Source organism: Pseudomonas sp. EL_65y_Pfl1_R83 (assembly GCF_963970695.1).
Classification (GTDB): Bacteria; Pseudomonadota; Gammaproteobacteria; order Pseudomonadales; family Pseudomonadaceae; genus Aquipseudomonas; species Aquipseudomonas tritici.
In genome coordinates this window covers 1-55,951 of record NZ_CAXAQI010000014.1, presented here as the reverse complement: position 1 = coordinate 55,951, position 55,951 = coordinate 1, and the positions used below count along the sequence as shown (strand labels likewise).

The following is a 55,951-nucleotide window of genomic DNA, read 5'->3' as shown; positions in this document are numbered from 1 at the left end:
GACATCCTGTTGCCGGAACTGGAAAAACATCAGGTCCGCTTCATCCGTCGTCGTCACTGGACCACCAAGATCAAGACCTGGGTGCGCCGTTACTTCCGTGACGAGATTTCGCCGATCATCACCCCCATTGGCCTCGACCCGACGCACCCGTTCCCGTTGCTGGTGAACAAGAGCCTCAACTTTATTGTCGAGCTGGAAGGTATCGACGCCTTCGGCCGTGACTCAGGCCTTGCGATCATCCCGGCACCGCGTCTGTTGCCACGGATCATTAAGGTACCGGAAGAGGTGGGGGGCGCTGGCGATAACTATGTATTCCTGTCGTCGATGATCCATGCGCACGCCGATGACCTGTTCCAGGGCATGAAGGTGAAGGGCTGCTACCAATTCCGCCTGACCCGTAACGCCGACCTGGCGCTGGACTCCGAAGACGTCGAAGACTTGGCCCGTGCTCTGCGCGGCGAGCTGTTCTCGCGGCGCTACGGCGATGCGGTGCGCCTGGAAGTGGCCGACACCTGCCCTAAACACCTGTCGGACTACCTGCTGAAACAGTTCAACCTGGCCGAATCCGAGTTGTACCAGGTCAACGGCCCGGTGAACTTGACGCGCCTGTTCAGCATTACCGGCCTGGACAGCCATCCGGAACTGCAATACACCCCGTTCACCCCGCAGATCCCGAAATTGCTGCAAAACAGCGAGAATATCTTCAGCGTGGTGAGCAAGCAGGACATCCTGCTGCTGCATCCGTTCGAGTCCTTCACGCCAGTGGTCGACTTGCTGCGACAAGCCGCCAAGGACCCACACGTGTTGGCCGTGCGCCAGACCCTGTACCGTTCCGGCGCCAACTCGGAAATCGTCGACGCCCTGGTCGACGCCGCGCGTAACGGCAAGGAAGTCACGGCGGTGATCGAGTTGCGTGCGCGGTTCGACGAAGAGTCCAACCTGCAGTTGGCCAGCCGCCTGCAAGCGGCCGGCGCGGTGGTGATCTACGGTGTGGTCGGCTTCAAGACCCACGCCAAGATGATGCTGATCCTGCGCCGCGAAGCCGGTGAGATCGTGCGCTACGCGCACTTGGGCACTGGTAACTACCACGCCGGTAACGCCAAGCTCTACACCGACTACAGCCTGCTGACGTCCGACGATGCCTTGTGTGAAGACGTCGGCAAGTTGTTCAGCCAGTTGATCGGCATGGGCAAGACCTTGCGCATGAAGAAGCTGCTGCACGCGCCGTTCACCCTCAAGAAGGGCATGCTCGACATGATTGCCCGCGAAACCCAGTTCGCCCTCGACGGCAAACCGGCGCACATCATTGCCAAGTTCAACTCGTTGACCGATCCGAAGATCATTCGCGCGCTGTACAAGGCCAGCCAGTCCGGCGTGCGCATCGATCTGGTGGTGCGCGGCATGTGCTGCCTGCGTCCGGGCATTGTCGGGGTTTCGCACAACATCCATGTGCGCTCGATCATCGGCCGCTTCCTGGAACACACGCGGGTTTTCTACTTCCTCAACGGTGGCGAAGAGCAGATGTTCCTCTCCAGTGCCGACTGGATGGAGCGCAACCTTGATAAGCGTGTGGAAACATGCTTCCCGGTGGAAGGCAAGAAGTTGATCATGCGGGTCAAGAAGGAGCTGGAAAGCTACCTCACCGACAACACCCACAGCTGGAGCCTGCAGTCGGACGGCCGCTATATTCGCAACACGCCGACCGGCAACCAGAACCCGCGCAGTGCGCAGGCGACGTTGCTGGAGCGCTTGGGTAGCCCGATCCTGACGGTTAACTAACAGCCGACACAAACCTAATGTGGGAGCGGGCTTGCTCGCGAATGCGGTAGATCAGTCAGTACATCTAGTGACTGACACTCCGCATTCGCGAGCAAGTCTGCTCCCACATTTGTTTTTGCAGTGTTCTTTGGACCGGCTCAGCGCATGTTCAGGCTGAACCCTACCCGCGTCAGCCACTCCGCTTCCTGGGCGAAATCCGCCTGGGTCAGCTGATTCTCATCCAGCCAACCTTTCGGGAACACTACGTCCAGGCTGTCGCCGTCGGCGCGCAGGGTCACCTGGGGCATTTCCTGGGTGCCACGGATATGGTGGAACAGGATTGCAAAGCGCAGCAGCACGCACAGGCGAATCAGCTTGATGCCTTCGTCGCCGAACTCTGCGAATTTGTCCTTAGGGATGTTACGGCGGTGGCCACGCACCAACAGCGCCAGCATTTGCTGGTCTTCCCGGGAGAAGCCGGCAAGGTCCGAGTGCTCAATCAGATAGGCACCGTGCTTGTGGTAATGGTAGTGGGCGATATCCAGGCCCACCTCATGCACCTTGGCCGCCCAGCCCAACAACTCGCGCCATACGCCGTCTTCCAGGTCCCAATCCTCGGCGACCTGGTCGAAGGCGTGCAGGGCTTTACGCTCCACCCGGGCTGCTTGTTCCAAGTCGACGTGGTAACGCTCCATCAACGAAGTGAGCGTGCGCTCCCGCACGTCCTCGTGGTGGTGGCGGCCCAGCAGGTCGTAGAGCACACCTTCGCGCAGGGCGCCGTCGCAGTGGTCCATGCGTTGCAACTCGAGGGCGTCGAAGATCGCTTCAAGAATCGCCAGGCCGGCCGGGAAGATGGTACGACGATCCGGCTTGATGCCGTCGAAGTCGATTTTCTCGGCGTCCCCCAGCTTGAACAGTTTGCGTTTTAGCCACGCCAGGCCTTCGGCATTTACTTCACCGGTGCCATGGCCGCCGGCTTTCAGGGCCAGGCCGATGGCGCGGATTGTGCCGGACGAGCCGATGGCTTCATCCCAGGACAGGCGGTGCAGGGCGTGCTCGATGCTCATGATCTCCAGTCGCGCCGCCGTGTAAGCCTGGGCGTAGCGCGCCGGGGTGATCTTGCCATCCTTGAAATAGCGTTGGGTAAAGCTGACGCAGCCCATCTGCAGGCTTTCGCGCAGTAGCGGTTCGAAGCGCTGGCCAATGATGAATTCGGTACTGCCCCCGCCGATGTCGGCGACCAGGCGTTTGCCGGGCGTATCGGCCAGGGTGTGGGACACGCCGAGGTAGATCAGGCGCGCTTCTTCACGGCCAGAGATGACTTCAACGGGATGCCCAAGGATCTCCTCGGCGCGGCGGATGAATTCGCCACGGTTTCGGGCTTCGCGCAGGGCGTTGGTGCCGACGATTCGCACGGCGCCCAGGGGCATGCCGTTGATCAACTGGGCAAATCGCTTGAGGCAATCGAGCCCGCGCTGCATGGATTCTTCGTTGAGTTGGCGCTCATCGTCGATTCCGGCAGCCAGTTGCACTTTTTCGCCGAGCCGCTCAAGGATGCGGATTTCGCCGTTCTGGGCCTTGGCCACGACCATGTGAAAGCTGTTGGAGCCCAGGTCGATGGCGGCGATCAGGGACAGATTCTTGGCTTTGGATTGCGGCATGGTTAGGGGGTCTCGGTCGATAACCCAGCCATCGTGCCACGATCGACCTTTGGTGCCAACGCGTACTGCTTCGGTAATTTTTCTTTGGCTGTGTGTAAGGAATTCTTGTGGGGAATGTAGGACGGTTTTCTAAGCCCGTAGCGAATGATGTTTCATCTTTGTAGGCATAATTAAGCGCTTGTTGTTTTCAGGCTGTTTATGATTTTGCCTACACTAAGTCGGGTAATCACTAATTTGTTTTGTACTTAAGCCTACTCGACGATGAATTCTGGCCCACTTTCTCTATTTACGCCTCCCACGAACAGTGGCGTGTTCTCTCATTCTTTATTCGGGCGGCAAAGCGACAGACTGTCACTCGGCAATTTCGCCGTGGTGTTATTTATTTATGGTCCTATGTTCAGGATGAAGAAAAGATGGGTAAAGGATACCCGGCCATCGTAAACGCACCTGCCCACTATAGATGACAGGTTAAACATGAAAAAAATGCTTGGTTTGACAGTAGGTACTCTGTGTCTGGTCGCGAGTATCGGCGCTCATGCAACAACGGCTGCTGAACTGATTGTACGAGGGACGATCAAGCCGTTGGCTTGCAACCTCAGCCTCGCCGGTGGCGGCATCGTGGATTACGGAATAATTCCCTCCGGCAGTCTGTCCGCCACCAACTTCAATCCTCTAACAGAAAAACCTGTCAGCTTGTCCGTCAGTTGCGGCAAGGCGCCAGCCCAGTTCGGCCTGACGCTGACTGACCTGCAATCGGGCAGCAAGGTGACCGGGATTCTCGGTTCCGGGTTCACCGAGGCGCAGAACTTCGGGCTTGGCCTTGCCAACGGCAAGCGTACGGGTGGCTACTCCGTGAGGCTGACGAATCTGAGCTCGTCCACCGGGCCCCTGAACCCTCTGGTGCGTGTTGGTACCACAGGTTCCTGGCAGCGCAGTGACGGCAAAGTCGCGCAAAGGCCGAGTCAATATTCGTGGGGCAACGGCTCCAGCCTGCAACCCGCATCCATCACCCAACTTACGGGCACTCTGGCTGTGAAAGCCGTTATCAACCGCACGCAAGATCTGGACCTGACCCGCGATACGACGCTGGACGGCCGCGCCACTCTGGAATTGAGTTACATCTAAATACGTTATTAACGGCCGACATTAACGCACAGGCAGTGATGCGTCTCTGTTAAGTGTCGGCTGTTTTTGCGTGGGTGTTCGTTGATTATTGGCTTTATGGCGGTGAGGGAACTCAGTGAAGGCTCTTTCAATAATAGTGATGGCGTTTCTACGGTATGTAAGCGTGTGCCTTTGCTTGTGTGGTTTGGCCGTAGCTGACGGGATGCAACCCGAGACAACAGTTGTGATTTTGAATGAAGAGGACGGTGAGGCGACACTTAATATCAAAAACACTGACCCTGGTGCGGCGTTATTGCATTCGGTCATACAAAACATACCTGAAGATTTGGAATCCTTGTTGATTGTTACGCCGCCCATTACTCGGGTCGAGGCGGGCGACACTCAACTTGTACGCTTCATCATGACCGCGAAGGCACCGCTCAAGACCCAACGCCTGAAGCGAGTCTCCTTTGAAGGTATCCCCCAGGCTCGCGCGCCCGGCGGTGCGACCATCGGTATCACCCTGCGCCAGAACCTGCCGTTGATCCTGCATCCCAAAGGCTTGCCCAAGCACGATGCGCCGTGGCAGTTGCTCACCTGGAAGCGCGAAGGTGACCAGATAAAGGCTTATAACAACAGCGCTTACGTTGTGCGGATGGCACTGGAAGTCCAACTGCATCCGCTGGCGCGTCTGGGAAAGTTACCGCGTACCTACATTCTGCCGGGTGAAGTGCTCACGGTAGCGACAGACAACTCAGTGGCGGGAGTGGTCGCGGTGGAGATTCAACCGGCCACGGTCTACGGGTTTACGGTGGACAGCTACCGCGCACCCGTTACGGCAGATGCGGACTGACAAGCCTATGAAAAAGATCAGGCACTCAGGTCGCTCTGCCAAAAGCGCGTCTGGCAAGGTATTACAGGCGCGTTCCAGGGTCTTGCTGGGGCTCGCGACGCTGTGGGGGTTGCCAGGCTCCAGCGCAGCCGTGGCGCTCGGAGAAGGTTTTGACCTGGCCGCGTTGACAACCCTTGGGATCGACCCGCAGGTGTCCGAATACTTTCGCAGCGCGGCGCGCTTTCGCGAAGGTGTGCATGTGGTCGGGCTGCGGGTCAATGGCGCCCCGCTGGGGTTGGTGGACGCGCGGTTCGATTACCAGGGCCAGTTGTGCTTCACCGAGGCGTTACTGGCGAAGGCGGGTCTGGTCAAACCCTCCCGTGTGATACGCGAAGGCATCAGCCCTGACCAGGCCTGCCATGATTTCGTTGGTGAATACCCGGCGACCATGGTACGGCTGCGCCCGAGCAGCGATGAGGTCACCCTGGTAGTGCCGACCCAGTCCCTGCGCGCGCCAGAGTGGGAGGCCGGGAATTTTTCTCAGGGCGGCGCGGCAGCCATCTTCAACTATGACGTGTTGGGTTTCGATACCCGTTCGCGAAGTGGGCCAAGTCGCTTTGTATCGGCCTATACCGAGGCAGGGTTCAACCTGGGTAACTGGATTGTTCGCAGCCGCCAGTTTTTTATCTCTGACAATGGCCAGACGCGAACCGAGCAGGTGGACGCCTACGCCCAGCGTGATATCGCGGCGTTGCAGTCGACTTTCCAGGCCGGGCAGATTTCCAGCAGAAACCCGATATTTGGCGGGGTGCAACTGGCTGGCTTGCAGTTTTTTCCGGATGGTCAACAACGCGCGGGTGGGGGCAGCAGCGAGGTAGTGGTTGAAGGGCTGGCCCAAAGCCAGTCACGGGTCGAGGTGCGTCAGTCGGGTGCATTGATCCATACCACGCTGGTGCCGGAGGGGCCGTTCAGGCTCACCGGATTACCGTTGCTCAACAGCACCAGCGACCTCGATGTGAGCGTGATTGACGTGCGGGGCGCAAAGCGCAGTTTTGTCGTACCCGCCGCGTCGTTTCGAGGTGGGGCTCCGGTTGCGCCGGGGTATTACTTTTCCGTCGGCAAGGTGCGTGACACGTCCTTCGACAGCCGGGAAGCGCCCGTTGTTGTCATGGGCAGCGGCACCTGGGGGCTGGGCCAGAACTCGTCACTGGGTTTCGGCTTGCTGAGTACCGACGAGTATCAGTCGGCAGGCGGCTCACTGAGCAGTGTGTTTTTCCATCAAATGACGGTGGGCATGCGCCACAACCTGTCCCGTGATGGCCAAGATGGCGTAGGGGGCGCACGCAGCACACTCTCTGTGGGCAGCCCGTTGTTCGCCAACCTCGACATGAACCTGAGCGCCTCTACGCAAAGCCGAGGCTACCGGGAGGTGCTGGACGCAGGCCAGGCGTCGCGTGGGTACGACTTCGATGCGCGTTTCAAGCGCCAGTACACGGCAGGGTTGAGCTGGGCGGACCCGTTTGTGGGTGGTTTTTCCATCAGTTTCACGCGTAGCTCGCAGTTTGACGGGCAGTCCGCCGATCACCTCTTTGCCTCATGGAACAATACGTTTAACGGTGTGGGTGTGGCGCTGATCGCCGACGCTCAGGTCGGTGGGGTCGCGCCTCGACGCCGTGACTCGGTTGCGGGTGGCCGACGCGACGGACGGCTGGACGAAGACGCCTCCCTCCGGCTGCAGGTGACCGTGCCCCTGGGCGGCAATCGCCGAGTCAGTTCTTACGTCAGTCGTCGAGGCGACCGACTGGATGCTGGCACTGCTCTCAGCGAGCGGGTCAACGACTATGTGAACTACGAGGTCGGTGTTGATAGAGACGTGAGCGAGCGTGAACAGAGCGTGCGCGGCCGTGTGGACGTACTGCCGCTTTATACCCGCGTGAGCTTGGGTGCCAGCCGTGATCCGTCGAGCACCAGTTATTCCGGGCAACTGCAAGGCGGCATTGTCGCCCATGAACACGGCGTGACGTTCTCGCCGTATGCAGTGCAGGACACGTTTGGCATCGTCTCGGTGGGCGATATTGCTACGGCCAAGGTCTCCACGGCCCAAGGGCCGGTATGGACGGATTTCAGCGGCCAGGCGGTGATCCCCGGGCTGCAGGCCTACGGCAATAACCATGTGCAAGTACAGACCCAGTCGCTGCCCAGGCGCGTCGATTTGAAGAACGGGACCAAGGTGCTCGCTGCCGGTCGTGGCTCAGTCAACATCCTCAACTTTGATGTGGTGAAAGTCCGTCGTCTGTTGCTTGAAGCCCTGGATGAACAGGGCCGGCCCTTGCCTCAAGGGGCCGCGGTGTTCGGCGAGGACAACAACTTTATGACCAGTGTGGTGGGTGACGGCATGATTTTTCTCAATAACATCAATGGGCCGCAAACGCTGAGGGTTTCATTGCCGGACTCGGCCGCCTGTGTGCTGCAAGTCAACCCTGAGCAAGAGTCTGGCGATGACCAACTTTTCGAAACCGCACCGGCGGTATGCCATGCTCGCTAAGCCGATGAGTGGCTCACATGTTCCCCGCCTCTGCCTGTTGTTGGTCGCCCTGATGGGCAGCCCTGCGCGTGCTGACGACTGCCGGATGACCTTGAGCGAGCCTCGGATCGACTACGGGGTGATGCGTCCTTCGCAAGCGTCGTCTGGCAGGGCGACATTGATGCTGGATACGCAACGTACGCTGCACCTGAGCGTGCTCTGCGCGACTCCCACGGGGATGAGCCTGCGCTTCAGCGGTGCACCCGCTGATGCCCAAAGCTATCAGTTTGGCCGGCAAGGGCGTTTCACTTTGAGCCTGAGGCAGGCGCAGGTCGACGGCAGCCCGGTGTCGTGGCAACCCGATGAAACCGCCAGCGGGCGGCTGCTACCCGGTCGCACGTTGTTTGCCAATGCCGCCGGTGTGGCGGTGACGGGCCGCCGGTTGACGGCCCAGGTGGAGATTGAGGTTCAACTGCCGGCCGATGCCCTCGCGGTACGCCGGGAGATGCAACTGGAGGGCCATGGCCAATTCGAGCTGGTCAGTCCGGCTGCTCCGTAGAGCCGATGAAGTTGGCCAGTTCGGCGGTTTTCGGGTGCGCGAACAAGTGTTTGGGATCGCCGACTTCATGCACCTTGCCCTGGTGCATGAACACCAGCTTGTCGCCGACTTCGCGGGCAAAGCGCATCTCGTGAGTCACCATGATCAGGGTCATGCCGTCCTTGGCCAGTTGGCGCACCACGCTGAGCACTTCATTGACCAGTTCCGGGTCGAGGGCCGAGGTGATTTCATCGCACAGCAGCACCTTGGGCGACATCGCCAGTGCGCGGGCAATCGCCACGCGTTGCTGCTGGCCGCCGGACAAGCGATCGGGGAAGGCGTCGAATTTCTCCCCCAGCCCGACGCGCTCCAGCATTTGCTTGGCCAGCAGCGCAGCCTTGGCCTTGGGCACTTTTTGGACGACTTGCGGCGCGAGCATCACGTTTTCGCCGACGGTCAGGTGCGGGAACAGGTTGAACTGCTGAAACACCATGCCGACTTTCTGCCGCAGGCTGCGCAGGTCAGCGCGGGCGGCGTCGAGGTATTCGCCGTCGACTTCGATCACGCCGTCGTTGATCGATTCCAGGCCGTTGAGGGTGCGCAATAGTGTGGATTTACCCGAGCCGCTGCGCCCTATGATCGCCACCACCTGGCCTTCTTCAACGGTCAGGTCGATGCCCTTGAGTACGTGGTGATCGCCGTAATACTTATGCAGGGCGGAAATTCTAAGCAGAGGCATGCAGTCTCCTTTCCAGGTAGCGCGCACTGAGGGATAGGGGGTAGCAGAGCAGAAAGTAACCAAGCGCCACCAGGCCGTAGACCATGAAGGGCTCGAACGTGGCATTGGCGAGCATGCCGCCGGTCTTGGTCAGTTCGGTAAAGCCGATGATCGAGGTCACGGCGGTGCCTTTGACCACCTGCACCGAGAAGCCCACGGTGGGCGCCACGGCAATGCGCAGGGCCTGGGGCAGGATTACGTAGCGCAGTTGCTCAAGCGGGTTGAGCGCCAGGCTGGCCGACGCTTCCCATTGCCCGTGGGCGATGGAATCGACGCAGCCGCGCCAGATTTCAGCCAGGTAGGCGCTGGTAAACAAGGTCAGGGCGATTGCCGCCGCGAGCCAGGGCGAGATATCCACACCCAGCAGGGCAACGCCGAAAAACACCAGGAACAGCTGCATCAGCAGCGGCGTGCCCTGGAACAGTTCGATATAGGTGCGCGCAACGTTGCGCGGGAGCGCCTTACTGCTGATGCGCATCGTCATCACCAGCAAACCGATCACGCCGCCACCCACAAACGCCACCAGCGACAGCAACAGCGTCCATTGCAGGCCCGTGAGCAGGTTGCGCACGATGTCCCAGAAAGAGAAATCACTCATCGGCTGTTCCTCATCACCCACCTGCGGCCGATCCAGTTGAGCAACTGGCGAATCATCAACGCCATGCACAGGTACACCAAGGTGGTCAGGGCATAGGTTTCAAAAGCGCGGAAATTGCGCGACTGGATAAAGTTGGCGGCGAAGCTCAGCTCTTCAGTTGCGATCTGCGAGCAGACTGCCGAACCGAGCATCACGATGATGATCTGGCTGCTCAGGGCCGGCCACACCTTGCCCAGCGCCGGCAGCAGCACCACGTGGCGGAACGCTTCGAAGCGCGTCATCGCCAGCGCTGCGGCAGCTTCCAGCTGCCCGCGTGGAATCGCCTGGATGCCAGCGCGGATGATTTCCGTGGAGTAGGCGCCCAGGTTGATCACCATCGCCAGCACGGCGGCTTGCCACTCGGTGATCTTCAGTCCCAGGGACGGCAGGCCGAAGAAGATGAAGAACAACTGCACCAGGAACGGTGTGTTGCGGATCAACTCGACGTACACACCGAAGAACCACGCAAACGGCTGGAGCTTCCAGGCCCGCACCACCGCGCCGACTGTGCCCAACGCTACGCCGAGAATCGCGCCGATGGCTGTCAGTTCAAGAGTGAACAGCGCACCACGCAACAGCAGGTCGGTATTGGCCAGCACCGGCACAAAGTCGAATTGATAGGCCATGAATCAGCTCCGCTTTTAGAGATCGGCAGGCAATGGTTCTTTGAGCCACTGCATCGCGTTCTTTTCCAGGCTGCCATCGGCTTTGGCAGCGACCAGGATCTGGTTGACCTTCTCCAGCAGCGCCGGCTCGTTCTTGTTCACGCCCACGTACACTGGCGAGTCCTTGAGCTTCACTTTCAGTGCAGGCACGCGTTTCGGGTTGCGTTCGCTGATCGCCACCATCACCACGTTGCCGCTGGCGATCAGGTCTACCTGGCCGGCCAGGTAGGCGGCGATGGTCGAGTTGTTGTCTTCGAAGCGCTTGATGGTCGCCTCTTTGGGCGCGACGGCAGTCAGCTCGATGTCTTCGATAGCGCCACGGGTCACGCTGATGGTCTTGCCCTTGAGATCGTCCAGGGTACTGATGGCGGCATCAGGCGGGCCGAACACCGCCAGGTAGAACGGTGCGTAGGCCTTGGAAAAGTCGATGACCTTTTCGCGCTCGGCGTTTTTGCCCAGGCTGGAAATCACCAGGTCGACCTTGCCGGTGGTGAGGAACGGGATACGGTTGGTGCTGTTGACCGGGGTCAGTTCCAGCTTGACCTTGAGTTGATCGGCCAGCAGCTTGGCGGTGTCGATGTCCAGGCCGCGCGGCTTCATGTCGGGGCCGACCGAGCCGAACGGCGGGAAGTCCTGGGGCACGGCGACCTTGAGGGTGCCACGGGCAACGATGTCGTCCAGACCGTTGGCATGGGCAGGTGCCTGGCTCAGTATCAGGCTGGCAAACAGTGCAGTAAGCAGGGCGCTGTAGCGCTTGGTCATGGCAACTCTCCGAGAAGGGCGAAGGAATTTTCTGGATTTGCTCAGTGCACAGCCCATGCCATTACCGCTGGAACTGTCTGCGAGGCCGGGATTTGTTGAGCTTCCGTGGTCTTACTGGTCTGAACAGTGAGCTGACGTTTCGCACCCTTTTCGAGCGCCGGTAAAACCCGGCGAGCCCCTTTGGGGCGTGGCTTGCCGCCCGACCCGAATAGCTTTACAACTAGCCGTTCAGTTGACTGGAACCTTGAGTTTTTTATGAATTCCATCGCCCAAGCCGTACCGGAAGCGGCCCTGCAGGCCATCCGCAAACTGATCAAGGAGCAAGGCTTCGGGCCGGGCGATGCTTTGCCGTCCCAGCGCGATCTTGCGCTGCAGTTGGGCGTAAGCCGGGCGTCGTTGCGCGAGGCGTTGTCGTCCCTGAGCGCCTTGGGCGTGGTGAGTGTGCAGCCGGGCAAGGGCGTGTTCGTACAGGCTGCCGACGAGTCGCCGGGGTTTGCCTGGCCGTTTGCGGCGCAGGCTACGCCGCTGGATATCTTCCAGTTGCGCTACGCCCTTGAAGGCTTTGCGGCGGGGTTGGCGGCGGTGACGCTGACCATCGATGAGCTGGATAGCCTGGAAGACAACGTCGAGGCCATGCGCAAGGTGCTCAAGGCCGGCGACTTCGAAGCGGCTGCCCGACTGGACTTCGAATTCCATCAGCGCATCCTGCTGGCCAGTGGTAATCAAGCGATGGTGAGTATTCTCAGCGCCAGTGCCGAAGTGTTCCTCGAGAGCCAGAAACTACCGTTCATCCGGCCGGAGCGGGCCATGGAAACCTGGCAGGAGCACCGCCGGATAGTGCGCGCCCTGGCCCGTCGCGGCAGTGCAGCGGCGCAGAAAACCATGCAGGAACACGTGCGCAATGCGGCGTTGCGCACGGGCATCGCTTTCGTGACTCCCGTAACACCCTGAGTGGGGCGATACCCAAACTCATGCGGCACCATAGCAAGACTCAATCAGAGGCGGCTTCCTGAACGCGGGAAGGGCGGCTATGATGGGCCACGTTTTTTTTGCTTACAATCCGGAGACATCCATGAGCAACGATCTTATCAAGCACGTCACCGACGCGACCTTTGAGGCCGAAGTACTCAAGGCTCAAGGCCCGGTGCTGGTTGACTACTGGGCTGAGTGGTGCGGCCCTTGCAAAATGATCGCTCCAGTCCTGGACGACATTGCAACCACTTACGAAGGCAAGCTGACCATTGCCAAGCTGAACATTGACGACAACCAGGAAACCCCGGCCAAGCACGGCGTGCGTGGTATTCCGACCCTGATGCTGTTCAAGAACGGCAACGTCGAAGCCACTAAAGTAGGCGCGCTGTCGAAGTCTCAGCTGCAAGCTTTCCTCGACGCGAACATCTAAGCGTCTTCAAAAAAGCCCCGCAAATCGCGGGGCTTTTTCGTGAAACAGGGCTAGACGCTCCGAAATTCAGGTGGTACATTCGGTCCCGCACTGGTTTCTCCACTGCCCCCTGCAAGCCGTCGCCGACGCATTCCTTTTCGATTAGTACGCGATCCTGTCGCCTTCTCTGCGGCGCGGCCTCATTAAGCCAAAAGCTTAATTTCCCCCCTCCATAAATGATTACGTCATTCCTATATGAATCTGACTGAACTCAAGCAAAAGCCGATTACCGACCTGCTCCAACTGGCCGAAGAAATGGGCATAGAAAATATGGCCCGTTCGCGCAAGCAGGACGTGATTTTCTCCCTGCTCAAGAAGCACGCGAAAAGCGGCGAGGAAATCTCCGGTGATGGCGTGCTGGAGATTCTCCAGGACGGCTTCGGCTTCCTCCGCTCTGCAGACGCCTCCTATCTTGCCGGCCCAGACGATATCTACGTCTCGCCGAGCCAGATCCGTCGTTTCAACTTGCGCACCGGTGACACCATCGTTGGCAAGATCCGCCCTCCTAAGGAAGGCGAGCGCTATTTCGCCCTGCTCAAGGTCGACACGATCAACTTCGATCGTCCAGAGAACGCGAAAAACAAGATTCTCTTCGAGAACCTGACCCCGCTGTTCCCGACCGTGCGTATGAAGATGGAAGCCGGTAACGGTTCCACCGAAGACTTGACCGGTCGTGTGATCGACCTGTGCGCCCCGATCGGCAAAGGCCAGCGTGGCCTGATCGTCGCGCCGCCGAAAGCCGGTAAGACCATCATGCTGCAGAACATCGCAGCGAACATCGCGCGTAACAATCCTGAAGTTCACCTGATCGTACTGTTGATCGATGAGCGTCCGGAAGAAGTGACCGAAATGCAGCGCACCGTGCGCGGCGAAGTGGTTGCCTCCACGTTCGATGAGCCGCCAACCCGCCACGTGCAGGTTGCCGAAATGGTGATCGAGAAGGCCAAGCGCCTGGTCGAACACAAGAAGGACGTGGTGATCCTGCTCGACTCCATCACCCGTCTGGCCCGTGCCTACAACACCGTGATCCCGAGCTCCGGCAAGGTATTGACCGGTGGTGTCGATGCCCACGCCCTGGAGAAACCGAAGCGTTTCTTCGGCGCTGCGCGCAATATCGAAGAAGGCGGCTCGCTGACCATTATCGCCACCGCGCTGGTTGAAACCGGTTCGAAGATGGACGAAGTGATCTACGAAGAGTTCAAGGGTACCGGCAACATGGAACTGCCCCTGGACCGTCGTATCGCGGAAAAACGCGTGTTCCCGGCGATCAACATCAACCGTTCCGGCACCCGCCGCGAAGAGTTGCTGACTGCCGACGACGAACTGCAGCGCATGTGGATCCTGCGCAAGCTGCTGCACCCGATGGACGAAGTCGCCGCCATCGAGTTCCTGATCGACAAGCTGAAAGCCACCAAGACCAACGACGAGTTCTTCTTGTCGATGAAGCGTAAGTAATACGACGTTTCAGGTCCAAAGAATGGCGCCCTCAGGGGCGCCATTTCTTTTCGTCGGTTTTTTAAGCATTCTCTGTACCCAAATGCACCGCGATAAGCTGCCAGTCGCCGTCATAGCAGGTAGGATGTAGGCCTATTTTACGGGTGGCATGGTTAATGAAATTCAAGGATCTTCGGGATTTCGTGCAGCAACTTGAGCAGCGCGGAGAGTTGAAACGTATCCAGATGCCGATTTCCCCGGTGCTGGAAATGACTGAGATTTGCGACCGTACCCTTCGCAACAAGGGCCCGGCACTGCTGTTCGAGAACCCGACCGGCTTTGATATCCCGGTGCTCGGCAACCTGTTCGGCACCCCCGAGCGCGTGGCTTTTGGCATGGGGGCCGAGGCGGTCAGCGAACTGCGCGAGATCGGCAAGCTGCTGGCCTTCCTCAAGGAGCCCGAGCCGCCCAAGGGGCTGAAGGATGCCTGGTCGAAGCTGCCAATCTTCCGCAAGATCATTGCCATGGCCCCCAAAGTGGTCAAGGACGCGGTGTGCCAGGAAGTGGTCATCGAAGGCGATGACGTCGACCTCGGCATGCTGCCCGTGCAGACCTGTTGGCCAGGCGACGTCGGCCCGCTGATCACCTGGGGCCTGACCGTCACCAAAGGCCCGAACAAGGACCGCCAGAACCTCGGTATCTACCGCCAGCAAGTGATCGGCCGCAACAAGGTGATCATGCGTTGGTTGAGCCACCGTGGCGGCGCCCTGGACTTCCGTGAGTGGTGTGAAAAGCACCCTGGCAAGCCGTTCCCGGTTTCCGTGGCCCTGGGTGCCGACCCGGCTACCATCCTCGGCGCCGTGACCCCGGTGCCGGACAGCCTGTCCGAATACGCGTTTGCCGGCCTGCTGCGCGGCAACCGCACCGAACTGGTGAAGTGCCGTGGTAATGACCTGCAAGTGCCGGCCACGGCCGAAATCATCCTCGAGGGCGTGATTCATCCGGGCGAGATGGCCGATGAAGGGCCGTACGGTGACCACACCGGCTATTACAATGAAGTCGACAGCTTCCCGGTGTTCACCGTCGAGCGCATCACCCATCGGATCAAGCCGATCTACCACAGCACCTACACCGGCCGCCCGCCGGATGAGCCGGCTATTTTGGGCGTGGCGCTGAACGAAGTGTTCGTGCCGATCCTCCAAAAGCAATTCCCGGAGATCACCGACTTCTACCTGCCGCCGGAAGGCTGCTCGTACCGCATGGCCATCGTGACCATGAAGAAGTCGTACCCAGGCCATGCCAAGCGGGTAATGCTCGGTGTGTGGTCGTTTTTGCGACAGTTCATGTACACCAAGTTCGTTATTGTCACCGACGACGACATCAATGCCCGAGATTGGAACGACGTGATCTGGGCCATCACCACGCGCATGGACCCCAAGCGCGATACGGTGATGATCGACAACACGCCGATTGACTACCTCGACTTCGCCTCCCCAGTGTCGGGCTTGGGTTCGAAGATGGGCCTGGACGCCACCCACAAATGGCCGGGTGAAACCACCCGCGAATGGGGTCGGGTGATCGTAAAGGATGAAGCCGTCACTGCCCGTGTCGATGCGATCTGGAAAGAATTGGGAATAGATTGATGCGTGTAACCCTGCAACCTTCCGGCGCCGTGCTGGAGCTGGTCCCTGGCGAGCGAATCCTCGAAGGCGCGCGCCGCTTGGGCTACGAATGCCCCGAGGCCTGTCGCAACGGCGTATGCCATGTGTGCGCCGCGCTGCTCGTGGAAGGCCGAGTGCGGCACGCCGGTGAAGTGCGCGACCATGGTGAGTTCTACACGTGTATCGCTGAGCCGCTGGAAGATTGCATTGTGTTGTGGGATGGCGTGCTGGCGCCGGGAGAGTTGCCATTGCGTAAGTTGTCATGCCAATTGAGTGAATGCGTAGAAGTCGGTGGCGATGTATGGCGCGTGCGCCTGCGCGCGCCGGCCGGCAGGGCGGTGCGTTACCACGCCGGGCAATACTTGATGATCGAGCGCGACAATGGCGAGAAATCGGCATTCTCCCTGGCGTCGGCACCCCATGCTGGACGCGAGCTTGAGTTGCATGTGCTGGTCCGCGAGGACAGTGCGCGCACCCTGTTGGAGCAACTGCAGCGTAACCAGATGGCCCGGATCGAAATGCCCTTTGGTGATACCCACTTGGCCGAGCTGCCGGACGGGCCGCTGGTGTTGATCGCTGCCGGTACCGGCATGGCGCAGATGCACAGCCTGATCGAGCATTGCCGCGCCTCTGGCTTCAAGCACCCGGTGCACCTGTACTGGGGCGTACGTCGCCCGGAAGATTTCTACGACATTGAGCACTGGGACCAGTGGCGGCAACTGCCCAACCTGTTCCTGCACAAAGTTGTCAGCGACTTGTGTGGTTGGGAAGGGCGCTGTGGGTTGTTGCATGAAGCGGTGTGTGAAGACATCACCGACCTCAAGTCGGTGCACGTCTACGCCAGCGGTTCACCGGCGATGATCTACGGTACCCTGGATGCGCTGGTGGATGCCGGTATGGACGCGCACCAGATGCGTGCCGATGTGTTCGCCTACGCCCCACGGGCCTGACGCGATCACATACATCACGGGTGTACGCCGATCAAACTGTGGGAGCGGACTGCGTCGTGTCTGTGTCAGAAGCGCACGCCTGTGGTCACCATCGCCGCATTGAACCCCAGCAACACCATCTCTGCCGCCACCGGCCCGTAATGCGCGCCCACCGACGGAATGATCACCGGTGCCACGCCGTAACGATTCAGTGGGATCTTGTCGCGGTACTTGCCGCGATAACCCTGGATCGCTCCGCCGGTCAGCTTCAAATACACCGGATAGTTCGCCATGTCGTAGCGCTTGCCCGCGTACGCGTAATACGAGCGCTGCCTGAACGAATTGCGAAACGTTGCCCCGCCATACACGAAACCTGACGCTTCGTTGCGCTCCAGGCCGATCAGGTCCTGGTTGTTGTTGTGCTCCGGGTCGGGCGCGAAATGCCGAGTGTAGACGCTGGTCTGCGCGTACCAGAAGCCTTTGTCGTCCTCGCTCGCGAGTGTTTCGCCAGCCAGTGCGGTGGTGGCCTGGGCCAGGAACAACAGGCCAGGCATTCGGAATCTGTTCATGGGTGCGACCTCAAGAGTCGATTGGGTGGGCGGCTAAGTGGGTCGTGATGTGTGCACTATTTTGATGGGTTGGCGGGTTCCCAGGCTGAACCGGGGCTGAAAGCGACGGCATTGGCACGCGTAATGCTGACAAATGGCTGTGGCGCTTATATCCGTACTTATTCGCTTACGGTATTTAGTGTCTCAGGCAAATGTCCTTAAGCTATATCTGAGACGGGCGGCTTATTGCTGCGGGTTTTATTACGGTAAAGTTGCTTACAACTGGTAATACATAGGAGGCGTACCGCTTTTCGCCATGACCGCCATTGAAACTGATCTTTTGCAGTTGGCTTACCCTCCGCGTCTCGATCTTGGGCCGCAACTCACTCACGAACAATTGATGAGCTCGATGCAGGCCACCATGGCCCGGCATAAGGGTGGGCCGGTCTGGCTATTTGCGTATGGTTCGCTGATCTGGCGCCCTGAATGCTCGTCGACCGAGCGCATGCGGGCACGGGTCCATGGTTATCATCGGGGTCTTTACTTGTGGTCCCACGAGCACCGGGGTACGCCGGAATTACCAGGTTTGGTCTTTGGTCTGGATCGCGGCGGCTCTTGCAGCGGGTTTGCTTACCGCTTGCCGGAAGATCAACTGGAGGCCTCGCTCTACGCCTTGTGGCAGCGCGAGATGCCTTACCCCTCTTACCGGCCGCACTGGCTCAGCTGCCGTCTGGAAGATGGCAGTACGGTGCAGGCATTGGGATTTGTTTTGGAGCGGCACCTGCCCAGCTACGCTGGCAACTTGCCTGATATCGTGCTGAACCACGTGTTGCAAAGCGCTTGCGGGCGTTACGGCACTACGCGTGATTATGTCGAGCAGACCGTCAACGCCCTGCGTAGCCACGCCATGCCAGATAAAAACCTGGAGGCGCGGCTCAAGCGTTGTGCGAAGGATTGCTCAGGCGGTTAACGCGCCGAGCTGACGCTGTTGGTGTGCCACAACGTTGGGATCAGGAAGGCGATTGCCAACACGCACGCGCCGATCAGCAGCACGAAACCACCGTCCCAGCCGAAGTGGTCCACGGTGTAGCCCATGGCCGCACTCGCTGCCACCGAGCCCCCCAGGTAACCGAACAAACCGGTGAAGCCCGCCGCTGTGCCGGCGGCTTTTTTCGGTGCCAGCTCCAGCGCCTGCAGGCCGATCAGCATTACCGGGCCGTAGATCAGGAAGCCGATGGACACCAGCGCGATCATGTCGACCATCGGGTTACCCGGCGGGTTGAGCCAGTACACCAGGGTCGCCACGGTCACCAGGGCCATGAACACGATGCCGGTGAGGCCACGGTTGCCACGGAAGATCTTGTCCGACATCCAGCCGCACAGCAGCGTGCCCGGGATACCTGCCCACTCATAGAAGAAGTACGCCCAGGACGATTTGTCGACCGTGAAGTGCTTGGCTTCTTTCAAGTAGGTCGGCGCCCAGTCCAGTACGCCGTAGCGCAGCAGGTAGACGAACACGTTGGCGAAGGCGATGTACCAGAGCATTTTGTTGCGCAGCACGTACTTGACGAAGATTTCCTTGGCGCTGAATTCGTCTTCGTGGCTGGCGTCATAGCCTTCCGGGTAGTCGTTCTTGTACTTCTCGATCGACGGCAGGCCGACTGATTGCGGGGTGTCGCGCATGGTGATGAAGGCAAACGCCGCCACTGCCAATGCCACGGTCGCCGGTACATAGAACGCTGCGTGCCAGTCGTTGAACCAGGCCATGCCCAGCAGGAACAGCGGGCCGATCAGGCCGCCGCCGACGTTGTGCGCCACGTTCCATACCGACACCACGCCGCCGCGTTCTTTCTGCGACCACCAGTGCACCATGGTCCGTCCACTGGGCGGCCAGCCCATGCCTTGAGCCCAGCCGTTGATGAACAGCAAAATGAACATCATGGTCACGCTGGACGTCGCCCAAGGTGCGAAACCGAAAATGAACATGACCCCAGCTGAAACCAACAGGCCGAAGGGCAGGAAATAGCGCGGGTTGGAGCGGTCGGACACCAGGCCCATGAGGAACTTGGACAGACCGTAGGCAATCGCGATAGCCGACATCGCCAGGCCCAGTTCACCACGGGTGTAACCCTCGTCGATCAAGTAGGGCATGGCCAGGGAGAAGTTTTTACGCAGCAGGTAGTACCCGGCGTAACCGAAGAAAATACCCGCGAAGATCTGCCAGCGCAGGCGTCGGTAGGTACTGTCTATTTTTTCTTCAGGCAGGGGCGCCTGATGTGCGGCAGGACGAAAGAAAGCAAACATTCAAGAGCTCCAGATTTCTTGTTTTGACTGCGGATGCGAATGTTACAGTTTCGTTACCGAAAATAGCATCGCCTCTTATCTGCAAACACAGGAAATCAGAGCAATTGCATGTTCTCTTATGAACATGTCGCGAATAGATAAGTGCTGGTCGGGATTGAGTTCGTGAGGCGTTGGAGATCCCAATGTGGGAGCGGGCTTGCTCCCACATTGACCGAATTTCACATCGTTTAGCGAGTTTGGACGACGACCTTGCCCACCGCCTTGCGCTGCCCCAAATCATTGATCGCCTGGGCGGCCTGTTCCAGCGGGTACACCTGCGACACCAGCGGCTTCAACTTATCCTCGGAATACCATGTGAACAACTGCTGGAAATTCGCCGCATTATCCTGCGGCTGACGCTGCGCAAATGAACCCCAGAACACCCCGACCACTGCGGCGCCCTTGAGCAGCGCCAGGTTCACCGGCAGTTCCGGAATACGCCCACTGGCAAACCCCACCACCAGCAGGCGGCCGTTCCAGGCGATCGCGCGGATGGCCTGGTCAAACAGATCGCCACCCACCGGGTCGTAGATCACATCGGCACCGTTGCCGTCGGTGAGGCGCTTGATCTCGTCTTTCAGGTTGGCTTCGCTGTAGTTGATCAGCTCATCAGCGCCAGCCGCCTTGGCCACTGCGAGTTTGTCGGCACTGCTGGCGGCGGCGATCACGCGTGCGCCCATGGCTTTGCCGATCTCCACGGCGGCCAGACCCACGCCACCGGAGGCGCCGAGGACCAACAGCGTTTCGCCAGGTTGCAGGTTGGCCCGCTGTTTCAGCGCGTGCATCGAGGTGCCGTAGGTCATGCTGAAAGCCGCGGCGGTGTTGAAGTCCATGCTCGGCGGGATCGGCAGTACGTTATAGCCCGGCACCGCGACCTGTTCGGCAAAGCTGCCCCAGCCGGTCAGCGCCATGACCCGATCACCGACTTTCAGGTGGCCGACCTTTTCGCCCACTTCACTGACCACGCCCGACGCTTCGCCACCCGGCGAAAACGGGAAGGGCGGCTTGAACTGGTACTTGCCCTCAATGATCAAGGTATCCGGGAAGTTGACCCCGGCGGCATGCACGTCCAGCAGGATTTCGTTTTTCTTGATCGCCGGGCTGGCGATTTCTTCCAGCACCAGGGTTTCGGCGGGGCCGAAGGCTTTGCACAGCACAGCTTTCATCGGACTATTCCTTTTGGCATCGTGGCCGATAAGTGTAGGAGGGTACGCCCGTGGGTCAACGAGCATGCCCGGGCCTGATAAGTCGCCATAAGCTTGTGCTCAGCCTTGCTAGCGTTATGCTACTTGGCAACCGAATGTGAGGAATGAACTGTGAAAGCGTGGATCCTGTTGATGCTGGCCCTGACCTTGCCGATGGCAGCCCAGGCCGAAGAGGCCAAAGAAGGCGAGGCGCCGAAGGTCAGCTATATCAGCCTGAGCCCGCCGTTCGTGGGCAACTACGGCCTGGATGGCACGGCGAAACTCAAGGTGTTCAAGGCCGACATCGCCCTGCGCGTGACCGGCACCGAAGCTGCCGCTGCGGTCAAAGCCAATGACGCGTTGATCCGTAACCAACTGGTGGCACTGTTCACTCAGCAGACCAACGAGAGCATGAGCACCGTTGAAGGCAAGGAAAAACTGCGCCAGGAAGCTCTCAAGCAAACCCAGCAAGTGATGAACGACGAGACCGGCAAGCCGGTAGTGGAAGATTTGTTGTTCAACAACCTGATCATCCAGTAACACCCTCCCCCGAAGCCGCTGTCGAGCCCTGGCGAGGCAGCGGCTACGTAGGCTTCGTCACGAGGCCAGGCTCTTCCTGAACCGCGCCAGCGCCACCGCAAAAAACACCAACCCAATCCCCGCCAACGCCAGCAAGTCCGGCCACACCAAGCCCACCCCCGCATCCCGGAACAGAATCGCCGCACTCAAACTCACAAAATGTGTCGACGGCGACCCTTGCATCACCCACTGCAACCACTCGGGCATGCTGTCCAACGGCGTGCTGCCGCCTGAGAGCAACAGCATGGGGATAATCACTGGAATCGCCAGCAAGCCGAACTGCGGCGTCGAACGCGCAAGCGTCGCCAGGAAAATCCCCAGGGCCGTACTGGCAAAAAGGTACAGCGCCGTCACAAACAGAAACAGCCCGAGCGACCCGGCCAGCGGCACGCCGAGCAGCCCTTTGACCACCACTTCCAGCGACAGCCAAGTGCACAACACCACCACCAGCATGTTGCTCCAGATTTTTGCCAGCATGATCTCCAGCGCGGTCAGCGGCAGCACCAATAGATGGTCGAGGGTGCCGTGCTCACGCTCGCGCAGCAGCGCGGTACCGGTCAGGATAATCGCGAGGATGGTGATGTTGTTGACGATCTGGATCACCGCCAGGAACCAGCCACCTTCCAGGTTGGTATTGAACAATGCGCGGGTGGTCAGCAGGGCGGGCGCGTGGCGGGCGGCATCGGTCTGGCCGCTGTAATTGAGCAGTTCCCTCTGGAAAATCCGCCCGATATAGCCCGCGCCCATGAATGCCTGGCTCATCGCCGTGGCATCGACGTTCACCTGTACGCCGGGCTGGCGACCGGCCAACAGGTCGGCCTGGAAATTCGCCGGCACATTGATCACGAAGGTGTACTCGCCGCTGTCCATGACCTTGTCCAGTTGGTCATAGGGCAATGGCATGGGGGCCTGGAACTCGGGCGGTTGCAGCGCCTCGGCCATCTGACGCGAAAGCGGACTGTGGTCTTCATCGACAAACGCCACGCTGGCGTTGTGCACGCCGATCACCGATCCAGCGGCGGGCATATAGATGGCGACGGTGAAGGCGTAGAACAGGAACAGCAGCAACACGCTGTCGTGGCGCAGGCTGGTCAGTTCCTTGATACCCAGGCGCAGGATGTGCGCAAACTTATGCATCAGGCCTCCTGCTTCTTGAGCATGATCAAGCTCAGCCCGGTAAACCCTATAAAGAACCCGAACAGTGCCAGGCACTGCGGCCACAACTGGCGCACGTCCAGGGCCTTGGTGAAAGTGCCCACGGCGATATCCAGAAAATGCCCCGCCGGAAAAAGCGTGCCCATCAACGCAGCCGCGCCTTCCAGGGACGAGCGCGGCACGATCAGCCCGGAGAACTGGATGGTCGGCAGGCTGGTGATGATCATGGTGCCGAGGATGGCGGCGATCTGCGTGCGGGTGAACGCCGAAATCAGCAGGCCCATGCTGGTGGTGGCCAGCACATACAGCAGGCCGCCGAACGCCAGCGTGAGCGCGCTGCCTTTGAACGGCACGCCGAACAGCCAGCGGTTCATCGCCACCAATATCGCCAGGTTGACCAGGCTCACCGCCAGGTAGGGCGCCTGTTTGCCGAGCAGGAATTCCAGGCGGGTCAGCGGCGTGGCGTAGAAGTTGGTGATCGAGCCCAGCTCCTTCTCGCGCACGATGCCGAGTGCCGTCAGCATCGCCGGGATAAACGCCAGGATCAGCGCCATCACCCCGGGGCCGATGGCATTCACACTGACCACGTCCTGGTTATAGCGGAAGCGGGTTTCCAGCTTGACGGCGGCTGAGTTGTTGCGAGGCAGGCTGCTCAGCTCGGCCAGTTGCCGGAGGTTCTCCTGGTGCACGGCTTCAACGTAGTTGCGGCTGGTTTCCGCGCGAAACGGCATGCCGCCATCAAGCCAGGCAGCCACGGTGGGCTGGCGACCGGCGTAGAGATCACGGCCAAAGCCAGGCGGTATCTCCAGCGCCAGTTTTATTTCCGAGCGTTGCAGGCGTCGGTGCAACTCATTCGAGTCGCTGATCAGCGGTTGCTCGGCGAAGTAGCGCGAGCTGCGAAAAGCCTCCAGGTAGGCGCGGCTTTGTGGCGTCTGGTCCTGGTCATAGACAGCGAAGGCGAGGTTTTCCACATCCAGGGAGATGCCGTAGCCGAAGATCACCATCATGAACATTGCCCCCAGCAGCGCGAAGGCCATGCGCACTTTGTCGCGCAACAGTTCCTTGCCTTCGCGGCTGGCTACGGCAAGCAGGCGAGACAGACTGAAGCCGCGCTTGCTCACGGGTGGCGCACTGGTTTCGCTGACGGTTGCGGCGGGCGCAGTGGGTTCCGGCTCGCCTTGGGCTTGTTCCAGGCAGGTGACGAACGCCGCTTCCAGCGTCTCGCCGTGGAATTGTTGTTGCAGCGCATCAGGCGTATCGCAGGCCAGTACCTTGCCCGCGTGCATCAAGGAGATGCGGTCACAGCGCTGGGCTTCGTTCATAAAGTGGGTGGACAGGAAGATGGTCACGCCTTGTTCGCGGGACAGCTCGATCAGCAACCGCCAGAAGTCGTCGCGCGCGGCTGGGTCGACACCCGAAGTGGGCTCATCAAGGATCAGCACTTCAGGCCGATGCAGCACGGCCACCGCCAATGACAACCGCTGGCGCAAGCCGAGGGGCAGTTCGCCGGATGGTTGCTCGGCCACATCGCCGAGGTCGAAGCGCTGGATCAACTCATCAATACGCGGGCCACTGTCCGCCTTTGGCAAGTCGAACAATTGCGCATGCAGCATCAGGTTCTGGCGCGCGCTGAGTTCGCCGTACAGCGAGAAGCTTTGTGACATGAACCCCACGCGTTTGCGAGTGGCCAGGTCCTTGGCGTTGACAGGATTGCCCAGCAGTGTCGCACTGCCCTCGGTGGCGGGCATCAGCCCGGTGAGGACTTTCATGGTGGTGGTCTTGCCGCAGCCGTTGGAGCCGAGAAAGCCGAATATTTCGCCTCGGCCGATGGCGAAGCTGACGGTGTTCACCGCCGTGAAATCACCAAAACGCAGTGTCAGATCGTGGGCTTCGATGGCGATATCGGTGTTGTCGCTTTCCCTCGGCGGAATCACCAGCGGCTTATTGTCGTGGGCGCTGTCGCCCTGGAAGTGGGTGAAAGCCTCGTCCAATTTGCCGCTGGATGTTGCGGCGGCCAGTTCACTGCTCAAGCCGACCGCGATCAGTTTGCCGCGATCAAGCATCAGGCAATGTTCGAACTGCTCGGCTTCTTCCATGTAGGCCGTGGCTACCAGCAGCGTCAGTTGTGGGCGCTCGCTGCGTACGCTTTCGACCAGTTCCCAAAAGCGCCGGCGTGACAGTGGGTCGACGCCGGTAGTGGGCTCGTCAAGGATCAACAGGTCCGGGTCGTGGATCAGCGCGCAGCACAGGCCGAGTTTCTGCTTCATGCCGCCAGACAGCTTGCCGGCCGGACGCTCGGCGAAGCGCGCAAGGTCGGTGGCCAGCAGCAGGTTGTGCATGCGCTGGTCGCAGTCGGCTCTGGACAGGCCAAACAGCGTGGCAAAGAAACGGATGTTTTCACTGATGGACAATTCGGGATACAAATTGCCGCCCAAACCCTGGGGCATAAACGCGATGCGTGGGTACAGGCTGTTGCGGTGGCGGCGGTCTTCGATGGCGCCGCCGAGCACTTCCAGCTGACCCTCCTGGAGTTTCTTAACCCCGGCGATCAAGCCCAGCAGGCTTGACTTGCCCGCGCCGTCCGGGCCAATCAACCCGCAGCGCGTACCGGCCGGCAGGCTGAAGGCGATGTCGACCAGTGCCTGCTGCTTACCGTAGCGGTGGTTGATCCCGCTGGCCTGCAGCGCCAGCGCGGTCATTGCAGGTTGGCCGGCCAGTCGATGTCAGCTGTGCGTACATAACCCGCGCCGGGCGTGCCCGGTTTGGCTTGGGGCGCAGCGCTGGGTTGAGTCAGGCGCAGTTTGACGCGGAAGACCAGTTTCTGGCGTTCGTCGCGGGTTTCCACTTCCTTGGGTGTGAACTGGGATTTTGCGGCGACAAAACTGATCGTGGCCGGCAGCGGTTGGTCGGGCAGGGCATCGAGCAGGATGCGTGCGTCACTGCCGACGGTGAGGCGCCCGGCGACGGAAGCAGGCAGGTAGAGATTCATGTATTGATCATTGGGATCAATCAGCAGCAACACCCGCCCGCCCGCACCCAGCACTTCGCCGGGTTCTGCCAGGCGCAGTTGGATGATCCCGTCGATAGGTGCGCGCAGGCTGCTGTCGTCGATTTCGCTGGTGAGCTGTGTGACTTGGGCTTGGGCGGCGACGATGGCGGCTTTCACCGAGGCGACTTGGGCTTGTGCGGCAACGACTGCTGCATTGCCGGTGTTCTGCCGCGCTTGCTGCTGGTCGATCAACTGGCTGCTGGCGAAGCCGCGTTTGTACAGCTGTTGGGTACGCCTGAGTTCCTGGTTTGCCAGCAGTTGTTCGCTCTGGCGCAGTTGCACATTGGCTTCGGCAGCGGCGAAGTTTTCCTTGGCGCGCAGCACTTCAGCCTCGGCCTGGGCGCGTTGGGCTTCGAGGGTGCGGGTGTCCATGCGTGCGAGCAGTTGGCCCTTGAGTACCTTGTCGCCTTCGTCCACCCGCACGTCGGCCAGGCGCCCGGGGATCTTGGTGGCGATCTGCACTTCGGTGGATTCCAGGCGGCCGTTGCCCATGCCCAGCCCTTCGGGCAGGCGATCCTGGGTGGAGCGCCAGTAACCGAAGCCGCCGGCACCCAGCAGCAGCGCGATGAGTGCGACGGCGAAAAGGCGGGAGGTGTGGTGGTTCGTCGACATGGCTGCTTCCTGCGGCTTTAGCGTTCCAGTGTGACCGGTTTGCCCTGGGAGGGCCTTGATGTCGGTCAGTTAAAGCAAATTGATCACGGCGGCCCATTGCTCGGGCGTGACGGCCATCACCGAAAGCCGGCTGCCTTTTTGCACCAAGGGCAATTCGGCGAGGGCGACTTGTTGTTTCAGGTAGCCCAGGCCCAGCACGTTGGTAAAGGTCCGAACGTGCGCAACGTTGATCGCGCTCCACGGATTTTTTTCCGGGGTGGCCTTGGCGTCGAAATAGTGGCTTTCTGGTTCTAGCGCTGTGGGGTCCGGATAGGCCGCCTCGACGATTTTTCCGATGCCGGCAATGCCAGGTTCGGGGCAGCTGGAGTGGTAAAAGAAAAACTCGTCACCCACCGCCATCGCGCGCAAAAAGTTGCGAGCCTGGTAGTTGCGCACCCCGTCCCAGCGCGCTTCACCGAGCTTTTCCAAGCCTTTGATAGAGAGTTCATCGGGCTCGGATTTCATCAACCAATAGGCCATCTTTGGGCTCCTGAAAAAGACAGTGGGCAAGTTGTCAGGTAATTTGATGACAAACCGACAGTCGGTTGGCGCCAAGGTTTGCGTGTTGGTTCACGTTACCGCAGAATGCCGGCTTTTAAAGCTTGGCGCAGCTGCAACGGACTCCTTTGGAACGTTGTTGTCATCGTGTACGAGGTGCCTGCAGGGGGGCAATCGATGCAACGTAAACCGGATTTACTATGGATTTTGGTGATTTTGTTTGGTCTGGGCGTCGTGACCACCGGGTATGCCCAAAGCTTGTGGTCGAACAACACCGATGCTCCCGTTGAACTGGCTCAGCAGCAGTCGCAACCGTTCAAGCGTTAACACTTCTTCAAGGCGCCGCTGATTCCAGTGGCGTCTGTGCGATGTACCAATTCTTATCTGTTACGGTGCCCGCCAACGGCACGTCCCAGCTCGCTTGCGCCAACCGATCGACCTTCTGACATTCATGGGCCAGGCCCAGCAACGTCGGCTTGCGCCAGCTCTTGCGGCGCGCCAGATAAGCCAGGCTGCGATCGTAAAACCCGCCGCCCATGCCCAGTCGCCCACCCGCATCATCGAACCCCACCAACGGCAGCAGCACCAGGTCCAGCGCCCAGACCTTGCGCTGACGGCTGATATTCACCCGTGGCTCCAGAATGCGAAACCGATTGGGCATCAGCTTTTCCCCAAGCCTTACGCGCTGGAACACCATCTTGGTTCGCGGCCAGGCGCTGAGTACCGGCAGGTACGTGGCCTTGCCTCGGCGCTGGGCTGCGCGCAGCAGCAAGCGCGGATCGATTTCACCGTCCGTCGGTAGATACAAAGAGATATGTTTGGCCCGGCGAAACAGCGGGTGCTGTGCCAGTTGCCGATACAGGCCGTGGGCGGCCTTGCGCTGCTCGCTCGGCGTGAGGGCGCGGCGGGCCTGGCGCAACATGCGTCGAAGTTGCGGACGGGAAAGCGGCGCAGGTTCGGTCATGGTTTCGGCTCATAAAACAATGCCAGTCCGAGGACTGGCATTGAGTTTGGGAATTCAGGCTCCCCGACAGAGCCGCTGTCGACTTAGCCCTTGAACCCGAAAGTTCAAGGTGGAAGATGCAGTAGGCTTTAAGGCTTTCCGTCTAGCGGACATGCACACCAGCCCAACGTGCAACTTCCAGGGTAGTGCGAATCGGCTCAGGGACATCGCCGACTGGCAAACACGCCAGGGAGTGGGGCGAGTATACCTTAAACAGTCGCGGCAATCAGCCCTTGGGTGCTTCTGTGTCGCTCGAAAGCGCCAGATCAACACGTTCCAGCAGGTTACGCACCTGCTCACGGGTAGAGCCGCTGGCCTGCACGTCAGGGCGTTCCTGCTTATGCAGTAAATCGTGAGTAATATTCAGCGCGGCCATCACGGCGATGCGGTCGGCGCCGATCACTTTGCCGCTGCTGCGGATTTCACGCATCTTGCCGTCCAGGTAGCGGGCGGCGCTCACCAGGTTGCTGCGCTCTTCCTGGGGGCAGATGATCGAATAGTCTTTGTCGAGGATCTGCACGGTGACGCTATTGCTTGAACTCATGAGTCTTGCTCCAGGGCCTTCAGGCGCGAAATCATCGATTCGACCTTACGCCGGGCGATTTCGTTTTTTTCAATGAGGTGAGCGCGTTCCTCGCGCCAGGTCTTTTCCTGAGCTAATAGGAGTCCGTTTTGAGTCTTTAGTTGCTCGACCCGGGTAATTAGCAATTCGAGTCTGGCCATCAGCGCTTGCAGGTCGGTGTCTTCCATTGGGTTCCACTGGATTTGTCTGATGAATGGCAACTGCAGGATAAACGATCTGACGCCCTTGATAGTCTTGGTACGCCTGCCGGTGCTAGGATACAACGCTCCATTCTAGACATTGCGCCGTCTGGCGCCTAGCTCACCATGCCTATTCAGAACTCCCCGTACGATGCTTTTTCCAAACTGCTGAGCACCAGCGGCCACCCCTGCTCGCCTGCCGAACTGCACGGCGTGCTCCTGGGCCGTAGTTGCACCGGCGTTGGCTTTGACGCTGATAACTGGCTGGCCGATGTGGCCGAGCTGCTCGAAACCGAGCCGACCGACAACGTGCGTAACGCGCTGATCGGCTTGCAAGAGATGGTCAAGGGCGAGCTGACCGGTGATGACGTCACCGTGGTCCTGCTGCTGCCGACTGACGACGCGCCGCTCACCGAACGCGCTGCAGCCTTGGGCCAATGGTGCCAAGGTTTCCTCCACGGCTTTGGCGTAAACGCCGGCGGCCTGGAATTGAGCACCGACGCCAAGGAAGTGTTGCAGGACCTGGCAGCCATCTCCCAGGTGCAAGACGCCCTGGAAGAATCCGAGGACGGTGAAGGCGACTACATGGAGGTGATGGAATACCTGCGCGTCGCGCCGCTGCTGCTATTCACAGAGACCAAGAAGTCTGCTGAGCCCGCTGCACCCAAGCCGTCGCTGCATTAAGAAAGGAAGCCCATCTGTCCATGACTCATATCCCCCGAGCGGAATACACGCGGCGCCGCAAGGCGCTCATGGCGCAGATGGAACCCAACAGCATCGCGATCCTGCCGGCCGCCGCCGTAGCGATCCGCAACCGTGATGTCGAACACGTGTACCGCCAGGACAGCGATTTTCAGTACCTGAGCGGTTTCCCCGAGCCGCAAGCGGTGATCGTGCTGATGCCCGGCCGCCAGCATGGCGAGTACGTGCTGTTCTGCCGCGAACGCAATGCCGAACGCGAACTGTGGGACGGCCTGCGCGCCGGCACCGAAGGCGCAATTCGCGACTTTGGCGCCGACGATGCCTTCCCCATCACCGATATCGACGACATCCTGCCCGGCCTGATCGAAGGCCGCGACCGGGTGTATTCGGCCATGGGCAGCAACGCCGAATTCGACCGGCACCTGATGGAGTGGATCAACGTGATCCGCTCTAAAGCGCACCTCGGCGCCCAGCCACCGAACGAATTCGTTGCCCTGGATCATCTGCTTCACGACATGCGTCTGTATAAATCGGCGGCAGAAGTGAAGGTGATGCGCGAGGCCGCACGCATCTCCTGCGCCGCCCATGTGCGGGCGATGCAGGCCAGCAGGGCTGGTTTGCACGAGTTCAGCCTGGAAGCCGAGCTGGACTACGAATTCCGCAAGGGCGGCGCGAAAATGCCGGCTTATGGTTCCATCGTCGCCGCCGGGCGCAACAGCTGCATCCTGCATTACCAGCAGAATGACGCGTTGCTCAAGGACGGCGACCTGGTGCTGATCGACGCCGGTTGCGAGATCGACTGCTACGCCAGCGACATCACCCGCACCTGGCCGGTCAACGGCAAGTTTTCGCCCGAGCAGAAGGCGATCTACGAAATTGTGCTGGCCTCCCAGGAAGCTGCCTTTGCCCAGATCGCCCCCAACAAGCATTGGAACCAGGCCCACGAGGCCACAGTGCACGTCATAACCGCCGGGCTGGTGAAGCTTGGGTTGTTGCAGGGTGACGTCGACGAGCTGATCGCCAGCGAAGCCTATAAAGCGTTCTACATGCACCGCGCCGGCCACTGGCTGGGTATGGATGTGCATGATGTGGGCGAGTACAAAGTGGGCGGTGAGTGGCGTGTGCTGGAAGTCGGTATGGCGTTGACCGTTGAGCCGGGGATCTACATCTCACCGGACAATCAGAATGTGGCAAAGAAATGGCGTGGCATTGGCGTACGCATTGAGGACGACGTGGTGGTAACCAAGCAAGGCTGTGAAATCCTGACCGGCGGCGTGCCCAAGACCGTCGCCGATATCGAAGCGCTGATGGCGGCTGCGCGATGAGCCGGGTCAACCTGGCGATCATCGGCGGTGGCCTGGTCGGTGCCAGCCTGGCGTTGGCGTTGCAGGCGGGGGCCAAGGCGCGCGGCTGGAAGATCGTGCTGATCGAACCGTTCGCGCCGGGCGACAGCTACCAGCCGAGCTACGACGCGCGCTCTTCGGCGCTGTCCTTCGGCGCCCGGCAGATCTATCAGCGTTTGGGCCTGTGGCAGGACATTTCCCGTCGCGCCGAGCCGATCAAGCAGATCCATGTGTCCGACCGTGGGCGCTTCTCCACGGCGCGTCTGTCGGCCATGGAAGAGGGCGTGCCCGCCCTTGGTTATGTGGTGGAAAACGCCTGGCTGGGCCAGTGCCTGTGGCAGGGCCTGGATAAAGACGTGGTCAGTTGGCGCTGTCCGGCGGAAGTCACGCGCATGGAGCCGCTGTCCGATGGCTACCGCCTTACCCTCAACGATGAAACCGTGCTGGAATGCGACCTCGCGGTGCTGGCCGACGGCGGCCGTTCCGGCTTGCGCGAGCAACTGGGCATCGGCGTTAAAACCCGCCCGTATAACCAGAGCGCGCTGATCGCCAACATCACGCCTAGCGAAGCCCACAACGGCGAAGCATTCGAGCGCTTCACCGATGAAGGCCCGATGGCCTTGCTGCCGCTGCCGGACAACCGTTGCGCGCTGGTGTGGACGCGCATCGGTTTGGATGCCCAGCGCCTGGCCAGCCTTGATGAACGTAGCTTCTTGAGTGAATTGCAGGACGTGTTCGGCTACCGCCTGGGCACCCTGAAGCAAGTCGGCGCACGTCATCTGTACCCGCTGACGTTGGTTGAGGCTGAGGAACAAGTGCGTTCGCACTTGGCAATCCTTGGCAATGCCGCCCACAGCCTGCACCCGATTGCCGGGCAGGGCTTCAACTTGTCCCTGCGCGATGCGAATGCCTTGGCTGAGGCCTTGCTGGCCGGGCCGCAAGTACCGGGCGACCTGGCAACCTTGCAGGGCTATCGCGAGCGTCAGCGCCTCGACCAGAAACTTACCGTGGGCTTCTCCGACCAAGTCACGCGCCTGTTTGGCAGCGCCCAACCGCTGGTCGCGCTGGGCCGCAACATGGGCCTGCTGGGTCTGGACCTGTTACCGCCGGCCAAGCGCTGGTTCGCCCGTCAGGCCATGGGCCTGGGCACGCGTCCCGATGCGTAAGTGGTTGATCGAGCGCCTGGGCAAGGCGCGGTTGTTGCGTTGGATCATGACCCTGTATCCGCCTTACTTGGGGGCGGGGGTCCGCGTCCGGTATATGAGCGCCGATTTCCGTCAGGTCAAAGTGAGCATGGGCCTGGGCTGGTACAACCGCAACTATGTCGGCACGCAATTCGGTGGCAGCCTGTATTCGATGGTGGATCCGTTCTACATGCTGATGCTGATGGAGAACCTGGGGCGCGGCTACATAGTGTGGGACAAGGCCGCGAGCATCGATTTCATCTCGCCGGGCAAAGGCCCGGTGTACGCCGAGTTTTCCATCGACGACGCCTTGCTTGATGAGGTGCGTCGACACACCGAAGGTGGCGAGAAGTACTTGCCCCACCTCAAGGTCGAGATACATGACGGCTCCGGCACCCTGGTGGCGCGGGTCGACAAAACCCTTTACGTGCGGCGCAAGCCGCCAGCGAGACAGGCTTAAAGCATGGACATGCGCGCAGATGTGCTGATTGTCGGGGCCGGAATGGTCGGAAGCGCCCTGGCGCTGGCGTTGCAAGGCAGTGGCCTGCAGGTGCTGCTGCTCGACGGCAGCCCGCTGAGCGTCAAGCCTTTCGACCGCGAGGCCGCATTCGAGCCCCGCGTGAGCGCCTTGTCGGCCGCCAGCCAGCGCATCCTCGAGCGCCTGGGGGTGTGGGAAGGCATCGTGTCGCGCCGTGTCAGCCCTTATGGCGAGATGCAAGTGTGGGACGGCAGCGGCACCGGGCAGATCCACTTCTCGGCGGCCAGCGTGCATGCCGAGTTGCTGGGGCATATTGTCGAGAACCGCGTGGTTCAGGATGCCTTGCTCGACCGTCTGCACGACTGCGACCTGGGCCTGTTGGCCAACGCGCGTCTGGAGCAGATGCGCCGCTCCGGCGATGACTGGTTGCTGACCCTGGCCGATGGGCGCAAGTTGCGTGCGCCGTTGGTGGTTGCCGCCGATGGCGCCAACTCCGCCGTGCGCCGCCTGACCGGCACGGCGACCCGTGAATGGGATTACCTGCATAACGCCATCGTCACCAGCGTGCGTAGCCGCGAGCCGCACCAGCGCACGGCGTGGCAACGCTTTACCGATACCGGCCCGCTGGCGTTCCTGCCGCTTGTGCGGGATGGGCAGGAGGATTGGTGCTCGATTGTCTGGTCGACCACGCCCGCTGAGTCTGAACGCCTGATGGCGCTGGATGATCAAAGCTTCTGCCGTGAACTGGAGCGGGCTTTTGAAGGCCGGCTGGGTGTGGTGCTGAGCGCCGACCCGCGCGTTTGTGTGCCGTTGCGCCAGCGTCACGCCAAACGCTACGTGGCCGAAGGTCTGGCGTTGATCGGCGACGCGGCCCACGTCATCCATCCATTGGCGGGGCAGGGCGTGAACCTGGGCTTTCTTGACGCAGCGACACTGGCCGAAGTGCTGCTGTCGGCGACCGAGCGCGGTGAGCGCCTGTCGGATCTGAAGGTGCTGAGCCGCTACGAACGCCGACGCATGCCGCATAACCTAGCGTTGATGGCGGCGATGGAAGGCTTCGAGCGGCTGTTCCAGGCTGACCAACTACCGCTGCGCTGGTTGCGTAATGCCGGGTTGAAACTGGTCGACCAGATGCCCGAAGCCAAGGCCGTGTTTGTGCGCCAGGCGCTGGGCCTGACCGGCGATCTTCCTGACCTGGCAAAACCCTGACATCGAAGCCCGGTCCCCTGTGGGATCGGACTTGCCCGCGAAGAGGCCATCAACTCCACCGCAAAAAGCTGGCTATGCAACATCTGGTAACGCCTGCGGCAAGCACCACCAAATGTGAGTCCTTATCATTTGCCCTCTTTTCGCAAATGAGAGACCGCCCCCATGCTGGCAACCAAGCGCCTCCTGACTGCCCTGGCACTCACCCTGATCGGCAGCACCACCGTGCAGGCCGCCGACGAAGTGGTGGTCTACTCCTCGCGCATCGACGAACTGATCAAGCCAGTGTTCGACGCCTACACCCAGAAGACCGGCGTGCAGGTGAAGTTCATCACCGACAAGGAAGCCCCGCTGATGCAGCGCATCAAGGCCGAGGGCGAGAATGCCACCGCCGACCTGCTGCTCACCGTGGATGCCGGCAACCTCTGGCAGGCCGAGCAGATGGGCATCCTGCAACCGTTCACCTCAACGGTGATCGACAAGAATATTCCGCTGCAGTATCGCTCGTCGGCCCACGCCTGGACTGGCTTGAGCTTGCGCGCGCGGACCGTCGCCTATTCCACCGACCGGGTAAAACCGGGTGACCTCACCACTTACGAAGCCCTGGCCGACAAACAGTGGGAAGGCCGTCTGTGCCTGCGTACGGCGAAAAAGGTCTACAACCAGTCGCTGACTGCCACCCTTATCGAAACCCATGGCGCGGCCAAGACCGAAGAAATCGTCAAGGGGTGGGTCAACAACCTGTCCACCGACGTATTCTCCGATGACATCGCGGTGCTCGAAGCCATCAACGCCGGGCAGTGCGACGTAGGGATCGTCAACACCTACTACTACGGCCGCCTGCACAAGCAGAAGCCGGACCTGGCGGTAAAGCTGTTCTGGCCGAACCAGGGCGACCGTGGCGTGCATGTGAACCTGTCGGGTATTGGCCTGACCAAGCACGCGCCGCACCCGGAAGCCGCGAAGGCGCTGGTGGAGTGGATGACCACGCCTGAGGCGCAGAAGATCTTTGCCGACGTGAACCAGGAGTTCCCGGCGAACCCGGCGGTAGCGCCGTCGGCCGAAGTGGCATCCTGGGGTAAATTCGTGGCGGACACCTTGCCGGTGGAAGTGGCGGGCAAGCGTCAGGCTGAGGCGATTCGGTTGATGGATAGGGCTGGCTGGAACTAAATTTGTAAAACGCCGTAGATCGAAATGTGGGAGCGGGCTTGCTCGCGAAAGCGTCGTGTCAGTCGATGCATGTGTGACTGATACACTGCATTCGCGAGCAAGCCCGCTCCCACATTGGTTAGCGGCGCCTTGAAAGTCTTTAATATTCTGAGAGTTTCTCATTGGCCCACCCCGCCCAACGCCGTTGGTACCTGCCAGTCTTCACCGTCGCTGCCCTGGTGCTGCTGCCGCTGAGCGTGATGTTGCTGTCCTGGCAGAACATCGATGCGCAGATCTGGTCCCACCTCTGGGAAACCCAGATGCCGCGCCTGCTGGGCAACACCCTCACCCTGGTGTTGGGCGTCGGTGTCGGTGTGACCTTGTTGGGCGTCAGTCTGGCCTGGTTGACCAGCCTCTGCGAATTCCCCGGACGGCGCTGGCTCGATTGGGCGCTGATGTTGCCCTTCGCCATTCCCGCGTACGTGCTGGCTTTCGTGTTTGTGGGCCTGCTGGATTTTGCCGGCCCGGTGCAAACCCTGCTGCGCGAATGGTTCGGCAGCGGCCTGCGCCTGCCGCGCGTGCGCTCGACCAGTGGTGTGATCATCGTGCTGGTGCTGGTCTTTTACCCGTATGTGTATTTGCTGGCGCGCACGGCGTTCCTGGCCCAGGGCAAAGGCCTCATGGAAGCGGCGCGGGTGCTGGGGCAATCGCCATGGCGAGCGTTCTGGCACGTGGCCCTGCCCATGGCGCGGCCGGCGATTGGTGCCGGGGTGGCGTTGGCATTGATGGAGACGCTTGCGGATTTCGGTGCGGTCTCGGTGTTCAACTTCGATACATTCACCACCGCCATCTACAAGACCTGGTATGGCTTCTTCAGCCTTTCCAGCGCGGCACAGTTGGCCAGCCTGTTGCTGCTGGTGGTGATGTTGGTGCTGTACGGTGAACGTCGCGCACGCGGTGCCAGCCGGCCGAGTAATGAGCGGCCGCGGGGCAAGGCGCTGTATCACTTGCGTGGGCTCAAGGCAGCAGCGGCCAGCGGCTGGTGCGGGCTGGTGTTCGCCTGTGCGTTTGTCATCCCGATGCTGCAACTGGTCGTCTGGTTCTGGCAGCGCGGCCGCTTCGACTTGGATGAGCGCTATTCGGGCCTGATCGTCCACACGCTCTACTTGGGCGGCATCGCAGCGTTGATCACCGTAAGCGTGGCGTTGGTGCTGGCATTTGCCAACCGCCTGGCGCCGACCCGGGCGATCCGCTCCGGCATCAGCCTGGCCAATGTTGGCTATGCTTTGCCGGGCTCGGTGCTGGCGGTATCGCTCATGTTGGCGTTCAGTTATCTGGATCGTGAGCTGGTGGTGCCGCTGTCTGGTTGGCTCGGTGGTGCGGGCAAGCCGTTGCTGCTGGGCAGCCTGTCGGCATTGGTGCTGGCTTACTTGGTGCGTTTCCTGGCGGTGGCCTATGGGCCGCTGGAAAACAGCCTGGCGCGCATCCGCCCGTCTTTGCCGGAAGCAGCACGCAGTCTGGGCGTCAGTGGCCCGCGACTGTTTTGCAAAGTGTATCTGCCGTTGTTGCTGCCGGGTACCTTGAGTGCAGCGCTGCTGGTGTTTGTCGACGTGCTCAAGGAAATGCCCGCCACCTTGCTGATGCGCCCGTTCGGCTGGGACACCCTGGCGGTTCGGATTTTCGAAATGACCAGCGAAGGCGAGTGGGCACGGGCCTCTTTGCCGGCGTTGACCCTGGTGCTGGTGGGCCTGTTACCGGTAATCGGGCTGATCCGACGCTCTGCCCGGCAAATCGGTTAGGTGCCAGTCCTACAGCTTGCAGCTACAATGCGCGGCATTCGGTGCGGCCCGTCTTTCGGGTCGAGTCGCTGGGCGTGGCTGCGGGCCTTGTAATTCAAGGTGTTTGGCACGAACGGCAACGCTGCGCACCTTCGCCACGCCCGGAAGGAGAAACCCATGGGACAGCGTACGCCTCTGTACGACCTGCATCTCGCCCTCGGCGCGAAAATGGTCGATTTTGGCGGTTGGGATATGCCTCTGCACTACGGCTCTCAAGTTGAAGAACACCACCAGGTGCGACGCGACTGCGGGGTGTTCGATGTATCTCATATGACCGTGATCGATGTCAGCGGCCCCCAGGCCAAGGAATGGCTGCAGTATTTGCTGGCCAATGATGTCGAACGTCTGCATGGCTGCGGCCGTGCGTTGTACAGCGCCATGCTCAACGAAAAGGGCGGCGTGGTGGACGATATGATTGTCTACCGCACCGAGGACGCTTATCGGCTGGTGGTCAACGCAGCCACCCGCGATCAGGACATGGCGTGGATGCACGCGCAACTGGGCAATTACCAGGTGCAGCTGCATGAGCGCCCTGAGTTGGCCATGCTCGCCATCCAAGGCCCCCATGCCCGGCAGAAGATTGCCGAGCTGGTCACCCAGTCTCGCAGCATGCTGATTCACCAGCTCAAGCCCTTCGAAGGCCACGCCGATGGCGATTGGTTTATCGCGCGCACGGGCTACACCGGCGAAGATGGCCTGGAGATTGTCCTGCCTGCTGATCAGGCGCCAGGCTTTTTCAACGACCTGGTGGGCGCGGGGATTTCACCCATCGGTCTCGGCGCCCGGGATACCCTTCGCCTGGAGGCTGGCATGAACCTGTATGGTCAGGACATCCACCAGGACGTTTCGCCCCTGGCATCGAACATGGCCTGGAGTATTGCCTGGAAACCTGCCGAGCGAAATTTCATTGGTCGCACCGCGCTGGAAGCGGAAAAAGCGGCGGGTGTGCAGTTCAAACTGGTCGGGCTGGTACTGGAGGAACGCGGGGTTCTGCGTGCTCACCAGGTGGTTCGTATCGCCAATATTGGCGAAGGGGAGATCACCAGTGGTAGTTTCTCTCCTACGCTGAGCAAATCCATTGCCCTGGCGCGTGTACCGACGGCCACCGCCGATCGGGCCGAAGTGGAAATCCGCGGCAAGTGGTACCCGGTTCGAGTGGTCAAACCGACCTTCGTGCGCCATGGCAAGACCTTGATCTAACCTATTCCCGGCAGGCCGAAGGCCGCTGACATTACTTCTTGAGGACACAGACTATGAGCGATATCCCTGCCGACCTGCGTTTTGCCGAAAGCCACGAATGGGCACGCCTGGAAGCTGACGGCACCGTGACCGTCGGGATCTCCGACCATGCCCAGGAAGCGTTGGGTGATGTGGTGTTTGTTGAACTGGCTGAAGTTGGCGCTACGTTTGAAGCCGAAGGCCAGGCGGGGGTGGTTGAGTCGGTGAAGGCTGCTTCGGATATCTACGCCCCGGTTGCAGGCGAAGTGATTGCAGTCAATGAGGAGCTGAGCGGTAGCCCTGAACTGCTGAACTCCGACCCGTACGGCGCGTGGATCTTCAAGCTCAAGCCAAGCAACCCGACTGATCTGGAAAAACTGCTGGATGCGGCCGGTTACAAAGCCGCCATCGGCGAGTAAACGCAAAGAGTTACAACAATGCAAATCAGTGTGGGAGCTGGCTTGCCTGCGATTGCATCACCTGGGTATCACTGATACACCGAGGTGCCGGCATCGCAGGCAAGCCAGCTCCCACATTTGGTTGTGGTGAGCCAGATTTTTCAGCTCGCTTTCAAGACGGCCTTCACGGCTGCCACCGACCGCTCCACATCCGCCTCTGTCATCGCCGTAAACATCGGCAATGACACGATCAAACGCCCTACCTTTTCCGCCACCGGAAACATGCCTTCCTTGAACCCCTGCGCCCGATAAAGGCTTAGCAGATGGATCGGCGGGTAGTGATAGCCAATGCCGACGCCGCGGGCCTGCATCTGCTCCATGAATGTGGCGCGTGCCGGCAGACCGTCCTGACGCTCCGGCAGCACCAGTTGGAACAGGTGCCAGTTGCTGTTTTCGAAATCAGCCGGCGGCAGTTGCGCGCCGTATTGCGCTTCAAAGTCATCGCCAAAGCATTTGAAGTAGTGCCGCGCCAGGTTCTGGCGGTGAGCGGTGATCTTTTCGATATGGGCAAATTGCCCCAAGCCGATGGCTGCGGCGATGTCGGTCATGTTGAACTTGCCACCCAGCACATCCACATCCAGGCCGTCGAAGCCAGTGCGGGTAACGCCTTGCAGGCGGTATTTTTCTGCCAGCCGCGCTTCTTCGGCATTGTTCAACACAAGGCAGCCGCCTTCGGAAGAGGTGATGTTCTTGTTGGCCTGGAAGCTGAACGACACAAAATCCCCGGTGGCGCCGATACGCTCGCCATCCCAGCTTGAACCCAGCGCCTGGGCAGCATCCTCGACGATACGCAGGTTGTACTTGTTGGCCAGTGCATACAGCATCGGCATGTCCGGGGGTAGGCCAGCGAGGTACACCGGGATGATAGCCTTGGTGCGCGGGGTAATCGCAGCCTCCACCTGGGCCAGGTCGATATTGCGGGTAATCGGGTCAATATCGGCAAACACTGGCTTAGCGCCGACTTCCAGGATCACGTTGGCTGTGGCAACCCAGGAGATCGGCGTGGTGATGACTTCATCGCCCGGCCCGATACCGGCAATGCGCAAGGCAATCTCCATGGTGCAGGTGCCCGAGTTGAAGGTACGCACCGGGCGGCCGCCAAAGTATTCAGATAACTGAGCCTCAAATGCCTGCACTTTCGGCCCGCTGGTGATCCAGCCCGAGCGCAATACATCGCCAACCGCCGAGATGGTGGCTTCGTCAATGGTAGGTTTGGAAAACGGCAGGAAGGGCTGTTGGCTCATGACGACGAAGGCATCCGTTTCAGATTGGCGATGAGTAGGCGAGGTATCAGTACCGGCATGGTTGCACGGGCTGACTGAATATAGCCTGTCGTCCGTGAATGAATTGTCATACTGCGGGTTAAAACGCGGGCAATAAAATGCCGCTTCAGCAGCGGCATTTTTCAGAGCGATGAAATCACTCGGTAACGGCGTTTTTCGCGAGGATGGCGTTGGCCAGTTCCATATCCGTGGCCTGCAGGCCAGGGTTATCGGCGCGGACTTTCTGCATTGCGGCTTCCAGGTATGGACCACGGATGCCGCCGTCGCTGGCAACAAAGCTGCCGGCGTCGTCTTGCGCGGCAACCACCAGCTTGTGGTCCTTGAACGTCAGGTACGTCGAGCCGGTAGTGGCGCCCGACGAGATGATATTGCGCCAGAAACTGTCGGCCATGGCTGAACCGACAGGGAAGGAAAGCACAGCAAGGGTTGCGACAGCATATTTGAGACGCATGATGGGTGACTCCGGTGGGTTATCTGTGAATTATGATTGTAGATAGCCCAGCCGAGTTCCATCACTGACTAAACAGTTTCAACCTTTAACACCACGCCCTCCTGGCTGACCACCCGGACTTGGGCGCCTATAGGGCTGTCCGGGCCGGTCACCATCCACACGCCATCGCCGACCTTCACTTTGCCCCGGCCGTCCACGATCGCCTGATGCACGATAAACGTGCGGCCGATAAGCGCCGAGCCGCGTTCGTTCAGCCCGGGCTGGTCACTCGCCTTGGCGCTGCTGCGCTGACGCTTCCACCAATACACCGCGGTCAGGATCGACAACACGGCAAACAGTAGCAACTGCCACTCCAGCCCCAGGGGCGGCACCAGGAATTTGATCACGCCCACGGCAGCCGCTGCGATACCCATCCACAACAGATACCCACCGGCGCCAAATACTTCAAGGATCAACAGCACCGTACCCAGTGCCAGCCAATCCCAAAACGACAAATGCTGCAGGAAATCCCACATTGTGCTGGCCTCAGCCTTTCTTGTTGTCGAACGTTGCCTTGACGATCTCGCCGATACCGCCGACCGCACCGATCACCTGGCTGGCTTCCAGCGGCATCAGGATGACCTTGCTGTTGTTGGCCGACGCCAGCTTGCCCAGGGCGTCGATGTATTTTTGCGCGACGAAGTAGTTGATGGCTTGAACGTTACCGGTGGCGATCGCCTCGGAAACGACTTGAGTCGCACGAGCCTCAGCTTCAGCCTGACGCTCACGGGCTTCAGACTCCAGGAACGCAGCTTGGCGCCCACCTTCGGCCTCAAGAATTTGTGCCTGCTTCTTGCCTTCTGCTGTCAGGATCGCCGACGCCCGCAGGCCTTCGGCCTCCAGGATCTGCGCACGCTTGATCCGCTCGGCTTTCATCTGGCCCGACATTGCTGCCATCAGGTCGGCGGGTGGGCTGATGTCCTTGATCTCGATACGGGTGATCTTGATGCCCCATGGCGCGGTAGCTTCATCAACGGTGCGCAACAGTTTTTCGTTGATACCGTCACGCTGGCTGAGCATGGCGTCCAGCTCCATGGAGCCGAGCACAGTACGGATATTGGTTTGCAGCAGGTTGCGGATGGCGTGTTCGAGGTTATTGACCTCATAAGCCGCCTGGGCGGTGTTGACCACCTGGAAGAAGCACACGGCGTCGATCTGCACGGCGGCGTTGTCGGCTGTGATCACTTCCTGGGGCGGGATGTCCAGCACGCTTTCCATCACGTTGATCTTGCGACCAATGCGGTCCATGACCGGGATGATGATGTTCAGGCCAGGTTTGAGGGTGTTGGTGTAGCGGCCAAAACGCTCGACCGTCCACTGGTACCCTTGGGGTACGACCTTGAAGCCCATGAGCAGGATGGCGATGGCCAAGCCCACAAAAAGAAGCAGTACGGTTCCGATCTGCATAGCGATTCCCTATCTGATGGTGTCAGTGAAACGACGTTCGGCCGATTGTAACGGTGTTGTCACCGATAAGAACGGTTTCACCGCGTAACAAACAAAGGATTTGTTACCGAATCCCCAGGGGTCACCCGCAATACTTCCGCCATGGTGGTCAGCCCCGCTTCGACTTTTTGCATACCAGCGCTGCGCAGGCTGCACATGCCTTGTGCAACCGCTGCCTGGCGCAGGCCCTGCACGTCGGCGCCGGGCGTGATCAGCGCCTTGAGTTCTTCGTTCAATACCATGATTTCGTAAACGCCGGCTCGCCCCCGAAAACCACTGTTTCGGCATTCAACGCACCCGACGGCCTCATGAACCTCACCCAGCGCACGTTTGCAGTGAGGGCACAAAACCCGCACCAACCGCTGCGCCATTACGCCGAGCAAGGTGGCCTTGATCAAATAGTGAGCAATGCCTAGCTCCTGCAAGCGGCTGATAGCGCTGGGTGCATCGTTGGTATGCAGTGTGGATAGCACCAAATGCCCGGTCAGCGCGGCCTGGATCGCCATTTCAGCGGTTTCCTGGTCGCGGATTTCACCGATCATGATGATGTCCGGGTCCTGGCGCAGCAGGGCGCGGATGGCGCTGGCAAAGGTCAGGTCGATGTTGTGTTGCACCTGCATCTGGTTGAACGCGGGTTCGACCATCTCGATCGGGTCTTCCACGGTGCACAGGTTAACCTCCCGGGTCGCCAGTTGCCTGAGCGTGGTGTACAGGGTGCTGGTCTTGCCCGAACCCGTAGGGCCGGTGACCAGGATGATGCCGTTGGCCTGGCCAGTCATGGCGAGCCAGCGTTGTTGGTCCTCACTGGACAGGCCTAACTGGTCAAAGCCCTTGAGCAGCACCTGAGGGTCGAAAATCCGCATCACCAGTTTCTCGCCAAATACTGTCGGCAGGGTGGAAAGACGCAGCTCGACTTCCGCCCCCGCCGGGCTTTTGGTTTTGACCCGGCCATCCTGTGGCCTGCGTTTTTCCGCCACGTTCATGCGGCCCAGGCTCTTCAGGCGGCTGACCACGGCCATCGTGACCTGGGACGGAAACTGATAGACGTCATGCAGCAGCCCATCGATGCGAAAGCGCACACGGCCCTGTTCACGGCACGGTTCAATATGGATATCACTGGCGCGCTGGGCAAAGGCGTACTGCAGCAGCCAGTCGACGATATTGACGATATGCGCGTCGTTGGCATCAGGCTCCTGGTCGCTGGCGCCAAGGTTGAGCAGGTCCACATGGCCAGGCGCCGCGACCTTTTGATCGGCGCCGCTGACGGACTTCGCCAGTCGGTAAAACTCGCCGATACAGCGGGCGATGTCCTGGGGGTTGGCGACCACTCGCTTGATCGAGCGCTTGAGCACCTGGGCGAGCCCAGCTTCCCAACTGATGACGTGGGGCTGGGCGCTGGCGACGGTGACGGTCTGTGCGTCCACCGCCACCGCCAGTATGGCGTGGCGTTGAGCGAAGGCGTGGGACATCAGCGGCACGACCGTCCCCACGTCGATCTTCAGCGGGTCGATACGCAAGTAAGGTTGCCCTGCATGCTGGGCAAGCCATTCGGTCAGGGTTTCCAGGTTGGGGCCAAGGGCTGCGATGCTTTCCAAGGGATGCTGGGTGTTACTGGCCGGTAGCGCCGACAAGCGTTGCGCAACCTCGGGTGTGATCAGTTTTCCGTCGACCAAAGCCGGCAACAGCTGATGCAACTCCAAACGTTGGTCAACGGGCATGAAGATTTTCCTGGGGGCAGTGGGCGTAAATCCCAGGCTAGCCAGCCCCTGAATATTTGCCTCCCAGGGTGTATTGCAGCTTTTTACCGAGCGCCCGCCACCATCGTTTGAAGCCCCGTAGAGTCTGCCGACCACACATCCAACTCGCACACGTTGATCAGGTTTCGAATCTTTTCACCGATCACCTGGGCGCGGTGCCAGCTCAGGCCGTCCATCACGATGCCGATGTTCAGCACGTCATCCTCCCTATTCACTGTGACGTATCGCGGTGTCAAAAACTGCATCGCGAAATAGTTGAGCACTCGGCACAGCGCATCCGGCTCCGCCTCGGCGACGATCTGGTAATGCGCCTGGCAATGGGCGTTGTTGGTGGACCACGCATCGGTGCGAGTGACAGGGTGAGTGGTTTCGACGGCGTGCATGGGAAATCTCCGGATTTGACTGGAGAAATTTTTACATTTGCCCTGGGAGATTTTTTATCTAAGATGCGCCTGTTTTGCGAATAATCGAATCAATCAATTCAAGATAAGCACCTTATAAGGTATTTCTATGCACAGCGAGCTGGACGCCTATGACCGCCGTATCCTGGCCCTGCTGCAAGAAGACGCCTCGCTCTCCAGTGCGCAAATTGCCGAGCAGGTGGGCCTGTCCCAGTCGCCGTGCTGGCGGCGCATCCAGCGGCTCAAGGAAGAGGGGGTGATCCGCGGCCAGGTCACCTTGCTCGATCGCAAGAAGATCGGTCTCAACACGCAGATATTCGCCGAGGTCAAACTCAACGCCCACGGCCGTTCCAACTTCACTGAGTTCACCGAAGCGATTCGCGGCTTTCCGCAAGTGCTGGAATGTTATGTGCTGATGGGGGCGGTGGATTTTCTGTTGCGAATTGTCACTTCGGACATTGAAGCGTATGAGCGGTTTTTCTTCGAGAAGCTGTCGATGGTGCCGGGGATTCAGGAGGTCAATTCGATTGTGGCGCTATCCGAGATCAAGTCCACGACCAGCCTGCCAGTATTGCGCTGACCTTGTGGGAACGGGCTTGCTCGCGAAAGCAGCGTGTCAGTCACCGAATGTGTTTCTGATCCACCGCTTTCGCGAGCCAGCCCGCTCCCACACTTTGACCGAGGCGTCCTTTAAATTACAGACGCAGCAAAGTCTTCCAGGCACGGTTCTGATACACCGCAATCGCCTGATGCATCCGCGCATCCAGCGACTCATCGGTGATCGGCTGGTTGGCCAGTTGCGCCAACTTGTTCAGCTCGCCATACAGGCGGTCCAGTTCCAGAATGTCGACCACGTTACGCGCATGGTGCAGCCAGGCCTGGATGCGTTCGATACGCGGCAGTTGCTCAGCCAGGTCTTCCGGTTGCTGCTGGTAGCGCGGCAATTGCAGGGCGACTGCATCGTCGGCCAGCAGGCGTGGCAGCCAGTTGGTGATTTGCGCAGCGCCCTGGCGGTTGCCACGCACATTGCGGTCGGCGGTCCAGGTGCGAGCCAGCAGCCAGCGCGAGGCGCTCAGTGAGAACTGGCCCCAGCGCACGTCTTCCAACTCTTCGACGAACTGCTCAGGCGCTGCTTTGCGGATGTCTTCATCGTCGTCACCGGCTTGTACCAGTGGGCGCCAGTCTTCCAGCAGGGCATCGAGTGCGCTGCGCAGTTCGCTGGTGGATTGACGCGGCGCGGCCTGGCCGAGGCTGCCGATCAGGGCGCGCAGTTCGCCGAGGGTGTCGACCCAGTCTTGCAACAGGCGCCAGTGGCCATTGAAACGGTATTGCTCGGCCAGGCGTTGGCTGCTGCCGAGCAGGTGCCACATGATCGCAGCGAAGGCATCGTCCAGCGGCATTTCGGCGTGGATCTGCGGCGCTGGCAGGCTCAACGAGTAGCTGCTGGCGTCATACAAGCGGTAGCCACGCTCGGCCTTGCTGATGTCGCAAGGCATCAGCGCCAGGGTCGCGGCTAGCTCGGCGGCGAGTTCCAGCAGGGCAGCCGGTTCGCCTTCGCGCAGTTCCAGTTCCAGCTCGCAGATTTCTTCTTTCTGCTTCCCAACCACCACGTGTCCCAGGTCCAAAGCGGCTTCGATCACCACCTTGGCTTTGCCACGGCCCCAGGCGATTTCGGCGCGTTCACGCACGAAGTCGGTGGTGAAGATCGGCTTGAGGGTCTTTTTGTCCAGCTCGGCCAGTTGCTCGGGCCAGCATTCGCCGTCGAGTTTCTTCACGTCGAGCTTGGCTTTGGGCAGGTCCCAGTTGTATTCGTTACGTTCCGACAAGCCGGCGACGCTCTGACCGCGGGTCTTGAGGGTCTGGATGATGTCGTCACCGTCCTTGCGCAGGCGCAGGGCGACTTTGGCCTGAGCCAGGTCGCGTTCGGGGGTGTCGAAATACTGGTTCATCAACTCACGGCGTTCCCAGCCACTTTTGTTGCGTTTTTTCAGTAGCGGGTGCTCACGCAGCGCGGCGAGTGTTTCGCGGCTGACGCGGAGCTTGATTTCGGTTTCTTTCTGCATGGCCGGAAAATCCAGGATCGGGAGCGCAGCCGGGAAAAAGAGTGGCTGCCAAGGTCGTGCAGTGTACAGGACTGAGCCCGGCAACGTGCCGCAACGGTTTATTGTGTCGTGCAGATGCCTTTATAGTGGGACTCATCCGGGAAGTTGGGAGACCGCGAATGCCATTACCGTCCATGAAAGAGCAATTCGCCGCATTGGTTGCCGCGCCGTCGGTCAGTTGCACCCAAGCGTCTCTCGACCAGACCAACCGCCCGGTGATCGACCTGCTTGCCACCTGGCTGGGCGATTTGGGTTTCGCCATTGACATCCAGCAGGTCAGCCCTGGCAAATTCAACCTGCTCGCCAGTTTCGGCAGCGGCCCCGGTGGCCTGGTGTTGGCCGGCCATAGCGATACCGTTCCTTATGACGCCGCGCTGTGGAAGACTGATCCGCTCAAACTGACGGAAGTCGACGGCCGCTGGGTAGGACTGGGCAGTTGTGACATGAAGGGCTTTTTTGCTCTGGCGATTGAGGCGGTGCTGCCGCTACTGGATCAACCGTTCAAGCAACCGCTGCTGATTCTCGCCACCTGCGATGAAGAAAGTTCCATGTCCGGCGCCCGCGCGCTGGCCGAGGCAGGGCGCCCGTTGGGCCGCGCGGCGGTGATCGGTGAACCGACCGGGCTCAAGCCGATCCGCCTGCACAAAGGCGTGATGATGGAGCGCATCGACATTCTCGGCCAGAGTGGCCATTCGTCGGACCCAAGCCTGGGCCACAGCGCCCTCGAAGCCATGCATGACGCCATGGGCGAACTGCGCGGGCTGCGCCTGGCCTGGCAACGTGAGTACCGCAATCCGCAATTCAGCGTGCCACAGCCGACCCTGAATTTTGGCTGCATCCATGGCGGGGACAACCCTAACCGCATCTGCGGCCAGTGTTCCCTGGAGTTCGACCTGCGGCCCTTGCCGGGCATGGACCCGCAGGTGTTGCGCGCGGCTATCCGGCACAAGCTTGAACCCTTGGCCGAGCGGCACAAGGTCAAGATCGACTACGCGCCGTTGTTCCCCGAAGTGCCGCCGTTTGAGCAAGCCGAAGACGCCGAGCTGGTGCGGGTTGCGCAACGATTGACCGGTCATCGTGCTGAAGCAGTGGCGTTCGGCACCGAAGCGCCTTATCTTCAGCGCCTTGGTTGTGAAACCCTGGTACTTGGCCCTGGCGACATCGCTTGCGCCCATCAGCCGGGCGAGTACCTCGAAATGTCACGCTTGACGCCTACAGTGCGTCTATTGCGGGAACTGATCGAACATTACTGCCTGAAGCCTGCATAAATTAACCTCTGCCCATTCGTACATAAGGAGAGTGAGCGTGTCGCCAAGCCTGTTCCGACGATAACCATCAGCCCGCTGTGCGCTTTCACGATTCATCCTTTTTCGGCTGCTTTTTATTACAGGCCCAGGTTCTATGCCCGACTACGTTAATTGGCTTCGTCACGCGTCCCCTTACATCAACGCCCACCGCGACTGCACTTTTGTAGTCATGCTGCCCGGCGATGGTGTGGAGCATCCGAACTTCGGCAATATCGTCCACGACCTGGTGCTGCTTCACAGCCTGGGGGTGCGACTGGTGCTGGTGCACGGTTCGCGCCCGCAGATCGAAGTGCGCCTCGAAGCGCGTGGCCTGACCCCTACTTACCACGAAGGCATGCGCATCACCGATGCGGCGACGCTGGAGTGTGTGATCGACGCGGTCGGCCACCTGCGTATCGCCATTGAAGCGCGCCTGTCGATGGACATGGCCTCGTCGCCGATGCAGGGCTCGCGCCTGCGCGTGACCAGCGGCAACTTCGTGACCGCGCGCCCTATCGGCGTATTGGATGGCGTGGACTATCACCACACCGGCGAAGTGCGCCGGGTCGACCGCAAGGGTATTAATCGCCTGCTGGACGAGCGCTCCATCGTGCTGTTGTCGCCGCTGGGGTATTCGCCCACTGGTGAGATCTTCAACCTGGCCTGCGAAGACGTCGCTACTCGCGCCGCCATCGACTTGGGTGCCGACAAGCTGCTGCTGTTCGGCGCCGACTTGGGCCTGATCGATGAAAATGGTCGCCTGGTGCGCGAACTGCGCCCGCAACAAGTGCCGGCCCACCTGCAGCGCCTGGGCAGCAACTACCAGGCCGAATTACTCGACGCCGCCGCAGAAGCTTGCCGGGGTGGAGTAGGGCGCAGCCATATCGTCAGCTACGCCGAAGACGGCGCTTTGCTCACCGAGCTGTTTACCCGTGACGGCGGCGGTACGCTGGTGGCCCAGGAGCAATTTGAACTGGTGCGCGAAGCGGCGATTGAAGACGTGGGCGGCTTGCTCGACCTGATCAGCCCGTTGGAAGAGCAGGGCATCCTGGTGCGCCGTTCGCGGGAAGTGCTGGAGCGTGAGATCGAGCAGTTCAGCGTGGTGGAGCGCGAGGGCATGATCATCGCTTGTGCAGCGCTGTATCAGATCGCAGATTCGGATGCAGGTGAGCTGGCGTGCCTGGCAGTGAACCCGGAATATCGCCACGGCGCGCGGGGTGATGTGTTGTTGGAACGCATCGAAACCCGAGCGCGGGCGCAAGGGTTGAAGACGTTATTTGTCCTCACCACCCGCACCGCCCACTGGTTCCGTGAGCGCGGTTTTGTGCCGAGCAGCGTGGACCGTCTGCCCTCGGCGCGGGCTTCGCTGTACAACTATCAGCGTAATTCGAAGATTTTTGAGAAGGCCTTGTAGGCCCGATTTCGGCGGTCAAGCAGGTCAAAGTGTGAGAGGGGGGGGCTTGCTCCCGATGGCGGAGTGTCAGTCGATAGTACTTGACTGGCTCACCGCTATCGGGAGCAAGCCCCTTCTCATTTCTATCACTTCAGAAGTATTGATCAGAGCCGATACGATGGCAGGCACACCGTTAAATCAGCGGCTTTGACATCAAAAGAAAGTATTAGAGATACAAAAACTGTAACAAATTGACGGGAGGATGTGCGTTTCGCCATCATGGCGTCGCTTTTTTGATCGTGAGTGACGTATGAAAACGTACAGTCAGACTAAACGGTCTAAAAGTGCGCTGGTAAATACCCTTTAGGAATAGCTTTTGTAACGTTCAGCCATCGTAGGCTGGCTCGTACCACGAAAACTTTTATTCCTTAATCGTATAAAAAAGAATGAAGCAATTCTTTTTGGGTGTATGGAGACTCATTACCCTGCAGGGACCAAATCAACTGCGATTAGACGAAGGTAGTAGACACACAAGGTTACGATTGACTTGTCAGTCACTATGCGGTGCTAATCGCGCATCTGTGGATCGAGGGCGTCAGACCCGAGACCAAAGAACTACAAAAATTAGAAACGAGAGGAGCGGTACATGAAGAAGTCCACCTTGGCTTTGGCTGTAGCTTTGGGCGCCATCGCCCAGCACGCAGGCGCTGCCGGTTTTATCGAAGACAGCAAGGCAAGCGTCAGTTCCCGAACGTTGTATTTTGATAACGATCAGCGTGATGGTGGCGCGGATCAGCGCGAAACAGCCACAGGCTTGAAGTTCAACTACCAGTCTGGTTTCACTCAAGGCGTGGTTGGGTTTGGGATTGATGCACAGGCACTGGTGGGTTTCCACCTGGACGGCGGTCGTGGCCATCACCCAAACAGCAACTCCTTCGTTCCAAGCGACACCGACGGTTCTGCCGTAAGCAGTTGGAGCAGCGCGAGCGCCAACGTTAAGGCCCGCTTCTCCAAGACTGAAGCGCATTTGGGTGGCGCACTGGCTCCAAACCTGCCGATCCTGATTGCAAGCGACGGCCGTCTGCTTCCGCAAACCTTTGAAGGCGGCACCATCACCTCCAAAGAAATCGACAATGTGACCTTCAACGCCGGTCAACTTGAGCACGCCACTGGCCGTGCTTCGAGCAACAGCACCGGTTTGGCTGTCAACGGCGGTACGAAGGAAAGCAACCAGTTCCGTTTTGGTGGCGCTGACTGGAAGGTCACTAAAGACCTGACCCTGCAGTACTACTACTCGAATCTGGAAGACTACTACAAGCAGCAGTTCCTCGGTCTGGTGCACGTTTACCCGATCAGCGAAGGTCAATCGTTCAAGACCGATTTGCGCTACTTCGACAGCAGCTCCGATGGCAAGAATGGTCAAGCTGGGTACCGCTTCAACAACAACGGTGGCTACGCTAAGAACACTGGCGAGGTTGATAACAAAACCTGGAGTGCCATGTTCACCTACGCCTTGGGTGGCAGTGCTTTCATGGTCGGCCATCAGCGCGTCAACGATGACGGCGGTTTTGTTTGGCTGAACCAAGGTAGCGTCGTTGACGGTAACGGCCGTAACGAGGGTGCTGGTGGTTCAAGCTTCTATCTGTTCACCGACAGCATGATCAACTCCTTCGTTCGCGCGGGTGAAAACACTACCTTCGGTCAATACTCGTATGACTTCGCTGCGCTGGGTGTTCCAGGTCTGAAAACCTCGATTGCCTATCTGCATGGTGACAACATCAAAGCCAGCAACGGCAGCGGTGATCAATCCGAGTGGGAACGCGACATGCGTATCGACTACACCGTTCAGCAAGGCGCGCTTAAGGGCTTCGGTACCACGCTGCGCCACGGTGCTTATCGTGGTAGCGGTACAGGCATCCAGGACCAGGATCAGACCCGTCTGATCTTCAACTACACTTATAGCTTCCTGTAAGACTAAGTGAAGTAGTTGAAAAAAAACCTCGCGCTCGCGCGAGGTTTTTTGCTTTTTCACAAGTCGGGCTCACCCCCGTAAGCCCTTCCTGAATTCCCTCTTTAGTACAACGTCTCAAGGCCTTCTCGAACCTTGAAATCGATGTTGCTCCTCGCTCGTCACGACGTCCAATGAACAGATTTTTAATATTCTTTTATGATCTATATAGATCGGTATTTATTCTTTTAAAGTAATCCGTAACCCATGCACAGTGGGCTCCATAGCACTCGCTAGGAGCCACACCATGAGCCTAAGAATGGGCGACATCGCCCCCGACTTCGAACAGGACTCCAGCGCCGGCATGCCCAGCGCGGCGTCAAGGCGATTGCCCTGTCGGTCGACCCGGTGGACTCGCTGCAGCTGACCGACAACCACAAGGTCGCCACCCCGGCCAACTGGCAGGACGGTGATGAGGTGGTGATCGTGCCGTCGCTAAAGGACAAGGAAGAGATCAAGAAGCGCTTTGCGAAGGGGTATCGCGCGGTGAAGCCGTATCTGCGGCTTGCCCCTCAGCCGAATCGTTAACGCAGGCCCAATGTGGGAGCGGGCTGCATTTCAAGTCTCACATAGCAGGGGTTTACAGGCCGTTTTTACGGCCTTTTTTTCGCCCGGAGATTCATAATCTGTATATGCATTTAAAGAATAAACAAATGAAAAAATAAGATTTAAAGATATATAAATCTGCTGATAAGGTCTGTTCCATCTTGGCGCCATCGCCACACAGCGAACCGCTGACACCTGCTCAAGGAAATCCTGCATGTTGGTCGTAACACTTGGAGGCAGTCCCAGCCAGCGTTCCCGCTCCGGGGTGTTGCTGGATAAAACCCGTCAGTGGTTGCAAGACAAAGGCGTGGAAGTGGTGAGTTACCAGATACGGGACTTCCCGGCTGAAGACTTGCTGCACGCTCGCTTCGACAGCCCCAAGGTCATCGACCTGCTGCAACAGGTGGCGAATGCGGATGGCCTTGTGATTGCCACGCCGGTCTACAAGGCTTCGTTTTCCGGCGCGCTGAAAACCGTGCTCGACCTGCTGCCCGAACGCGCCCTGGCCCACAAGATCGTATTGCCGATGGCGACTGGCGGCAGCATCGCCCACATGCTGGCGGTGGACTACGCCTTGAAGCCGGTGTTGTCGGCGCTGAAAGCCCAGGAATTGCTCCACGGCATTTTTGCCGAGGACAGCCAGATCGCTTATGCCGAAGGCAGCGTCCAGGCGCAGTTGGTGCCGGCGGTAGAACACCGTTTACACGAAGCCCTGGAGCAGCTTTACAGCGCCATGGCCCGTCGCCCGAAACCGCTGGACCCGCATGTATTGAATGAACGTTTGCTGAGTGCTCGCTGGAGCATTTAAGCGGTACCCGACATCAAGTCACACTCACCTTACTCAGCCGCCAACGGCCAAGCAGGTGCAGCCAAAACCCTATTCGCACATTTGGAGAGAGCGCCATGCGCACTGTCATCTTGCGTCGTGGTCTGGTCGCACTGTTTGCTGCGGCTGTGTCCTTCGGCGCCATTGTTCAAGCTCAAGCCGCCGAGACCTTGCGTATCGGTTACCAGAAGTACGGCACGTTGGTGCTGCTCAAAGCCAAGGGCACCCTGGAAAAACGCCTGGCCGCCCAAGGCGTGAACGTGCAATGGACCGAGTTTCCCGGTGGACCTCAATTGCTCGAGGGCCTGAACGTCGGCTCCATCGACTTCGGCGTGACCGGCGAAACCCCACCGGTGTTCGCCCAGGCGGCCGGTGCCGACTTGCTCTACGTGGCCTACGAGCCACCCGCGCCGACCAGCGAAGCGATCCTGGTGCCGAAAGACTCGCCGATCAAATCCGTGGCCGAGCTCAAGGGCAAGAAAATCGTGCTCAACAAAGGCTCCAACGTGCACTACCTGCTGGTACGTGCGCTGGAAGACGCCGGCCTGAAATACACCGACGTGCAGACCGTGTTCCTGCCGCCCGCCGATGCACGTGCCGCCTTTGAGCGTGGCAGCCTGGATGCGTGGGTGATCTGGGACCCGTACCAGGCCGCCGCCGAGAAACAACTGCAAGCGCGCACCCTGCGTGACGGTACCGGCATCGCCGACAACCATCAGTTCTATCTGGCGACCAAGCCGTACGCTGAAAAAAATCCGGAAGTGATCAAGGCTTTGATCGAAGAAGTGCGCGCCGTGGGCGAATGGTCCAAGGCCAACCCGCAGGAAGTGACTGAACAAGTCGCTCCGCTGCTCGGCCTGCCGGCTGACATCACCCTGACCTCGATGAAACGCCAAGGCTACGGTGCGCTGTTCCTGACCCCGCAAGTGGTCGCTGCCCAGCAGAAAATCGCCGACACCTTCTACCAACTCAAATTGATTCCCAAGCCCTTGAGCATCAAGGACGTGATCTGGACGCCACCCGCCGCCGTTGCCAAAGCGCCGTAATCCGATTTTTCAGGAGACAACTCCATGAGCCTCACTATTTTCTGGTTCCTGCCTACCCACGGTGACGGCCATTACCTTGGCACCGCCGAAGGCGCTCGCGCCGTCGACCACGGTTACCTGCAGCAAGTGGCCCAGGCTGCTGACCGCCTGGGGTTCGGTGGGGTGCTGATCCCTACCGGTCGCTCCTGCGAAGACTCGTGGCTGGTGGCTGCCTCGCTGATCCCGGTGACCCAGCGTCTGAAATTCCTTGTCGCGTTGCGCCCCGGGATCATTTCCCCGACGGTGGCCGCGCGTCAGGCCGCGACCCTGGACCGCCTCTCTGGCGGCCGTGCGTTGTTCAATCTTGTCACCGGTGGTGACCCGGAGGAATTGGCCGGCGACGGGCTGTTCCTCAGCCATGAAGAGCGCTACCAGGCCTCGGTGGAATTCACCCGCATCTGGCGCCGCGTGCTGGAAGGCGAAACCGTGGATTACGACGGCGAGCACATCAGCGTCAAAGGCGCCAGGCTGCTTTACCCGCCGATCCAGCAACCACGCCCGCCGCTGTACTTCGGCGGTTCCTCCGAAGCCGCCCAGGACCTGGCTGCCGAACAAGTGGAAATGGTGCTGACTTGGGGCGAGCCACCGGCTGCCGTCGCTGAAAAGATCGAACAGGTACGGGCCAAGGCCGCGAAGCTCGGGCGCACTGTGCGCTTTGGTATTCGCTTGCATGTGATTGTGCGTGAAACCAACGATGAGGCGTGGAAAGCCGCCGACAAACTGATCGCTCATCTGGACGACGACACCATTGCTCGTGCCCAGGCCTCCTTGGCGCGTTTCGATTCCGTCGGCCAGCAACGCATGGCTGCCTTGCATGGCGGCAACCGCGACGACCTCGAAGTCAGCCCCAATCTGTGGGCCGGCGTCGGCCTGGTCAGAGGCGGCGCGGGTACGGCACTGGTGGGCGATGGCCCAACGGTTGCGGAACGTGTGAAGGAATACGCAGCACTCGGCATCGACACGTTTATCTTCTCTGGTTACCCACACCTGGAAGAGTCGTATCGCGTCGCCGAGCTGCTGTTCCCACACCTGGATATCGAGCGTCCCGAGCTGCCGAAAAGCGCTGGGTACGTCAGCCCGTTCGGCGAGATGGTCGCCAACGACATCCTTCCCAACGCTGCGTCACAGAGCTGAGACAGCGCCATGAACTGTGAAAAACTAAGCCATCGTCTGGCGCCCTGGGTACTGCCGATTCTCTTGCTGGCGGTGTGGCAGTGGTCGGTGTCGGCGGGCGGGTTGTCGACGCGCATCCTGCCGGCCCCCAGCGCAGTGATTGCCGCCGGCGTCCACCTGGTGGCCAGCGGCGAAATCTGGACACACCTGGCCATCAGCGGCTGGCGTGCAGGCCTGGGTATTGTGATCGGCGGCAGCATCGGTCTGGCCCTGGGCTTTATCACCGGCCTGTCGAAGTGGGGCGAACGCCTGCTGGACAGCTCGGTGCAGATGATCCGCAACGTGCCGCACCTGGCGCTGATCCCGTTGGTAATCCTGTGGTTCGGCATCGACGAGACGGCGAAGATTTTCCTGGTTGCCCTTGGCACGCTGTTCCCGATCTACCTCAACACGTATCACGGCATCCGCAATGTCGACCCGGCGCTGGTGGAAATGTCGCGCAGCTACGGCTTGTCCGGGTTCAGCCTGTTCCGTCAGGTGATCCTGCCCGGCGCGCTGCCGTCGATCCTGGTGGGGGTGCGGTTTGCCCTGGGCTTCATGTGGCTGACGCTGATCGTGGCGGAAACCATCTCGGCCAGTTCCGGTATCGGTTACCTGGCGATGAACGCCCGTGAATTCCTGCAAACCGACGTGGTGGTACTCGCGATTGTGATGTACGCGATCCTCGGCAAGCTCGCCGACCTGGCCGCGCGTGGCCTGGAGCGTGTGTGGCTGCGCTGGCACCCGGCGTATCAAGTGAATAAAGGAGGTGCGGCATGACAGCTCAACAACCCCCGCGCCTGCTGAAGGGGACTCCCCTGGCGGTGCGCAAACTGCGAAAGGCTTTTGGTGCGCGCGAAGTGCTCAAGGAAATCGACCTGCACATTCCTGCCGGCCAGTTCGTAGCGGTAGTCGGTCGCAGCGGTTGCGGCAAAAGTACTCTATTGCGCTTGCTGGCTGGCCTGGACAAAGCCAGCGGCGGCGAACTGCTGGCCGGCTCTGCGCCGCTGAGCGAAGCGATTGAAGACACGCGGTTAATGTTCCAGGAAGCACGCCTGCTGCCATGGAAAAAGATCATCGACAACGTCGGCTTGGGTCTTAAAGGCAACTGGCGCCACAAAGCGTTAGACGCCCTGGAAGCAGTCGGCCTGGCCGAACGTGCCAATGAGTGGCCGGCGGCGCTGTCCGGTGGGCAGAAGCAACGCGTGGCCCTGGCGCGCGCCTTGATCCATCAACCGCGCCTGCTGTTGCTTGACGAGCCCTTGGGTGCGTTGGATGCCCTGACTCGTATCGAGATGCAGCAACTGATCGAAAACCTCTGGCACAAGCACGGCTTTACCGTGTTGCTGGTGACCCACGACGTCAACGAAGCCGTGGCCATTGCCGACCGGGTGATCCTGATCGAAGACGGCGAAATCGGCCTCGATCTGATCGTCGACCTGCCACGCCCACGGGCCCGCGGCTCGCATCGCCTGGCGGCGCTGGAAGCCGAAGTGCTCAACCGTGTGTTGTCGTTACCCGGCACGCCGCCGGAACCTGAACCTGTTTCACCGCTGCCTACGCAATTGCGTTGGGCTCAATAGAAAGAAGCAGCGGCAAGCTGCAAGGGAAAGCACGGTGCTTTTGCTTGCAGCTTGCAGCTTGTAGCTGGCAACTTGCAGCTAAATTCCACCCCAGGAGAAATCGTATGACTATTAAAGCCATCAACGTGCGTAACCAGTTCAAAGGCACGATCAAGGAAATCGTCGAAGGCGACGTGCTGTCGGAAATCGATGTGCAGACGGCGTCCGGCATCGTCACTTCGGTGATTACTACTCGCTCGGTCAAAGAGCTGGAGCTGGTGATTGGCAGCGAAGTGATTGCCTTTGTTAAGTCCACCGAGGTGTCGATTGCCAAGTTGTAATTGGCGTTTTTCTTGAGGCCGCTATCGCAGGCAAGCCCCCACATTTGACCGAGTTCCAGGGTTGGAATGCATTCAAATGTGGGAGGCCCCACTACATCTTCGACGTAGCGCTGTCGCGCATCAAACTGGTTCATCGTAAGGTTATAGAACGCGTGCGGGGCAAAGGCCGTAGCCAGCACTGGTGTGTCAGCACCCGAGTGG

At 60.1% G+C, this 55,951-nt stretch carries 54 protein-coding genes, 1 other RNA gene and 1 pseudogene (1 of these 56 cut by a window edge); 33 read left to right on the top strand and 23 right to left on the bottom strand.

Translation table 11 applies throughout. The features are described from left to right. Positions 1-1,779 carry the 3' portion of a polyphosphate kinase 1 gene (gene ppk1 / locus AACY08_RS19570; RefSeq protein ID WP_339436185.1) on the top strand. The gene continues 444 nt to the left of window position 1, outside the view, so 1,779 of the gene's 2,223 nt are visible here — the last part of the coding sequence; the start codon falls outside the window, past its left edge; the stop codon is at positions 1,777-1,779. A 137-nt stretch (positions 1,780-1,916) separates the two neighbouring features. Here ppk1 and ppx read toward each other — a convergent pair whose 3' ends face one another. Further along, complete coding sequence (gene ppx, locus AACY08_RS19565; protein WP_339471003.1) at positions 1,917-3,419, bottom strand: exopolyphosphatase; 1,503 nt, start codon at positions 3,417-3,419, stop codon at positions 1,917-1,919. Between the two features lie 474 nt (positions 3,420-3,893). Between ppx and AACY08_RS19560 the strand changes: the two genes are divergently transcribed. The 4 genes from AACY08_RS19560 (at position 3,894) to AACY08_RS19545 (ending at position 8,438) form a co-directional block, all read left to right on the top strand. Next, positions 3,894-4,544, top strand: a complete 651-nt coding sequence (locus tag AACY08_RS19560) for a DUF1120 domain-containing protein (RefSeq protein WP_339471002.1) — start codon at positions 3,894-3,896, stop codon at positions 4,542-4,544. A 139-nt stretch (positions 4,545-4,683) separates the two neighbouring features. Beyond that, positions 4,684-5,376 carry a fimbria/pilus chaperone family protein gene (locus AACY08_RS19555; RefSeq protein WP_339471110.1) on the top strand — a complete coding sequence of 231 codons (693 nt, stop codon included), beginning with the start codon at positions 4,684-4,686 and terminating at the stop codon, positions 5,374-5,376. Between the two features lie 7 nt (positions 5,377-5,383). Then, positions 5,384-7,900 carry a fimbria/pilus outer membrane usher protein gene (locus AACY08_RS19550; protein WP_339471001.1) on the top strand — a complete coding sequence of 839 codons (2,517 nt, stop codon included), beginning with the start codon at positions 5,384-5,386 and terminating at the stop codon, positions 7,898-7,900. 4 nt (positions 7,901-7,904) lie between these two features. Continuing rightward, positions 7,905-8,438, top strand: coding sequence for a hypothetical protein (locus AACY08_RS19545; protein WP_339471108.1), 534 nt, complete (start codon positions 7,905-7,907; stop codon positions 8,436-8,438). Here AACY08_RS19545 and AACY08_RS19540 read toward each other — a convergent pair. Genes AACY08_RS19540 through AACY08_RS19525 form a run of 4 tightly spaced genes read right to left on the bottom strand, consistent with a single transcriptional unit; the run spans position 8,419 to position 11,259 of the window. Beyond that, positions 8,419-9,156: an amino acid ABC transporter ATP-binding protein gene (locus tag AACY08_RS19540; RefSeq protein ID WP_339471000.1), complete on the bottom strand. Its 738-nt coding sequence runs from the start codon at positions 9,154-9,156 to the stop codon at positions 8,419-8,421. The two genes, AACY08_RS19545 and AACY08_RS19540, sit on opposite strands and share 20 nt — an antisense overlap. Beyond that, positions 9,143-9,793 carry an amino acid ABC transporter permease gene (locus tag AACY08_RS19535; protein WP_339415157.1) on the bottom strand — a complete coding sequence of 217 codons (651 nt, stop codon included), beginning with the start codon at positions 9,791-9,793 and terminating at the stop codon, positions 9,143-9,145. The genes AACY08_RS19540 and AACY08_RS19535 overlap by 14 nt, the downstream gene beginning before the upstream one ends. Further along, a complete protein-coding gene (locus tag AACY08_RS19530; RefSeq protein ID WP_339470999.1) occupies positions 9,790-10,458 on the bottom strand; it encodes an amino acid ABC transporter permease in 669 nt (222 codons plus the stop codon). The genes AACY08_RS19535 and AACY08_RS19530 overlap by 4 nt, the downstream gene beginning before the upstream one ends. A 15-nt stretch (positions 10,459-10,473) precedes the next feature. After that, positions 10,474-11,259 carry a transporter substrate-binding domain-containing protein gene (locus AACY08_RS19525; protein WP_339470998.1) on the bottom strand — a complete coding sequence of 262 codons (786 nt, stop codon included), beginning with the start codon at positions 11,257-11,259 and terminating at the stop codon, positions 10,474-10,476. A gap of 255 nt (positions 11,260-11,514) precedes the next feature. Here AACY08_RS19525 and AACY08_RS19520 point away from each other — a divergent pair, with 255 nt between their 5' ends. From AACY08_RS19520 to AACY08_RS19500, 5 genes are all read left to right on the top strand, one after another. Next, on the top strand, positions 11,515-12,210 hold the full coding sequence (locus tag AACY08_RS19520) for a FadR/GntR family transcriptional regulator (RefSeq protein ID WP_339427620.1): 696 nt from the start codon (positions 11,515-11,517) through the stop codon (positions 12,208-12,210). 121 nt (positions 12,211-12,331) lie between these two features. After that, positions 12,332-12,661 carry a thioredoxin TrxA gene (gene trxA / locus AACY08_RS19515; protein ID WP_003213989.1) on the top strand — a complete coding sequence of 110 codons (330 nt, stop codon included), beginning with the start codon at positions 12,332-12,334 and terminating at the stop codon, positions 12,659-12,661. A gap of 234 nt (positions 12,662-12,895) precedes the next feature. Continuing rightward, positions 12,896-14,155, top strand: coding sequence for a transcription termination factor Rho (rho, locus tag AACY08_RS19510; protein ID WP_048729328.1), 1,260 nt, complete (start codon positions 12,896-12,898; stop codon positions 14,153-14,155). Positions 14,156-14,310: 155 nt separating this feature from the next. Continuing rightward, positions 14,311-15,777, top strand: a complete 1,467-nt coding sequence (gene ubiD, locus AACY08_RS19505) for a 4-hydroxy-3-polyprenylbenzoate decarboxylase (RefSeq protein ID WP_049711003.1) — start codon at positions 14,311-14,313, stop codon at positions 15,775-15,777. Then, entirely contained in the window at positions 15,777-16,745 is a 969-nt protein-coding gene (locus AACY08_RS19500) for a CDP-6-deoxy-delta-3,4-glucoseen reductase (protein ID WP_339470996.1), read from the top strand. The genes ubiD and AACY08_RS19500 overlap by 1 nt, the downstream gene beginning before the upstream one ends. A gap of 65 nt (positions 16,746-16,810) precedes the next feature. On the opposite strand, the gene AACY08_RS19495 is transcribed toward AACY08_RS19500, so the two are convergent. Next, positions 16,811-17,293, bottom strand: a complete 483-nt coding sequence (locus AACY08_RS19495) for a sn-glycerol-3-phosphate transporter (RefSeq protein WP_339470995.1) — start codon at positions 17,291-17,293, stop codon at positions 16,811-16,813. A gap of 295 nt (positions 17,294-17,588) precedes the next feature. Here AACY08_RS19495 and AACY08_RS19490 point away from each other — a divergent pair, with 295 nt between their 5' ends. Further along, a complete protein-coding gene (locus AACY08_RS19490; RefSeq protein ID WP_049711006.1) occupies positions 17,589-18,242 on the top strand; it encodes a gamma-glutamylcyclotransferase in 654 nt (217 codons plus the stop codon). Here the strand turns inward: AACY08_RS19490 and glpT are convergent. Together glpT and AACY08_RS19480 are read right to left on the bottom strand one after the other, a co-directional pair. Further along, positions 18,239-19,576, bottom strand: a complete 1,338-nt coding sequence (glpT, locus tag AACY08_RS19485; protein ID WP_339470994.1) for a glycerol-3-phosphate transporter — start codon at positions 19,574-19,576, stop codon at positions 18,239-18,241. The two genes, AACY08_RS19490 and glpT, sit on opposite strands and share 4 nt — an antisense overlap. Positions 19,577-19,803: 227 nt before the next feature. Then, entirely contained in the window at positions 19,804-20,781 is a 978-nt protein-coding gene (locus AACY08_RS19480) for an NADPH:quinone oxidoreductase family protein (RefSeq protein WP_339470992.1), read from the bottom strand. A 150-nt stretch (positions 20,782-20,931) separates the two neighbouring features. On the opposite strand from AACY08_RS19480, the gene AACY08_RS19475 reads away from it, so the two are divergent. After that, a complete protein-coding gene (locus AACY08_RS19475) occupies positions 20,932-21,339 on the top strand; it encodes a flagellar basal body-associated protein FliL (RefSeq protein ID WP_049711009.1) in 408 nt (135 codons plus the stop codon). Positions 21,340-21,396: 57 nt separating this feature from the next. Here AACY08_RS19475 and AACY08_RS19470 read toward each other — a convergent pair whose 3' ends face one another. The 4 genes from AACY08_RS19470 to AACY08_RS19455 form a co-directional block, all read right to left on the bottom strand. Then, entirely contained in the window at positions 21,397-22,515 is a 1,119-nt protein-coding gene (locus tag AACY08_RS19470) for an ABC transporter permease (protein ID WP_339415165.1), read from the bottom strand. After that, positions 22,515-25,232: a ribosome-associated ATPase/putative transporter RbbA gene (rbbA, locus tag AACY08_RS19465; RefSeq protein ID WP_339470990.1), complete on the bottom strand. Its 2,718-nt coding sequence runs from the start codon at positions 25,230-25,232 to the stop codon at positions 22,515-22,517. The genes AACY08_RS19470 and rbbA overlap by 1 nt, the downstream gene beginning before the upstream one ends. Beyond that, positions 25,229-26,194: an HlyD family secretion protein gene (locus tag AACY08_RS19460; RefSeq protein ID WP_339470989.1), complete on the bottom strand. Its 966-nt coding sequence runs from the start codon at positions 26,192-26,194 to the stop codon at positions 25,229-25,231. Before AACY08_RS19460 ends, rbbA begins: the two co-directional genes overlap by 4 nt. A gap of 69 nt (positions 26,195-26,263) precedes the next feature. Beyond that, on the bottom strand, positions 26,264-26,713 hold the full coding sequence (locus AACY08_RS19455) for an EVE domain-containing protein (RefSeq protein ID WP_339471106.1): 450 nt from the start codon (positions 26,711-26,713) through the stop codon (positions 26,264-26,266). Positions 26,714-26,908: 195 nt separating this feature from the next. Here AACY08_RS19455 and AACY08_RS19450 point away from each other — a divergent pair, with 195 nt between their 5' ends. Continuing rightward, positions 26,909-27,058 (top strand): hypothetical protein, encoded by a 150-nt coding sequence (locus AACY08_RS19450; RefSeq protein WP_339415169.1) that lies wholly within the window; start codon positions 26,909-26,911, stop codon positions 27,056-27,058. 7 nt (positions 27,059-27,065) lie between these two features. Here the strand turns inward: AACY08_RS19450 and AACY08_RS19445 are convergent, their stop codons facing one another. From AACY08_RS19445 to AACY08_RS19430, 4 genes are all read right to left on the bottom strand, one after another. After that, complete coding sequence (locus AACY08_RS19445; protein WP_339470988.1) at positions 27,066-27,695, bottom strand: 5-formyltetrahydrofolate cyclo-ligase; 630 nt, start codon at positions 27,693-27,695, stop codon at positions 27,066-27,068. A gap of 56 nt (positions 27,696-27,751) precedes the next feature. Beyond that, a non-coding RNA gene (ssrS, locus tag AACY08_RS19440) (6S RNA) lies at positions 27,752-27,930 on the bottom strand. A gap of 30 nt (positions 27,931-27,960) precedes the next feature. Beyond that, positions 27,961-28,278 (bottom strand): cell division protein ZapA, encoded by a 318-nt coding sequence (locus AACY08_RS19435; protein WP_339470987.1) that lies wholly within the window; start codon positions 28,276-28,278, stop codon positions 27,961-27,963. Then, a complete protein-coding gene (locus tag AACY08_RS19430) occupies positions 28,275-28,484 on the bottom strand; it encodes a TIGR02449 family protein (protein ID WP_339415172.1) in 210 nt (69 codons plus the stop codon). The genes AACY08_RS19435 and AACY08_RS19430 overlap by 4 nt, the downstream gene beginning before the upstream one ends. 138 nt (positions 28,485-28,622) lie before the next feature. Between AACY08_RS19430 and AACY08_RS19425 the strand changes: the two genes are divergently transcribed. From AACY08_RS19425 to gcvH, 9 genes are all read left to right on the top strand, one after another. Next, positions 28,623-29,180 (top strand): YecA/YgfB family protein, encoded by a 558-nt coding sequence (locus tag AACY08_RS19425; RefSeq protein WP_015886444.1) that lies wholly within the window; start codon positions 28,623-28,625, stop codon positions 29,178-29,180. 20 nt (positions 29,181-29,200) lie between these two features. After that, positions 29,201-30,523: a Xaa-Pro aminopeptidase gene (pepP, locus tag AACY08_RS19420; RefSeq protein ID WP_339470984.1), complete on the top strand. Its 1,323-nt coding sequence runs from the start codon at positions 29,201-29,203 to the stop codon at positions 30,521-30,523. Further along, entirely contained in the window at positions 30,520-31,707 is a 1,188-nt protein-coding gene (ubiH, locus tag AACY08_RS19415; RefSeq protein ID WP_339470983.1) for a 2-octaprenyl-6-methoxyphenyl hydroxylase, read from the top strand. The genes pepP and ubiH overlap by 4 nt, the downstream gene beginning before the upstream one ends. Next, positions 31,700-32,185: a DUF4442 domain-containing protein gene (locus AACY08_RS19410; protein WP_339470982.1), complete on the top strand. Its 486-nt coding sequence runs from the start codon at positions 31,700-31,702 to the stop codon at positions 32,183-32,185. Before ubiH ends, AACY08_RS19410 begins: the two co-directional genes overlap by 8 nt. A gap of 9 nt (positions 32,186-32,194) precedes the next feature. After that, positions 32,195-33,412 carry a 2-octaprenyl-3-methyl-6-methoxy-1,4-benzoquinol hydroxylase gene (locus tag AACY08_RS19405; RefSeq protein WP_339471104.1) on the top strand — a complete coding sequence of 406 codons (1,218 nt, stop codon included), beginning with the start codon at positions 32,195-32,197 and terminating at the stop codon, positions 33,410-33,412. Between the two features lie 162 nt (positions 33,413-33,574). Next, a complete protein-coding gene (locus AACY08_RS19400; RefSeq protein WP_339470980.1) occupies positions 33,575-34,579 on the top strand; it encodes an extracellular solute-binding protein in 1,005 nt (334 codons plus the stop codon). 161 nt (positions 34,580-34,740) lie between these two features. Then, on the top strand, positions 34,741-36,357 hold the full coding sequence (locus tag AACY08_RS19395) for an ABC transporter permease (RefSeq protein WP_339470978.1): 1,617 nt from the start codon (positions 34,741-34,743) through the stop codon (positions 36,355-36,357). A gap of 156 nt (positions 36,358-36,513) precedes the next feature. Next, entirely contained in the window at positions 36,514-37,596 is a 1,083-nt protein-coding gene (gene gcvT, locus AACY08_RS19390) for a glycine cleavage system aminomethyltransferase GcvT (protein WP_339470976.1), read from the top strand. 53 nt (positions 37,597-37,649) lie between these two features. Further along, the gene (gene gcvH, locus AACY08_RS19385) at positions 37,650-38,033 is read left to right on the top strand and encodes a glycine cleavage system protein GcvH (protein ID WP_065874433.1); all 384 of its coding nucleotides are present in this window, start codon (positions 37,650-37,652) and stop codon (positions 38,031-38,033) included. Positions 38,034-38,173: 140 nt separating this feature from the next. Here gcvH and AACY08_RS19380 read toward each other — a convergent pair whose 3' ends face one another. The 6 genes from AACY08_RS19380 to AACY08_RS19355 form a co-directional block, all read right to left on the bottom strand. Next, positions 38,174-39,316, bottom strand: coding sequence for a DegT/DnrJ/EryC1/StrS family aminotransferase (locus AACY08_RS19380; RefSeq protein ID WP_339470974.1), 1,143 nt, complete (start codon positions 39,314-39,316; stop codon positions 38,174-38,176). 175 nt (positions 39,317-39,491) lie between these two features. Further along, the gene (locus AACY08_RS19375) at positions 39,492-39,806 is read right to left on the bottom strand and encodes a DUF2388 domain-containing protein (protein WP_339470973.1); all 315 of its coding nucleotides are present in this window, start codon (positions 39,804-39,806) and stop codon (positions 39,492-39,494) included. A 68-nt stretch (positions 39,807-39,874) separates the two neighbouring features. Beyond that, the gene (locus AACY08_RS19370) at positions 39,875-40,321 is read right to left on the bottom strand and encodes an NfeD family protein (protein WP_339470971.1); all 447 of its coding nucleotides are present in this window, start codon (positions 40,319-40,321) and stop codon (positions 39,875-39,877) included. A gap of 10 nt (positions 40,322-40,331) precedes the next feature. Next, complete coding sequence (locus tag AACY08_RS19365; protein WP_339436175.1) at positions 40,332-41,252, bottom strand: SPFH domain-containing protein; 921 nt, start codon at positions 41,250-41,252, stop codon at positions 40,332-40,334. Between the two features lie 77 nt (positions 41,253-41,329). Beyond that, positions 41,330-43,009 carry a GspE/PulE family protein gene (locus AACY08_RS19360; RefSeq protein ID WP_339470970.1) on the bottom strand — a complete coding sequence of 560 codons (1,680 nt, stop codon included), beginning with the start codon at positions 43,007-43,009 and terminating at the stop codon, positions 41,330-41,332. Positions 43,010-43,092: 83 nt separating this feature from the next. Continuing rightward, on the bottom strand, positions 43,093-43,431 hold the full coding sequence (locus tag AACY08_RS19355) for a hypothetical protein (RefSeq protein ID WP_339470968.1): 339 nt from the start codon (positions 43,429-43,431) through the stop codon (positions 43,093-43,095). 127 nt (positions 43,432-43,558) lie between these two features. On the opposite strand from AACY08_RS19355, the gene AACY08_RS19350 reads away from it, so the two are divergent. After that, positions 43,559-44,029, top strand: a complete 471-nt coding sequence (locus AACY08_RS19350; protein WP_305456475.1) for an Lrp/AsnC family transcriptional regulator — start codon at positions 43,559-43,561, stop codon at positions 44,027-44,029. Between the two features lie 115 nt (positions 44,030-44,144). Here AACY08_RS19350 and AACY08_RS19345 read toward each other — a convergent pair whose 3' ends face one another. Next, positions 44,145-45,512 (bottom strand): CYTH domain-containing protein, encoded by a 1,368-nt coding sequence (locus tag AACY08_RS19345; protein ID WP_339470965.1) that lies wholly within the window; start codon positions 45,510-45,512, stop codon positions 44,145-44,147. Positions 45,513-45,670: 158 nt separating this feature from the next. Here AACY08_RS19345 and argE point away from each other — a divergent pair, with 158 nt between their 5' ends. The 10 genes and pseudogenes from argE to AACY08_RS19295 all read left to right on the top strand — a co-directional run bounded on the left by argE (position 45,671) and on the right by AACY08_RS19295 (position 55,750). Then, positions 45,671-46,819: an acetylornithine deacetylase gene (gene argE, locus AACY08_RS19340; protein WP_339415190.1), complete on the top strand. Its 1,149-nt coding sequence runs from the start codon at positions 45,671-45,673 to the stop codon at positions 46,817-46,819. A gap of 133 nt (positions 46,820-46,952) precedes the next feature. After that, complete coding sequence (argA, locus tag AACY08_RS19335; RefSeq protein WP_065891333.1) at positions 46,953-48,251, top strand: amino-acid N-acetyltransferase; 1,299 nt, start codon at positions 46,953-46,955, stop codon at positions 48,249-48,251. 625 nt (positions 48,252-48,876) lie between these two features. After that, positions 48,877-50,202, top strand: a complete 1,326-nt coding sequence (locus tag AACY08_RS19330; RefSeq protein ID WP_339470964.1) for an OprD family outer membrane porin — start codon at positions 48,877-48,879, stop codon at positions 50,200-50,202. A 384-nt stretch (positions 50,203-50,586) separates the two neighbouring features. Continuing rightward, a pseudogene (locus AACY08_RS30595) lies at positions 50,587-50,766 on the top strand (peroxidase); the annotation flags it as partial. A gap of 232 nt (positions 50,767-50,998) precedes the next feature. Further along, on the top strand, positions 50,999-51,592 hold the full coding sequence (gene ssuE, locus AACY08_RS19320; protein ID WP_339470963.1) for an NADPH-dependent FMN reductase: 594 nt from the start codon (positions 50,999-51,001) through the stop codon (positions 51,590-51,592). 95 nt (positions 51,593-51,687) lie between these two features. After that, on the top strand, positions 51,688-52,656 hold the full coding sequence (locus AACY08_RS19315; protein ID WP_339470962.1) for a sulfonate ABC transporter substrate-binding protein: 969 nt from the start codon (positions 51,688-51,690) through the stop codon (positions 52,654-52,656). A 24-nt stretch (positions 52,657-52,680) separates the two neighbouring features. Then, positions 52,681-53,829, top strand: a complete 1,149-nt coding sequence (ssuD, locus tag AACY08_RS19310; RefSeq protein WP_339470960.1) for an FMNH2-dependent alkanesulfonate monooxygenase — start codon at positions 52,681-52,683, stop codon at positions 53,827-53,829. Positions 53,830-53,838: 9 nt separating this feature from the next. Further along, positions 53,839-54,627, top strand: a complete 789-nt coding sequence (ssuC, locus tag AACY08_RS19305) for an aliphatic sulfonate ABC transporter permease SsuC (protein WP_339470958.1) — start codon at positions 53,839-53,841, stop codon at positions 54,625-54,627. Continuing rightward, positions 54,624-55,430 (top strand): aliphatic sulfonates ABC transporter ATP-binding protein, encoded by an 807-nt coding sequence (gene ssuB, locus AACY08_RS19300; RefSeq protein WP_339470955.1) that lies wholly within the window; start codon positions 54,624-54,626, stop codon positions 55,428-55,430. The genes ssuC and ssuB overlap by 4 nt, the downstream gene beginning before the upstream one ends. 104 nt (positions 55,431-55,534) lie before the next feature. After that, entirely contained in the window at positions 55,535-55,750 is a 216-nt protein-coding gene (locus tag AACY08_RS19295; protein WP_003213899.1) for a TOBE domain-containing protein, read from the top strand. Positions 55,751-55,951: the final 201 nt, after the last annotated feature.

Bases quoted from the DNA above. Each gene is read 5' to 3' on its own strand.
- ppx (WP_339471003.1), bottom strand. From the start codon at position 3,419: ATGCCGCAATCCAAAGCCAAGAATCTGTCCCTGATCGCCGCCATCGAC.
- AACY08_RS19560 (WP_339471002.1), top strand. From the start codon at position 3,894: ATGAAAAAAATGCTTGGTTTGACAGTAGGTACTCTGTGTCTGGTCGCG.
- AACY08_RS19555 (WP_339471110.1), top strand. From the start codon at position 4,684: ATGGCGTTTCTACGGTATGTAAGCGTGTGCCTTTGCTTGTGTGGTTTG.
- AACY08_RS19550 (WP_339471001.1), top strand. From the start codon at position 5,384: ATGAAAAAGATCAGGCACTCAGGTCGCTCTGCCAAAAGCGCGTCTGGC.
- AACY08_RS19545 (WP_339471108.1), top strand. From the start codon at position 7,905: ATGAGTGGCTCACATGTTCCCCGCCTCTGCCTGTTGTTGGTCGCCCTG.
- AACY08_RS19540 (WP_339471000.1), bottom strand. From the start codon at position 9,156: ATGCCTCTGCTTAGAATTTCCGCCCTGCATAAGTATTACGGCGATCAC.
- AACY08_RS19535 (WP_339415157.1), bottom strand. From the start codon at position 9,793: ATGAGTGATTTCTCTTTCTGGGACATCGTGCGCAACCTGCTCACGGGC.
- AACY08_RS19530 (WP_339470999.1), bottom strand. From the start codon at position 10,458: ATGGCCTATCAATTCGACTTTGTGCCGGTGCTGGCCAATACCGACCTG.
- AACY08_RS19525 (WP_339470998.1), bottom strand. From the start codon at position 11,259: ATGACCAAGCGCTACAGCGCCCTGCTTACTGCACTGTTTGCCAGCCTG.
- AACY08_RS19520 (WP_339427620.1), top strand. From the start codon at position 11,515: ATGAATTCCATCGCCCAAGCCGTACCGGAAGCGGCCCTGCAGGCCATC.
- trxA (WP_003213989.1), top strand. From the start codon at position 12,332: ATGAGCAACGATCTTATCAAGCACGTCACCGACGCGACCTTTGAGGCC.
- rho (WP_048729328.1), top strand. From the start codon at position 12,896: ATGAATCTGACTGAACTCAAGCAAAAGCCGATTACCGACCTGCTCCAA.
- ubiD (WP_049711003.1), top strand. From the start codon at position 14,311: ATGAAATTCAAGGATCTTCGGGATTTCGTGCAGCAACTTGAGCAGCGC.
- AACY08_RS19500 (WP_339470996.1), top strand. From the start codon at position 15,777: ATGCGTGTAACCCTGCAACCTTCCGGCGCCGTGCTGGAGCTGGTCCCT.
- AACY08_RS19495 (WP_339470995.1), bottom strand. From the start codon at position 17,293: ATGAACAGATTCCGAATGCCTGGCCTGTTGTTCCTGGCCCAGGCCACC.
- AACY08_RS19490 (WP_049711006.1), top strand. From the start codon at position 17,589: ATGACCGCCATTGAAACTGATCTTTTGCAGTTGGCTTACCCTCCGCGT.
- glpT (WP_339470994.1), bottom strand. From the start codon at position 19,576: ATGTTTGCTTTCTTTCGTCCTGCCGCACATCAGGCGCCCCTGCCTGAA.
- AACY08_RS19480 (WP_339470992.1), bottom strand. From the start codon at position 20,781: ATGAAAGCTGTGCTGTGCAAAGCCTTCGGCCCCGCCGAAACCCTGGTG.
- AACY08_RS19470 (WP_339415165.1), bottom strand. From the start codon at position 22,515: ATGCATAAGTTTGCGCACATCCTGCGCCTGGGTATCAAGGAACTGACC.
- rbbA (WP_339470990.1), bottom strand. From the start codon at position 25,232: ATGACCGCGCTGGCGCTGCAGGCCAGCGGGATCAACCACCGCTACGGT.
- AACY08_RS19460 (WP_339470989.1), bottom strand. From the start codon at position 26,194: ATGTCGACGAACCACCACACCTCCCGCCTTTTCGCCGTCGCACTCATC.
- AACY08_RS19455 (WP_339471106.1), bottom strand. From the start codon at position 26,713: ATGGCCTATTGGTTGATGAAATCCGAGCCCGATGAACTCTCTATCAAA.
- AACY08_RS19450 (WP_339415169.1), top strand. From the start codon at position 26,909: ATGCAACGTAAACCGGATTTACTATGGATTTTGGTGATTTTGTTTGGT.
- AACY08_RS19445 (WP_339470988.1), bottom strand. From the start codon at position 27,695: ATGACCGAACCTGCGCCGCTTTCCCGTCCGCAACTTCGACGCATGTTG.
- AACY08_RS19435 (WP_339470987.1), bottom strand. From the start codon at position 28,278: ATGAGTTCAAGCAATAGCGTCACCGTGCAGATCCTCGACAAAGACTAT.
- AACY08_RS19430 (WP_339415172.1), bottom strand. From the start codon at position 28,484: ATGGAAGACACCGACCTGCAAGCGCTGATGGCCAGACTCGAATTGCTA.
- AACY08_RS19425 (WP_015886444.1), top strand. From the start codon at position 28,623: ATGCCTATTCAGAACTCCCCGTACGATGCTTTTTCCAAACTGCTGAGC.
- pepP (WP_339470984.1), top strand. From the start codon at position 29,201: ATGACTCATATCCCCCGAGCGGAATACACGCGGCGCCGCAAGGCGCTC.
- ubiH (WP_339470983.1), top strand. From the start codon at position 30,520: ATGAGCCGGGTCAACCTGGCGATCATCGGCGGTGGCCTGGTCGGTGCC.
- AACY08_RS19410 (WP_339470982.1), top strand. From the start codon at position 31,700: ATGCGTAAGTGGTTGATCGAGCGCCTGGGCAAGGCGCGGTTGTTGCGT.
- AACY08_RS19405 (WP_339471104.1), top strand. From the start codon at position 32,195: ATGCGCGCAGATGTGCTGATTGTCGGGGCCGGAATGGTCGGAAGCGCC.
- AACY08_RS19400 (WP_339470980.1), top strand. From the start codon at position 33,575: ATGCTGGCAACCAAGCGCCTCCTGACTGCCCTGGCACTCACCCTGATC.
- gcvT (WP_339470976.1), top strand. From the start codon at position 36,514: ATGGGACAGCGTACGCCTCTGTACGACCTGCATCTCGCCCTCGGCGCG.
- gcvH (WP_065874433.1), top strand. From the start codon at position 37,650: ATGAGCGATATCCCTGCCGACCTGCGTTTTGCCGAAAGCCACGAATGG.
- AACY08_RS19380 (WP_339470974.1), bottom strand. From the start codon at position 39,316: ATGAGCCAACAGCCCTTCCTGCCGTTTTCCAAACCTACCATTGACGAA.
- AACY08_RS19375 (WP_339470973.1), bottom strand. From the start codon at position 39,806: ATGCGTCTCAAATATGCTGTCGCAACCCTTGCTGTGCTTTCCTTCCCT.
- AACY08_RS19370 (WP_339470971.1), bottom strand. From the start codon at position 40,321: ATGTGGGATTTCCTGCAGCATTTGTCGTTTTGGGATTGGCTGGCACTG.
- AACY08_RS19365 (WP_339436175.1), bottom strand. From the start codon at position 41,252: ATGCAGATCGGAACCGTACTGCTTCTTTTTGTGGGCTTGGCCATCGCC.
- AACY08_RS19360 (WP_339470970.1), bottom strand. From the start codon at position 43,009: ATGCCCGTTGACCAACGTTTGGAGTTGCATCAGCTGTTGCCGGCTTTG.
- AACY08_RS19355 (WP_339470968.1), bottom strand. From the start codon at position 43,431: ATGCACGCCGTCGAAACCACTCACCCTGTCACTCGCACCGATGCGTGG.
- AACY08_RS19350 (WP_305456475.1), top strand. From the start codon at position 43,559: ATGCACAGCGAGCTGGACGCCTATGACCGCCGTATCCTGGCCCTGCTG.
- AACY08_RS19345 (WP_339470965.1), bottom strand. From the start codon at position 45,512: ATGCAGAAAGAAACCGAAATCAAGCTCCGCGTCAGCCGCGAAACACTC.
- argE (WP_339415190.1), top strand. From the start codon at position 45,671: ATGCCATTACCGTCCATGAAAGAGCAATTCGCCGCATTGGTTGCCGCG.
- argA (WP_065891333.1), top strand. From the start codon at position 46,953: ATGCCCGACTACGTTAATTGGCTTCGTCACGCGTCCCCTTACATCAAC.
- AACY08_RS19330 (WP_339470964.1), top strand. From the start codon at position 48,877: ATGAAGAAGTCCACCTTGGCTTTGGCTGTAGCTTTGGGCGCCATCGCC.
- ssuE (WP_339470963.1), top strand. From the start codon at position 50,999: ATGTTGGTCGTAACACTTGGAGGCAGTCCCAGCCAGCGTTCCCGCTCC.
- AACY08_RS19315 (WP_339470962.1), top strand. From the start codon at position 51,688: ATGCGCACTGTCATCTTGCGTCGTGGTCTGGTCGCACTGTTTGCTGCG.
- ssuD (WP_339470960.1), top strand. From the start codon at position 52,681: ATGAGCCTCACTATTTTCTGGTTCCTGCCTACCCACGGTGACGGCCAT.
- ssuC (WP_339470958.1), top strand. From the start codon at position 53,839: ATGAACTGTGAAAAACTAAGCCATCGTCTGGCGCCCTGGGTACTGCCG.
- ssuB (WP_339470955.1), top strand. From the start codon at position 54,624: ATGACAGCTCAACAACCCCCGCGCCTGCTGAAGGGGACTCCCCTGGCG.
- AACY08_RS19295 (WP_003213899.1), top strand. From the start codon at position 55,535: ATGACTATTAAAGCCATCAACGTGCGTAACCAGTTCAAAGGCACGATC.